A 56,964-nucleotide genomic window follows, 5' to 3' on the forward strand; every position below is an offset into this window, starting at 1 on the left:
GCTGCTGGACGCCTACGGCGTGGAGGACGTGCCGCTCGGCGATCTCGACCTGACGCCGGGGCTCATCGAGAGGGCGCGCGCAGAGAGGGGCGATGCCCCGCTGGCCTAGCCTAGGAGAAAAACGGAATAGACGGACCGACCGTCCGGCTGAGTCTGGGAAGAGGTGCCGGGCGGCGGGCGGAGCATGGCCACCGGACCCATCGAAACACATCTCCACCATTCCTTCAACTGGGAAAATGCCGCCCCCGGGGCCCGGATAGGACCTCGGGGGCGTTCGGTTAACTGCGGGAGCGTGCCGTCAGCTCAATGTGTTCGGTTGGGATCGGAAATCAACCCGATAGGTTCGCTCTGATAGAATGTCCTGCGTATGGTCAACCGCTGTCGTTTGGATCAACCTGTGTCCGAAGCACTCAAGAGCAACGCCGTGACGCATGCACGGTCGAAGATGGAGAAGGACCTCTTCATCCTCCAGCAGCTCGTTTCCAAGGATTTCAAGATCAAGTACCGCCGCTCGGTCCTCGGTGTCGCGTGGAGCGTCCTTAACCCGCTGCTCATGATGGTGGTCATGGCGGTCGTGTTCAGCACCATCTTCGCGCAGGGGCGCAACGGCTCCATCACGCCCGAGATGTACCCGCTCTACCTGATCGTCGGCAACATCACGTTCAGCCTCATGTCCGAGTCGACCTCCACGGCCCTGAGTTCGATCATCGACGCGGCATCGCTGCTCAAGAAGGTGAAGGTTCACCGCTTCGTGTTCCCGGTGCAGAAGGCGCTCTTCGCCCTCGTGAACTTCGCCTTCTCGCTCATCGCGGTCGCGATCGTCATGCTGTGGTTCCGCGTCGTGCCCACTTGGCACCTCATCTGGTTGCCGGTCTGCCTGCTGCTGCTCATGGGGTTCTGCACGGGGCTCGGCCTTCTGCTGAGCGCGCTCACGGTCTTCTTCCGCGACATCCGCCATCTCTGGAGCGTGGTCATCACCGCGTGGATGTACTTCACGCCCATCTTCTGGACCACCGACTTCATCGCCATGATGCCGCGCGCGCTGCAGCTGTTCATCTACGCCAACCCCATGTACAACTACCTGCAGTTCATGCGCGACATCTTCCTGTTCCAGGTCAACCCGTCCGCCTACACGCTCATCATGTGCGCCGGCTGGGCGGTCGTCGCCCTGGTCTTGGGCTACGTGGTCTTCCACAAGACCGAGCACAAGTTCATCCTGTACATCTAGTGCCCCGCGCCGGGCGGCACCCGGCAGGCAGGGGAGACGAGCTTTGAGGGACGAGGACGTTCAATGGCCGATACCGCAACCGCGCAGAAGCACGCCATCGAGGTCGATGACGTCACCATGATCTTCAACATGGCTTCCGAGCAGCTGAACAACCTGAAGGAGTACTTCATCAAGCTCGCCAAGCACGAGCTCTTCTTCACGGAGTTCCGCGCGCTCAAGCACATCTCGTTCACGGTGGACCCCGGCGAGACCGTGGGTCTGGTGGGCACCAACGGCTCGGGCAAGTCGACCATGCTCAAGATCATCGCGGGCGTGCTCGAGCCGAGCGAGGGCTCCTGCACCGTGCACGGCAACATCGCCCCGCTCATCGAGCTCGGCGCCGGCTTCGACATGGAGCTCACGGCACGCGAGAACATCTACCTCAACGGCTCGCTTCTGGGCTACACGAAGGAGTTCATCAAGGACCACTTCGACGAGATCGTCGAGTTCGCCGAGCTTCGCGACTTCCTGGACATGCCCCTCAAGAACTACTCGAGCGGCATGGTCGCACGCATCGCCTTCGCCATCGCGACCATCACCGAGCCCGACGTGCTGATCGTCGACGAGACGCTTTCGGTTGGCGACGTGTTCTTCCAGCACAAGTGCGAGGAGCGCATCCGCCACTTCATCGAGAGCGGGTCGGTGACCGTGCTCTTCGTGAGCCACGATATCGAGCAGGTCGAGCGCATCTGCGACCGCGCCATCTGGATCGAGAAGGGCGACCTGCGCATGGACGGCCCGGTCGGCGAGGTGTGCGAGGCGTACCGCAACCAGTTCAACTGAGTTATGCAGGCTTCGCGGATATCCGCCGCTTAAGGGAACTTCGCGACCGCTCGTCCCCATGGGCCGGGCGGTCGTGCTACACTAGGCCCGACCTTTAAGCGCGTACGAGATACCCGCAAGGACCCACATAGCACCCAGCGTGCCTTTCTTGCGATGTCTCTCCGCGCAGCGGTCGGGCATCTTTTTTGTGCCGCTTCCGGGCGGCGACGGTGCGCCGGTGGCGCACCGGGAGCGAGGAAGGAGTGCGATGGGCACTACGCCTAAGGCGATCATCATGGATGAGGTCGCCATCAACCGTGCGATCACGCGCATCGCGCACGAGATCCTCGAGCGCAACGAGGGCTGTGAGAACCTCGCGCTCGTGGGCATCGTGACGCGCGGCGACCTGCTCGCAAAGCAGCTTGTCGAGAAGATCGAGGAGATCGAGGGCGTCCGGGTCCCGCTGGGCAGCCTCGACATCAGCTTCTACCGCGACGACTTCGCCACGTTCGCGCCGGAGGTCCATGCCAGCAGGATCGACTTCGACGTCGACGGCAAGCGCATCGTGCTCGTGGACGACATCCTCTATACGGGCCGCACCATCCGCGCCGCGCTCGACGCCATCATGGACCTGGGCCGTCCGAGCCGCGTCGAGCTGGCCGTGCTCGTCGACCGCGGCCATCGCGAGCTCCCTATCTGCCCCGATTTCGTGGGCAAGAACGTTCCCTCGTCGCACGAGGAGAACGTCCGCCTGTATCTGCAGGAAGTCGACGGTCGCAGCACCGTCGAGATCTTCGACGTCGAGCCGGGCGCCCGCGTGGGCTCCGCGCCGCTGGGAGGCGAGTAGCCCATGTTCAACAACCATAAGCACCTGATCGACATCTCGGAGTACTCCGATTCCGAGCTCATGACGATCCTCACCACCGCCAAGGCCTTCTCGCAGGTCAACGAGCGCGCGATCAAGAAGGTCCCCACGCTCAAGGGCAAGACGATCGTCAACATGTTCAACGAGCCGTCCACGCGCACCCGCAGCTCCTTCGAGCTCGCCGAGAAGCGCCTCTCCGCGGACACGCTCAACTTCGGCGGCTCCTCCACCTCCACGGTGAAGGGCGAGAGCCTCATCGACACCGTCATGACGCTCGACGCCTACAAGATCGACTGCATCGTCGTGCGCGACAAGCACGCCGGCGCGCCGTACATCGTGAGCCAGTCGAGTCCCGCGGTCGTCATCGACGCCGGCGACGGCAAGCACGGCCATCCCACCCAGGCCCTGCTCGACCTGTACTCCATCTGGGAGCGCAAGCACGACTTCAACGGCCTCAAGGTGGGCATCGTGGGCGACATCGCGCACTCGCGCGTCTGCGGCTCGCTCATCCCCGCGCTCAAGATCATGGGCGCCGAGGTCACGGTCGTGGCTCCCGGCACGCTCATCCCCGCGGCGCCCGAGGTCCTCGGCGCCGACCACGTGAGCTACAGTCTCGACGACGTCTTGCCCGAGCTCGATGTCGTCTACATGCTCCGCATCCAGCGCGAGCGCCTCGAGGGAGCGCCGTTCCCGAGCCTGCGCGAGTACCATCAGCTCTTCGGCCTCACCAAGAAGCGCGAGAAGCTCATGAAGCCCGACGCGATCATCTGCCACCCGGGCCCGATCAACCGCGGCGTGGAGTTCGACTCCTACATGGCCGACCACCCGGAGCGCTCCGTGATCCTCGACCAGGTGTACGCAGGCATCTGCGTGCGCATGGCTGCCCTGTACCTGCTGCTTGGAGGTGCCGACAATGGCCTTTCTGCTTAAGAACGCACACGTCGTCGACCCTGAGGGCGCCCTCGACGGCTGCATGGACGTGAAGATCGACGGCGAGCTCATCGCCGAGGTGGGCGAGAACCTCGCCGCCGACGGATGCGAGGTCATCGACCTCTCCGGTAAGTACCTCGTCCCCGGCCTCGTGGACATGCACGTCCACCTGCGCGAGCCCGGCTACGAGCACAAGGGGACCATCGAGAGCGAGACCCGTGCCGCCGCGAAGGGCGGCTTCACCGGCGTCTGCTCCATGCCCAACACCGACCCCGTCGCCGACAACGGCACGGTCATCGAGTACGTGAAGTCCGTCGCCGCGCGCGACGGCCACTGCCGCGTGTACCCCGCCGGCGCCTGCTCGAAGGGCCTCAAGGGCGAGATCATCTCCGAGATGGGCGATATGGTCGCCCACGGCGCCGTCGCCTTCACCGATGACGGCCGCGGCGTGCAGGGCGCGGGCATGATGCGCCGCTGCATGGACTACGGCAAGATGTTCGGCAAGACGTTCCTGTCGCACTGCCAGGACGAGGACCTCGTCGGCGAGGGCATGGTCAACGAGGGCGTCGTCTCCACGCGCCTCGGCCTGCTCGGCTGGCCGGCTGAGGGCGAGGAGCTCCAGATCGCCCGCGACATCGCGCTCGCGCGCCTGACCGGGGCCAAGCTCCACATCCAGCACATCTCGACCGCCCGCGGTCTCGAGATGGTCCGCGCCGCCAAGGCCGAGGGGCTGCCCGTGACCTGCGAGGCCACGCCGCATCACCTCTTCCTCACCGAGGACGCGCTCGACGGCACCTATGACACGCGCCTCAAGATGAACCCGCCGCTGCGCACGGCCGCCGACGCCGAGGCGCTCATCGCCGGCGTCATCGACGGCACGGTTGACGCCATCGTCACCGACCACGCGCCTCATGCCGCGTGGGAGAAGGCCCGCGAGTTCGAGCTCGCCCCGTTCGGCACGACGGGCATCGAGTGCTCGCTCGCGCTCGTCCTCACCGAGCTCGTGAAGACCGGCATGATCGGCTACGGCCGCATGGTCGAGCTCATGTCGCTCAAGCCGCGCGAGATCCTCGGCGTCGAGCAGGTGCGCATCGCCGCCGGCTCCACCGCCGACCTCACGGTCTTCGACCCCGAGGCCACCTGGACCGTGGGCGAAGAGGGCTACGAGTCGCAGGCCGCCAACTGCGCGTTCGAGGGCCGCGAGCTCACCGGCCGCGCCACGGACGTCTTCGTGGGCGGCGAGCGCGTGCTCGCGGACGGCGTCGTCTGCTAGCCTCGGGCTCACCCGATCTGCGGGGACGGGCGCGCTCGCCGCTTGGGCGGGCGTCCCGTCCCCGCTTTGTATAGCATGTGCAGCGCCCCCGGCTGTGAGACAATGGGGGCACAATCGAACGTCAGCACGATCGGAGGGACTATGCCAACTCCTTCACCGGCCAGGCTCCATGGGTTCGAGGTGGTGCGCAACGACCGCATCGCCGAGGGCGTCTTCTCGCTCGTGATCCATGCGCCCGCGCTCGCCGCCGAGCTCAAGCCCGGCCAGTTCGTCAACATCGCCGTCCCCGGCAACGCCATGTCGCTGCTGCGCATCCCGCTGAGCTACGCCGCGGCGGACCCTGAGGCCGGTACCGTCGAGATCTGGTACGCGGTCGTGGGGGAGGGGACCGAGCGGCTTTCCCGCATGGCCCCCGGCGACACCTCCGATCTTCTGGGCCCCGGCGGCAACGGCTGGCACATCCCCGAGGGATGCTCCCGTGCGCTCGTCGTCGGAGGCGGCATCGGCGTGCCGCCCGTGCTCTGCCTCGCCCGCGAGCTCGCCGCGCGCGGCATCGCGTTCGACGCGTGCGTGGGCGCCGCGACCTCGGCGAGCCTGGTCGGGCCCGAGGACCTCGAGGCGCTCGGTGCGGATGCCGTGCGCATCGCGACCGACGACGGCAGCCGGGGGCACTGCGGCTTCTGCACCGAACCCGCCTCCGAGCTCATCGCCGCAGGCGCCTACGACTACATCGCGACCTGCGGCCCCGAGCCCATGATGGCCAAGGTCGCGGCTGCCGCCGCCGACGCGGGCGTCTTCTGCGAGGCCTCCGTCGAGCGCATGATGAGCTGCGGCTTCGGTGCGTGCTCCACCTGCGCCGTCGAGACCGTGAACGGCATGAAGGGCGCCTGCATGTGCGGCCCCGTCTTCGATGCGAAGGAGGTCGTGTGGTAATGGGCAAGGTATCCATGGCCGTGGATTTCTGCGGCATCCACCTGAAGAACCCCATCAACACCGCAGCCGGCACGTTCGGCCAGGGCTGGCAGTTCCAGAACTTCATCGACGTGTCGCGCCTGGGCGCCATCACGACGAAGGGCTGCGCCGCCGAGCCGTGGCCCGGCAACCCCAAGCCCCGCATGGCTGAGGTCCCCGGCGGCATGATGAACTCCGTGGGCCTGCAGAACCCCGGCGTGCGCGCGTTCGCCGAGGAGTCCGGCCCCTATCTCGCCGACCTCACCGACAAGGGTACCGCGGTCATCTGCCAGGTCGCCGGGCACTCCATCGAGGAGTACGTCGCCGCGCTCGAGCTCTTCGACGAGCTCTGCCCGTGGGCCGCGGCCTTCGAGATCAACGTGAGCTGCCCCAACATCGCGTGCGGTGGCGCCGCCATGGGCTCCACGCCTGAGGGCGCCGCCGAGGTCATGCGCGCCTGCCGTCCGGTCACGGAGAAGCCGCTTCTCGTCAAGATGGCCCCGGTGCGCCTGCCCGAGATCGCCCGCGCGCTCGCGGCGGAGGGCGCCGACGGCCTCACCGTCATCAACTCGATCCCGGGCATGGCGATCGACGTCCATACGCGCCGCTCCAAGATCTCGCGCCCCACGGGCGGCCTCTCAGGCCCGCTTCTGCACCCCATTGCCGTGCGCATGGTCTGGGAGGTCTGCCAGGCCGTCGACATCCCGGTCTGCGGCGTGGGCGGCGTCATGACGGGCGAGGACGCGGCTGAGTTCATCCTTGCCGGCGCGACCTCGGTCGCTGTCGGCATGGCCAACTTCGTCGACCCAACCGCGACCGTCCGCATCCTCGAGGAGCTCGAGGCGTGGGCGGAGTCGCAGGGCGTGAAGAGCATCACCGAGCTGATCGGAGCGTTCGAATGCTAGAGAATGAAGCGCGCGACCGCATCATCGTCGCGATCGACTGCGGCCGCGAGGAAGCCCTGGAGCTCGCCGGTGCCCTTTCCGGCCACGCCGGCTGGCTCAAGGTCGGCATGACCCTCTACTACGCAGAGGGCCCCGCCATCGTGCGCGAGTTCAAGGAGCGCGGGTTCAAGGTCTTCCTCGACCTCAAGTTCCACGACATCCCGCACCAGGTGCGCGGAGCCGCCCGCTCGGCGGCGCTCGCCGGGGCCGACCTGCTGTCGGTCCATGGGAGCGGCGGCGCGGCCATGCTCGCCGCCGCCCGCGAGGGCGCGGAGCTTGCCGCCGAGGCCACCGGCGCCTCGCGTGCGCGCCTCGTCGCCATCACCGTGCTCACGAGCATGGACCAGGCAGCGCTCGAGCAGGTCGGCGTCGACGCGCCGGTCGCCGAGCAGGCGGCGCGCCTCGCGACGCTCGCACGCGGCAACGGCATCGACGGCATCGTCTGCTCCCCGCAGGAGGCCGCGGCCATGCGTGAACTTTTGGGTGAGGATGCGCTCATCGTCACGCCCGGTGTGCGCCCCGCGGGCGCCGAGATCGGGGACCAGAGCAGGGTCGCCACGCCTGCCTCGGCCATCGCGGCGGGCGCGAGCCACCTCGTCATCGGACGGCCGATTACCAGCGCTTCCGATCCCGTCGCCGCCTACGAGGACATCGTCCGCGAATTGACGGGGGCATAGGAGCCCTCGCGCCCGATGGGCCCCTCACGTGCGGAAACTTCGAGGTCGTTATGTGAATTACCCGTCATACCCTGCATTCTTGGGATGAACGTGCTTGAACTTTGAAACCGTATCGACTAACCTAGTACGGCGGTCAGGCGCGGGAACTGTGTTTCCTAAGCTAGACTGCTTGTTTTCGGTAGTAATCACCTTATGTATTTGGAGGTTCTAATGGCGCTTCCCCAGCTCACCGATGAGCAGCGCAAGGCCGCTCTCGAGAAGGCCGCTGCCGCCCGCCATGCCCGTGCCGAGCTTCGCGAGAAGATCAAGAAGGGCGAGGTTTCCCTCGAGTCCGTTCTCAACTCCGATGATCCCATCGCTTCCCGCATGAAGGTCTCCACCCTCATCGAGTCGCTCCCCGGCTACGGCAAGGCCAAGGCCGCCAAGATCATGGATGAGCTGGGCATCTCCGCCACCCGTCGCGTTCAGGGCCTCGGCGTCCGTCAGCGCGAGCAGCTCCTCGAGGCCCTCACCAAGTAAGTGGCCTGCCTCGAACCAAAGCTCTTCGTAATTTCCGGACCGTCAGGTGTGGGCAAGGGGACCATGGTGGCGCGCGTGCGCGCCGCCCTCCCTGGCCTGGGCCTGACGGTTTCGGCTACCACGCGCCCGCCGCGCGAGGGCGAGGTCGACGGCGTCAGCTACCACTTCATGTCGCATGATGAGTTCATGCGGCGCGTCGAGGCGGGCGAGTTCGTCGAGTGGGCCCATGTGCACGGGAACTGCTACGGGACGCTCCGCAGCGAGGTCGACCGCAACCTCGCGGCCGGGTCCTCGCTCATCCTGGAGATCGACGTGCAAGGCGCCCTCCAGGTGCGCGAGCGGGTGCCCGAGGCGGTCCTCGTGTTCATCAAGCCGCCCTCGATGGAGGCGCTGCGCGACCGGCTCGCCAAGCGCGGTACCGAGAGCGCCGAGTCGCTCGAGCTGCGTCTCGCCAACGCCGAGTGCGAGATCGCGCTCGCGGACCGCTACGACGAGGTCGTGGTGAACGATGACCTCGACCGCGCCTGCGAAGAGCTTCTCACCATCATCGAGAACCATGAAAGGAACTGAGTTCAGTGTCTGTCATTAAGCCTCAGATCGACTCACTGCTCGAGAAGACCGATAACAACCGGTTCCTTCTCGCCGCGCTCGCCTCAAAGCGCGCGTGCGACATCAACAACATGCTGCGCGGTCAGCACTCGCGCGTCCTGCAGGTCCAGGAGGTCGACGACATCACCATCGCGCTCTCCGGCAAGGACACCATCTCCATGGCCATGGAGGAGATCGTCGACGGCGACATCTCCTACGACCACGACCGCTACGAGGCGGCCCTCGGCCACACCAAGGCCGCCGGTACCGAGTAGATGGGCAGTCGCGTCTGCCTGGTCCACTATCACGAGGTGGGCCTCAAGGGAAAGAACCGCGCCCATTTCGAGCGCATCCTCATGGAGACGATCAAGGCGGCCTGTGCCGCCTTTTCCGTTGCGAGCTGCGTGAGGATCTCGGGCCATATCCTCGTCACCTTCTCGCGCCCGGGCGAGGCGGAGCGGGCGTTCGACGTCATCCGCCGCGTGCCCGGCGTCGCGCGCGTGTCGCTCGCGTTCCACACCAACCGTGAACCCGCCGAGTACCATCGCGCCGCCATCGCCGCGCTGGCGGAGTTCGGCCCGTTCGAGTCCTTCAAGGTTGCCGCGAAGCGCTCCAACACCGATTACCCCATCGGCTCGATGGAGCTCAACGCCCAGGTGGGCGAGGCGCTCTGCGAGGCGTATCCCGACAAGAAGGTGCGCATGCACCATCCCGACGCCGTGGTGCACGTGCTCGTCGCCCAGGGCAGCGTCTACGTCTACGCGCGCTCCGAGCGCGGCGTGGGCGGGCTTCCCGTGGGTAGCGCCGGCAAGGTCGTGACCCTGCTCTCGTCGGGCATCGACTCGCCGGTCGCGACCTGGATGATCGCCCGCCGCGGCGCCGTCTGCGTGCCGGTGCACTTCTCCGGCCGCCCGCAGACCGCCGACACGAGCGAGTACCTCTGCCAGGATATCGTCGGCGCGCTCGCACCGGCGGTCCAGATCGGCCGCCTGTATGTGGTGCCCTTCGGCGACGCGCAGCGCGAGATCTCGCTTGCGTGCCCGAGCAGCCTGCGCGTCATCATGTACCGGCGCGTCATGTACGCCGTCGCCGAGCGCATCGGGCGCCTCGAGGGGGCCAAGGCGCTCGTCACGGGCGAGTCGCTCGGGCAGGTCGCCTCGCAGACCCTCGAGAACATCTCCGCAGTAAACGAGATGGTCTCGATGCCGGTCCTCCGCCCGCTCATCGGCTCAGACAAGCAGGAGATCATCGCCCGGGCGCAGGAGATCGGCACCTACGACATCTCCTGCGAGACCGCGCCCGACTGCTGCACGCTCTTCATGCCGCGCGCGCCCGAGACGCATGCGAAGCTCGACGTCGTCCACGAGGCATGGGACGCGTTCGACCATGACGCCATGATCGAGGAGCTCGTGCGCAACGTCGAGTACATCGATTTCGAGAGCTCGTCGTACCGTCCGCCGCGCGCCCTCAAGGAGCGCCACGAGGCGCTCTCGCCGCGGTCCTAGCTCGCGTGCACGCCCGCGACGCGTCTCCGGTCGCTTCGGAGGCCGCTATGCGCGTTGCATACTCTGACGTAAGAACTGCATAGCGAATTCGCTGCGAGCCGCGGGGACACCGCGGCTCGTCCTCTATGGTTCGCATGGATGCATAGGCGCGGCGCGGTCCGGGAAGATTCGGGGAAGCATTCTGTTGGATGGCGCGCGGGAAATCGAGAACGCCGGGAGCGACGGGCCCATCCTGCCCCACGATAGGGGTAGGGAGGAGGGGCCTATGGCGCAGATGGCTCAGGGTTCACGGGGAATTTCGGGATTCAGGCGGCTCGGGCTCGTATTGAGGCAGCGCCCCATACTCGCGCTCGTCTCGGTGCTCTTGTTGGGGATGGCGATCGGGGCGTTCGTGCTCGGGTCCGGCACGGCGCAAGGGGAGACCTTCGCCATCGAGCGGGCGCAGGCGGGCGCGGATGGGTCATCCGTGGCTGGCGGCGCGGAGTCCGCAGACGAAGGGGCGGCGCCGGCACCGGACGCCGACGGTGGGGAGGGGCCGTCCGGAGGCGAGCGTGAACCCGCCGATGACGGTCCACTCGTCGTGGACGTCGATGGTGCGGTGGCATCGCCGGGCGTGGTCGAGGTACCCGCGGGATCGCGCGTGGCGGACGCCATCGACGCCGCGGGCGGGCTCGCCGAGGACGCGGACGTCTCCGGTGTCAACCGTGCGGCGCCGCTCGCCGACGGCGAGAAGGTCTACATCCCCCGTGCGGGGGAGGCCTCGCAGGCACCTGCTGCTGCCGGATCCCCGCCGGGTGAGGAGGCAGCGCTCGTGAACATCAACACGGCGGACCTCTCGGAGCTCGACGAGCTCCCCGGGATCGGGCCCGCCACGGCGCAGGCCATCATCGACGAGCGCGAGGCGAACGGACCCTTCACGTCCATCGAGGACATCATGCGCGTCAGCGGCATCGGCGAGAAGAAGTTCGAGAAGCTCGCCGACCGCATCTGCGTATGAGCGCGCGTGAGGCGCCCGAGCTGCCCGCGCGGCCGTATGTGCCTCCCACGGCAGCCGCCGCGCTCGCCTGCTGCGCAGCCGCCGCGGCCTTCATGGAGGCTGGCTGGAGTGCGTATCTCGTCTCCGGGCAGGGCGAAGACGTCGTGCGCACGACCCTCGCTGCCCTCGCACCCTGCACCGCCGCGACCCTCGCGTGCATAGCGGGGATCGCGGCGGCGTCCACGTTCATCGCGCGGAAGTCACGCGGGGCCCGGGCCCGCGTCCTGTGCAGGTGGCTCGCGTTCGCCGCCGGTGGGCTCGCCATCGGGGCCCTTGCAGGGTGCATGGGGGTGGTGGGGCGCGCGGGCGCCGCGTAGGTCCTTGCCGGTAGGCCAGCGAGCTCGCTCGTGTTCGCCATCGAGGGCGATGCGAGCGTCTCGGCGTACGGGGCCACGATGGATGCCGTCGCGCACGACGCCACTGGGACCGCCATCGCGCGGGTCTCCCTTGCCGCGCCTGCCTCGTATGCGGATGGGACCTCCCTCGAGCTCGTGGGCAGGGTGGGGGCGCTTGAGAACGACCCCTGGGACCGGAGGGCTTACCTGGCCGGCCGGGTCGCGCGCGTTCAGGTGGTCAAGGTGACCGCTGAGGCAGAAACGGGTGGTGGCGTCATCGCCGGTCTGCGCAGCCGTGCGCTCGAGGTCATCGCGCCTGAACGGAGCGCGGCTCGGGCCCTCATCGCCGGCATCGTGTGCGGGCGCACCACCGAGCTCAACGGCGCGGAAGAGGCCGAATGGTTCTCGGCGACGGGCACGACGCACCTCATCGCGGTCTCGGGCAGCCATCTCGCCCTCATCTCCTCGATCGCCCTCGTGCTTCTCCGGCAGCTGGGTGCCGGCCCCGGCGCACGCTGCGCGGTGCTGCTCATGCTCATGGCGGCCTACGTCGTCTTCACGGGGTCCGCTCCCTCGGCGGCGCGCTCCTTCTGCATGGTCGGTATGGCGCTGGCGTCGACGCTCGCGGGCCGTCGCGGCCACGGCATCTCCGCCCTCTCGCTCGCCGCCGTGGCGCTCGTGGTCCTCGACGCGGGGGTCGTCTTCGACCTCGGGTTTGAGCTCTCGGCCCTGAGCGTGCTCTTCATCCAGGTCTTCGGCTCGTACGGAACGAGCGTCATCGCAGGTGCCGGCGCACCGCGTCCGCTTGCGGAGGCCCTGTCGCTCACGCTGTGTGCGCAATGGGCTACCCTCCCGGTGACGCTGCCCGTCTTCGGCGAGCTCTCGGTGGCGGCACCGCTCGCCAACCTGGTGCTCGGGCCGCTCATGAGCGCGCTTCTGGTGGTCGGGATCATCGCGGTCGGCCTGGCGGTCGCCATCCCTGCGCTTGCGTGGGCGGTCGCCTTGCCCGAGGCCCTGGCGCAGGTGTCGCTGTTCTCCGCCGAGCTCATGGCAGATCTGCCCTGGGCGTCGCTGCCGCTCACCTCGCCGGAATGGCTCTGCCCGGTGTCCTATGGCCTTGCGGTTGCCGTCTACCTCCTCTGGGCACGGCCACGTGTCGCGCATCTGGGGGCGGCTCTCGCGGTCGCGCTCGCCGCGGTCGCCATCCCGCTGGTCTGCGCACGGTGGTTCGCTCCCGCAGAGGTGGTGGTGCTCGACGTCGGGCAAGCGGATGCGATCCTCATCCGCGAGGGCGGAAGCACTCTGCTCGTCGACGCGGGTGTGGATGACGAGGTGGTCCGGGCGCTTCTGCGGCAGGGCGTCACGCATCTGGATGCGGTCGCGATCACGCACTGGGACGCGGACCACTATGGGGGCCTTGAGGACGTGCTCACCACCTTCGCGGTCGACCGGCTACTCGTGGCCGAGGGAGCGCTCGCCGGCATGCCCGACGAGGTGCGACGACTCGCGCTGCCCGAGACCGTCGAGCTCGGTCCGGGAGACATCATCGAGGTCGCCGGCTTTGCCTGCCGCGTCGTATGGCCGCAGGTTCCCGTGACCGGCGAGGGCAACGCCGCCTCGCTTTCGCTCGCGGTCGATTACAGGGTCGGGGAGCGGTCCCTCACGGCGCTGCTCACGGGCGACACCGAGGTAAGCGAGCTCGAGCGGTACCGTGATGCGGTCGGCGACATCGACGTGCTGAAGGTCGGGCACCATGGGTCCGCCGCCTCCGTCGACAGGGAGTCGCTCGCCATCCTCGACCCCGAGCTCGCTATCGCGAGCGCGGGGGAGGGAAACCGCTACGGGCACCCTTCCGAGGAGTGCATCGACCAGCTTCATGAGGCGGGCGTCCCGTTTCTGTGCACGATCGAGGCGGGCGACGTGTCGGTCGCGCCCGGATGCGACGGCTTCACGGTGGCGACCTCGCGCGCGGGCGGGTAGAATATGCCAGAACCGAGGGTCCGTCCCGTCGCCGCCCGGCGGCATGAAGGGACCCGAGCTAGTCTGAAGGAGGCTGTGCCCGTGGCGATGGCGCCCCTGCTGCCGGCATATCTGATCGTCGGAACGGACGAGGTCAAGCGCGATGCCGCGATCGAGCGCCTCAAGGGCAGGCTCGCCGCGAGCGGGATGCTCGACTTCAACTTCGACGAGCGCGACATGCGCAAGGACCAGGAGCCCGACGAGGTGCTCTCCTCGCTCAACACGTTCCCCATGGGTTCCGACTTCCGCCTCGTCATCTTGAGGGGCTGCGATCGGTTGCCCAAGCACCTCTCGGAGCCGCTCGTCTCCTATCTCGAGGACCCTGCTCCCACCACGGTCGCCCTCGTCGTCGCCGACTCCCTCGCCAAGAACACCCGCCTGTACAAGGCGCTCGCGAAGCTCGGGGCCAAGGCGGTCATCGACTGCGCGCCCAAGAAGCGCTGGGAGCTGCCCAAGCAGGTGCAGGGCATGGCGCGCCGCCACGGGCGCGAGCTCTCGCTTTCCGCCGCCGAGGCGCTCGTCGCGCGCGCCGGTACCTCGACCCGCATGCTCGACAACGAGCTCAAGAAGCTCGCGGCCATGGTGCCCAGCACCCATATCGATGTCGAGGACGTCGAGCGCCATGTCGTGCGCACGGCCGAGGTGCAGCCGTGGGACTTCCTCGACGCGCTCTCCGCCCGCGACCTCCCGCGGGCCCTCGAGCTCTACGGGTGCCTGCCCGCTCACAGCGAGGTGCGCATCTACTCGCTCATGGTCACGCGCATCCGCGAGCTCATCGTCGCCAAGGCGCTCGACGGCCGCGGCCAGGGCCGCGAGCTCGCCAGTGCGCTCGGCGTCAAGGACTGGCAGGTCAAGAACCACATCCGCTGGGCACGGCGCTTCAAGATGGAGCGGCTCGTAGGGGCGCTCCGCGAGGCGGTCGAGGTCGAGCAGGCGCTCAAGGGGTCGCGCGACGCCGGGGTGGCGATGACCCGCTGGATCGCGCATATCGCCGGCTGACCCTCCCGTGCGGCGTTCGGGGCCGCCGCGCGTCGCGTGGCGGGGACCCTGCTTCGCGATTTCACAAGGTCACCACTTCACCTACCGGAAACATCGTGCTAGACTACCTTTTTGTGTGACCTCACCGTGTCTCAGAGGCCGGATAGTTGATAGCTATCTATTGAAAGGAACTGCACCAGTGGCAAACATCAAGTCGCAGAAGAAGCGCATCCGCACCAACGAGAAGGCGCGCATCCGCAACCGCGCCGTGCGCTCTGAGCTCAAGACGCTCATCAAGCATGTCCACGAGGCCGTCGAGGAGGGCAACGCCGAGGCCGCCAAGACCGCCGCGAGCCGCGCCTACAAGCGCCTTGACCAGGCTGCCGCCAAGGGCATCATCCACAAGAACCAGGCTTCCAACCGCAAGTCCGGCGTCCAGAAGCTCGTGAACACCCTGAACTAACCCATCGGGGACATCGATTCATCGGGGCTCCATCCGGGGCCCTTTTCTTTACGGCTGCGGATTGGATACAATACGCCTCATGAACACTATCGATACCTCACATATCCGCAACTTCTCGATCGTCGCCCATATCGACCATGGGAAGTCGACCATATCGGACCGCATCCTCGAGCTGACCAACACGGTCGAGGAGCGCGATATGGAGTCCCAGCTGCTCGACACCATGGACATCGAGCGCGAGCGCGGCATCACCATCAAGTCGAACGCCGTGCGGGTGATGTACACCGCCGACGACGGCGAGACCTACCAGTTCAACCTCATCGACACGCCCGGCCATGTCGACTTCACCTACGAGGTCTCGCGCTCGCTCGCCGCCTGCGAGGGCGCGGTGCTCGTCGTGGACGCCACGCAGGGCGTCGAGGCGCAGACGGTCTCTAACGCGAACCTCGCGATGAACGCCGACCTCGACATCGTCCCCGCGATCAACAAGATCGACCTGCCCTCGGCCCATCCCGAGGAGGTCAAGATCGAGATCGAGGACGAGCTCGCCATTCCCGCCGACGACGCCGTGTGCGTGTCGGGCAAGACCGGCGAGGGCATCCACGACCTCCTCGAGGCGATCGTGTTCCTCATCTCGCCGCCCACGGGCGACGCGGACGCCCCACTTAAGGCGCTCATCCTCGACTCGTACTTCGACGAGTACCGCGGCGTGGTCGCCACGGTGCGCGTCTTCGACGGCCGCATCCGCAAGGGCGACACGCTCACGATGATGCAGACTGGCCACAGCTTTTTGGTCGACGGCGTCGGCGTGAAGCGCCCGGCCGAGACCCTCGTGGACGAGATCGCCGTCGGCGAGGTCGGCTTCGTGGTGACGGGCCTCAAGGACCCCGAGGCCGTGCACGTGGGCGAGACCCTCACGTACCGCGACCGCCCCTGCGCCGAGCCTCTGCCGGGCTACCGCGAGGCGAAGCCGATGGTCTACACCGGCATCTTCCCGATCGACAACAAAGACTACGAGAACTTGCGCGACGCGCTCGAGAAGCTCCACGTGAACGACCCCTCGCTCACCTGGACGCCCGAGACCTCCGTTGCCCTCGGCTTCGGTTTCCGCGTGGGCTTCCTGGGCCTGCTCCACATGGAGGTCGTGAAGGAGCGCCTGGAGCGCGAGTTCGACCTCGACCTCATCGCGACGAGCCCCAGCGTGGACTACCACGTCTACAAGACCGATGGCACGATGCTCGAGGTGCGCAGTCCCCAGGACCTGCCCGACGTGACGCGCATCGACCACATCGAGGAGCCGTTCCTAAGAGCGAAGGTCATCGTGCCGCCCGAGTACACCGGCGCGGTGATGCAGCTCGCCATCGAGCACCGCGGCGTCATGACCGACATGGTGCATCTCTCGCAGAAGTCCGTGGAGATGCGCTTCGACATCCCGCTCGCGGAGCTCATCCTCGACTTCTTCGACCAGCTCAAGAGCCGCACGAAGGGCTACGCCTCGCTCGACTACGACTTCGCCGACTACCGCACGAGCGAGCTCGTGAAGCTCGACATCCTGCTTTCCGGCGACGAGGTCGACGCGCTGTCGTTCATCGTCCACAAGGACAAGGCCTATGCGCTCGCGCGCGGCCTTTGCGACAAGCTCAAGGAGATCATCCCGCGGCAGCTCTTCGAGGTGCCCATCCAGGGCGCGATCGGCAACAAGATCATCGCCCGCTCGACGGTGAAGGCTCGGCGCAAGGACGTGCTCGCGAAGTGCTACGGCGGCGACATCTCGCGCAAGCGCAAGCTCCTCGAGAAGCAGAAGGAGGGCAAGAAGCGCATGAAGGCCATCGGCTCGGTCGAGGTGCCGCAGGAGGCCTTCCTCGCCATCCTCAAGGTCGAGGACTAGGGCCGCCCGATCCGCCGGGTCGCCACCTGCAGGCACCGGCATCGCATGAGCGTCAAAACGCGTCGATCTGGGCGAGAGTTTGACGCTCGTGCGATGCCTTTCTGGAACTGGTTTTACTATGAGCGCATTTGCCGAACAGCTACGCACGTTCTATAGCGAGCACCCCTTCATCATGGCGCCCATGGCGGGCGTCACCGATGGCGCCTACCGCGTCATGATGCGTCGGCACGGCGCGCCGCTCGCGTTCAGCGAGATGGTGAGCGTCGCGGGGCTCCACTACGCGAGCGAGCGCACCTGGGAGCTCGTCCTGCCGGCGGCGGAGGAGCCCTCGATCGCCGTACAGCTCTTCGGCAGCAAGCCCGAGCAGTTCGCCGAGGCCGTCGAGGCGGTCGAGGAGCGCGTGGGCGACAGGCTCGCGCTCATCGACATCAACATGGCGTGCCCTGCGCGCAAGGTCATCACGAAAGGGGAGGGGTCGGCCCTCATGGACGACCCGCTCACCGCCGAGCGCATCGTACGCGCCGCGGTCTCGCGCGCCCACGTGCCCGTGACCGTGAAGATCCGCACCGGGTTCCATACCGGCGAGCGCGTGGCGCCCGCCTTCGCCGAGATGCTCGAGGGAGCCGGCGCTGCCGCCGTGGCCGTGCACGGCAGGACCGCCAAGCAGCTCTATACCGGCACCGCCGACTGGACGGTCATCGACGAGGTGGCGCGCGCCGTCACGATCCCGGTCATCGGGTCGGGCGACGTGTTCACAGCCGCGGCCGCCGCGCGCATGCTCGGCGAGACGGCCGCGAGCGCGGTCTTCATCGCGCGCGGGTCCTACGGCAACCCCTGGATCTTCCGCGACGCGCGGGCGCTCGCGTACGAGGGGGCGCCCGTGCCGGAGCACGATGCGCGCGAGCGCTTGGCGGCGCTCCGCGAGCACCTGGCGCTCACGCACGAGCTCGTGCCCCGCGCGATGGCGCGCGCCCGCACGTACGCCACGTGGTACCTGAAGGGTCTACCTCATGCGGCGACCTGGCGCGGGCGAGTGGTGAAGTGCTCGACCTACGAGGAGTTCCGCGCACTCATCGACGAGATCGAGCGGGATGTCGAGGCGCATGAGGAGACCCTGAGTGGCCTTGTGCCCCCGGCGGCGCGCGCAAGCGCCCCGAACGGCGCCGATCCGCTCCGGTAGGCCCCCTCTGCCACCGCCAAGACGCACGAGTTTCCGCGTATCCTGCGCGAACTGTGAAGTTCGCCTATCATGGCGGTGGGTCCATCACGTATAAGGCCGCGCATGTCCATCGAAGCCCTCTACATCCACATACCGTTCTGCCATGCGAAGTGCGCCTACTGCGACTTCGACTCGCGCGCGTGCCGGGGGGTAGCGCTCGAGCGTGCGGCAGGCGCGTACGTCGCCCTGCTCGAGGAGCGCATCGACGCGTTCGGTGCCGCGGGGGCACTCGCCGCCGTCTCAACGGTCTACATCGGTGGCGGCACGCCCACGACGCTCGGTGCGCGCCTTCCCGAGCTTATCCGCCGCGCGCGGGGCTGGTGCGATCCCGTGGAGCTCACGGTCGAGGCGAACCCCGAGTCGTTCGACGACGTCATGGCGGCATCCCTGGCCCGCGCGGGGGCCACGCGCATCTCGCTCGGCGTGCAGAGCTTCGACGACGGTGAGCTTTCCGCCATCGGGCGGCTTCATGACTCGGCCGGTGCCCGTTCGGCGTTCGCGCGGGCTCGCGCATGCGGCTTCGACGTCTCCCTCGACCTCATGTGCGGACTGCCGGGGCAGACGGCGGCGAGCTGGGAGGACACGCTCGAGCATGCGATCGCCTGCGCTCCCGACCACATCTCGGTCTACCCGCTGACCATCGAGGAGGGCACGCCGCTCGCGCGGAGCGTCGAGCGCGACCCTGCGCTCGAGCCCGATGAGGACTTCCAGGCGGCGTGCATGGAGCGAGCGCGCGACCGCCTCGCCGCCGCGGGCCTCTCTCGCTACGAGGTGGCAAGCTACGCTCGGCCGGGCATGGCGTGCCGGCACAACCGCGCGTACTGGACCGGGGTGAGCTATCTCGGGGTGGGGCGCTCGGCGGCGAGCATGCTTACCGCCGGTGAGTACCGTGAGCTCTCGGGCCTGCTTGGCGGGCGCGCATGCGGCCATGGCACGGCGCGCGTCCGTGCGGTCCAGCGCGACGACGCGGGCCGCACATTCGATATCGAGCTCCTGGATGCGCGCGAGGCCGTGGCAGAGGACCTGATGCTCGCCATGAGGATGGCGGTAGGCGCCCCGGCCGCGCTCATCGAGCGGGCCCGCTCCGTCATCGGCGCCGCCGAGGTCGACCGCGCCATCGGGACCGCCCTCGCCGAGGGGCTCGCCCGCCGCGACGGGGCGCGCGGTGCGCTCGTGCCCACCGAGCGCGGGTGGCTCATGGGCAACGAGCTCTACGGCCTCATGTGGGACCTCGCCGGATAGGGGGCCGTGCCCGCCGTTCACGAGGTGCCGGCGCCGCGCGCCCCCGTCGTGGGTATACGTAAGCCAAGCTGCCGGGTGGGACTTTCCAGGAGGGGCCATGGGCATCATCGGCGATGTGCGCCGCGGCTGGGCGGCGCTCGGTGGCGACGTTCGCCGCAGGATCCGGGTCGTCATGATCATCAGCTTCGTCACGCAGGTGGCGATGCTCTTCTATCCCGCCGACAGGATCGCGTACAGCTTCAGCTCGGAAGAGGCGTACTTGGCCTCGCTCGACTACCTGAACGGCGTGGTGCTCCCGCTTCTGGCCTTCCTGATCGTTGCGGGCATCGTGCTCACCGCCGTGCAGATCTTCCAGCTGGTGAAGGCGTACTCGTCCATCAAGTGGGCCTACCTGGAGCGCGCCTTCCCCGGCGTGGCGGCACCGGACCGCGCGCAATGGCCGCTCATCCCCGCGATCGGGCTCTTCATCGCCCTGTTCAAGCTCGCGGGCTTCCTGCCGGGCATCCTCGCGCTCGCGGTGGATGCCGTCGAAGTCGACGTAACGGGCATCGCGTCCGACGTCTTCTCGCTCGCGCTCGCCGTCGTGCTGGTGCCCTGGATGTTCCGGAGGTTCGTGCTCGCCGCCGGCGGAGACGCTCCCCGATAGGTGCCATGTGCCGTGTCGGGCCCGGGCGCGCTCGCCCGGCGGTAGCGCGACCGGCCATGTTGGGCCCAGGCGGGGCGCATCGATCGACGCTCGGCGTGGAGCCTCCATGTTGACGTTTGCGGGGGAGCCGTTCTATCGCGACGAGGGGTATACGGGCGCCGGCAGTCCGGTACAATACGTATGCTCGCGACTAGCAGGAGGTATACCCGCCCCATGGCAGGCATGAACGAGAAAGACTACTACGCGATCCTCGGCGTGTCCAAGGACGCCACCGCCAAGGAGATCCAGAAGGCCTTCCAGCAGAAGGCGCGTAAGCTCCATCCCGATGTCAACAAGGAGCCCGATGCCGAGGAGCGCTTCAAGGAGGTCTCGGAGGCCTACGCCGTGCTCTCCGACGAGCAGAAGCGCGCCCGCTACGACGCGATGCGCTCCGGCAACCCCTATGCCGCCTACTCGGGATCCCCGCGCCAGAACCCCTACGCCGGCTCCTCGAGCGGGTTCTACACGAGCGGCTTCGGCGGCTTCCCCTTCGGCGGGGTGTGGACCTCGCAGGGCTCGGGGGGGCGCGGGGGCGCGCAGGCCTATAACCCCGAGGAGGGCGCCGACGTCCTCGTCGATATCGACCTCACGCCCGAGGAGGTGCGCGCCGGCGCGCGCAAGGCCGTGAAGTACCGCAGGTACGAACCGTGCTCGCACTGCCATGGCTCCGGGTCGGTCTCGGCTGAGCACGCGCACACATGCCCCAGCTGCGGCGGCACCGGCGCCATGGACGTCGACATGTCGTTCCTGTTCGGGGCGGGCGTTTTCCAGATGGTCTGCCCGGAATGCGGCGGCTCGGGCAAGGTCATCAACGACCCGTGCCCCGACTGCGCCGGTTCCGGCCGCAGCCAGGTGATATCCGAGGCGGTCGTCGAGTTCCCCGAAGGGTCCCACGACGGCACCTGCGTGCGCATCAAGGGCCTCGGCAACGCAGGCACCAACGGCGCCGCGGCGGGCGACCTCGTGGGACGGGCCCGCGTGGCCGCCGAGCGCTTGGGCGACCAGGCGCGCCAGGGCTTCAGGATCGTCGGCTTCGCGCTGCCCTTCGTGATCTTGGGGCTCGTGGTGCCGTCGTTCAGGCTGCTCGCGCTCGTGGCCCTCATCCCGCTCGCGATGGGGGTCGTCGCCGTGGGCCGCGAGGCGATCTCGCACCGCTCGCTCACCTGGTGGCGCCGCGGCGCCAACATGCTCCTGAGCGGCTTCGGGAACGCCGTCTTCTACGCGGTCCTTCTGGGCTGGCTCTCAAGCTGCATGATGTACCCGCGCATGCCGTACGGGTACTGGTAGGCCGCGCCCGCCTCGGCCGGCGCCGCCCTGCGCGCGGTTTAGCGGCCTGCGAGGAGGGGTACCATCTTTGCTGTCGGCCCAGGGCCGATATCTGTATGCACATCGTGTGTCCCATGGGGAGAGGTTTTCAACGTGCCGGGTTCGAAAGACTACTACGAGGTACTGGGTGTCGACCGCGATGCGGACCAGCGCACCATCAAGCGGGCGTTCCTCAAGAAGGCGCGCAAGGTGCACCCGGACGTCTCGGACGACCCCGATGCCGAGCAGAAGTTCAAGGAGCTGAACGAGGCGTACTCCGTCCTCTCGGATGAGCAGAAGCGCGCCAACTACGACCGGTTCGGCACGGCCGAGGGTCCCGGCGGCCAGGGCTACGTCGACTTCAGCGACATCTTCGGCGGCATGGGCATGGACGACATCTTCTCGTCGTTCTTCGGGGGCGGCATGGGGGGCCGCTCCGCGTCGAACCGCTCGGCGCGCCGCCGCGGACGCGACATGGCCGTCACGGTCACCATCACGCTCGAGGAGGCCGCGCTCGGCTGCACCAAGACGGTCACCTACGACCGCCTCGCCCCCTGCGATGACTGCCACGGCACCGGTGCCGCCGAGGGCGCGCACGAGAAGACCTGCGAGCGCTGCCACGGCACCGGCTTCGTGACCACGGTCCAGCGCTCCATCTTCGGGCAGATGCAGTCGTCCTCGCCGTGTCCCGACTGCAACGGCGAGGGCACGGTCATCGACCATCCCTGCGAGATGTGCGGCGGCCAGGGCCGCACGCCCAACCACGAGAAGATCGAGATCAAGATCCCCGCCGGCATCGCCTCGGGCAGGCAGATGCGCGTGAGCGGGTACGGCGAGGCGGGGTACCGCGGCGAGGCCTCGGGCGACCTGCTCGTGACCGTCATGGTCGAGGAGCACGAGCGGTTCCAGCGCTCCGGCGACGATTTGCTGTGCGAGGTCGCGGTCTCGATCGCCCAGGCGGCGCTCGGCTGCTCCGTCAAGGTCGCGGGCATCATGCCCGACGAGGAGATCGCCTTCGAGATCCCCGCCGGGACGCAGTTCGGCGACGCCGTTGAGTGCCCGGGCATGGGCATGCCGTCGGTGCGCGACGGCGCGCGCGGGCGGGCCATCGCGCGGGTCCGAGTCGAGGTCCCGCGCAAGCTCAACGGGGAGGCGCGCTCGCTGCTCGAGCGCTATGCCGACGCGATGGGGGAGCCCTACGCGCCGGGCCGTCGCTCCGTGGGCGACCGCATCCGCGATGCCATCGACGACATCCTCGACTAGCGCCCCGGCGCCCGACCCACGAGAGAGGACAGCGTGGCCAACCCGTTCGTCTCCGTCATCAACCTCGGCTGCCGCGTGAACCGCGTCGAGAGCGACCATATCGAGCGCGAGCTCATGCAGGAGGGCTTCTCGCTCGTCGATCCCGACGAGGCCGAGCTCATCATCGTGAACACCTGCGCCGTTACCGGCGAGGCCGAGGCGAAGACCAGAAAGGCGGTGCGCCACGCCCTCGCGCGCGAGCGCTCGCCCTGGGTCATCGCCACGGGCTGCGCCGCGAACCTGCACCCAGACGCGCTGCGCGAGCTCTCCGACCGCGTGCGCGTCGAGCCCTCGAAGGTGAACGTCGTGGCGCGTGCGGCCGACCTTCTGGGCCTCACTATCGAGCCGGGGTCGGACGGGGCGCCGGCGCGCTTCAGGCAGGCGCGCGTGGGCGTCAAGATCCAGGACGGATGCAACAACCGCTGCACCTACTGCATCGTGTGGAAAGCCCGCGGGCCCGAGCGCTCCGTGCCGGTGGAGGCGGTCCTCGACCAGGTGCGTGCCGTCGAGGCGGCGGGCCTTCCCGAGGTCGTGCTCACGGGCGTGAACCTGGGGGCCTACGACGGCGTCGGGCCGCGCGACGAGCACGTCGAGATCGACGAGCTCGTATCGACCATCCTGCGCGAGACCGGCATCCCCCAGGTCAGGCTCTCCTCCATCGAGCCCATGGACGTGAGCGATCGGCTCATCGACGTCATGGCCGCGTCCGCGGGCCGTGTCGCCCCGTATCTCCACCTGCCCCTGCAGTCCGGCTCGACAGACACGCTCGAGCGCATGGGCAGGCCCTACAGCGCAGAGTCGTTTATCGAGCTCACGGACCGCATCAGGGAGCGGCTCCCTCGCGCCTCGCTCTCCTGCGACCTCATCGTCGGGTTTCCCGGCGAGACGGAAGGAGACTTCCAGGCGTCGCTCGACCTCTGCGAGCGCGTGGGCTTCTCGCGCATGCACGTCTTCCGCTACAGCGCCCGGCCGGGCACCGTCGCCTGCGATATGCCCGACCAGATCGACCCGCGCGTGAAGGAGGAGCGCGGACGGCGCGCCCGCGAGCTCGCCTCGGCGCTCGCGCGCCGCGACGCCCTCGCGCGCGTGGGCACCGTCGAGCGCACCGTGATCGAGCGTGGCTCGCGCGGGACGACCTCGTCGTTCCATGCCATCGGCGTGGAGGGGGCCCAAGGGCTCGCGCCCGCGATCGCCGACGTTGCTATCATGGGTGTCGAGGACGGCGGGTCGCTCGTCGGCCGCATCGTCGACGGCGGCCCTGCCGACAAGCGGAAAGGGGCATGATGGACACGGCTAGCGTGAGGCTCGGCATCCCCGAGGGCGTGGACGAGGCCCGCATCGTCGGCGGCGGCGACGCGCTGCTGCGCCAGATCGAGCAGCTCACCTCCGCCCGCATCGTCGTGCGCGGCGGCCAGATCGCCATCAAGGGCACCTCCGAGGAGGTCGAGATCCTCACAAGGCTCTTCACCTACCTCATCCGCGAGGTCCGCGACGGCGGCGCTCCCACCGAGGACGAGGTCGTGCGCGCGCTCTCGACCCTGCGCGAGAGCGTGATGGACATCTCGGGCTTTCGCGACGACATCCTGCTCACCTACCGTGGCAAGGCGATCCGCCCCAAGACGGTGGGGCAGAAGCGCTACATCGACGCCATCAGGTCCAACACCGTGACGTTCTGCCTGGGCCCCGCGGGCACGGGCAAGACCTACCTCGCCATGGCCATGGCCGTGGCGGCGCTCAAGCGCCATGAGGTGGGCCGCATCGTGCTCACGCGCCCGGTCGTCGAGGCGGGGGAGAGCCTGGGGTATCTGCCCGGCACCCTGCAGGAGAAGATCGACCCCTACGTGAGGCCGCTTTTCGACGCGCTCTTCGACATGACCGACATGGAGCGCGGCGGCGAGCTCATCGAGCAGGGCGTGATCGAGATCGCTCCGCTCGCCTATATGCGCGGCCGCACCCTGAACGACGCCTTCGTGGTGCTCGACGAGGCACAGAACACCACGCCCGAGCAGATGAAGATGTTCCTCACGCGCCTGGGCTTCAACTCCAAGTTCATCATTACCGGCGACATGACCCAGCGCGACCTCATGGGGCGCAAGGGCGGTCTCACCGATATCGAGGACATCCTCTCGGGCGTGCGCGACATCGCCTTCATCCACCTGGATCGCGCCGACGTCGTGCGGCACGCCCTCGTGGGGCGCATCGTCGAGGCCTACGATGCCTACGACCGCGCGCATGGAGACGCCGAGAGGCGCGGGCACGATGGAAAGGCGGCGAGGTAGCATGGCGGTTCTGGTATCCGTGGCGGACGGCGTCGAGCCGCTGCTCGATGCGAGCGAGGTCGAGGCGGCTTGCGCGGCCGTGCTCGACGCCGAGGGGGTCGCGTGCCCGGTCGAGGTCTCGGTGGCGTTCGTCGACGACGAGACCATGCGCGAACTCAACGCGACCTGGCGCGGCATCGATGCGCCGACGGACGTGCTCTCCTTCGAGTGCGATGCGCCCGGCGACCCGGACCTGCCGGAAGGCGAGCCGGTGGAGCTCGGCGACATCATGCTCGCGCCCGCGGTGATCGCGCGTCAGGCGCCCACCTTCGATGCCACGCCGGTCGAGGAGTGCCGCCTCATGCTCGTCCACGGCATGCTGCACCTGCTCGGCTACGACCACCTTGCCGAGGATGAGGCGAAGATGATGGAGGCCCGCGAGCTCGAGATCTTGCGCGCGCTCGCCGCCAGCCGCGGCGACGACCCGGATGCGGTGCGCATCGGTCCCACGACGCGCCACGAGGATGAAGGGTAGGGAAGGCCATGATCCCCGGTTCGAATAGGGAGCATCCCACGTTCCTGCGCTCGTTCGGCTACGCCTTCGAGGGCTTCAAGACCGCGGTCGCGACCGAGCGCAACATCAAGGTGCAGCTCTGCGTGGGCGCCGCTGCCGTCGTCGCCGGCATCGTCCTGCGCATCGACGCCCTCTCCTGGGTGCTCATCGCGCTTTGCATCGGGCTCGTGATCTTCGGCGAGCTCGTCAACACCTCCATCGAGGCCATCGTCGACCTCGCGACCCAGGAGCTGCATCCGCTCGCCAAGCGCGCGAAGGACATCGCCGCCGCGAGCGTGTTCACGCTCTCCGTGACCGCCGCGATCGTGGGCATCATCGTCTTCGCTCGCGCCTTCATGCTGCTTTAGCCCGGAAGAACGTAAACGGGTTCGAATGCCCCGCATCTGGGGCCGTCGATCCCGCCCCACCGCCCCATCGACGCACAGAGGAGTGCAACCATGACCGATATCGTCGAGAACGACCCGTTCGCCGACCTTTCCGACGAGGAGCTCGACGCCCTCGCCGCGTGCGCGCCGGCAGACGCCGCCCCCGGGGCGGCAAGCGGCCTGCGCAGCGGCTTCGTCGCCCTCGTGGGCAGGCCCAACGCCGGCAAGTCCACGCTCATGAACGCCTGCATGGGCACCAAGATGGCCATCACCTCGCCGGTGGCCCAGACCACGCGGCGGCGCATGTGCGGCGTGGTGCGCCGCGAGGGCCTGCAGATCGTCTTCGTCGACACGCCTGGCATCCACAAGCCGCAGGACTCGCTCGGCAGCGAGCTCAACAAGAGCGCGCTCTCCGAGCTCTCAGACGTCGACGTGCTGTGCTTCCTCATCGACGCGTCGAAGCCCGTGGGCAAAGGCGACGCCTGGATCGCCGAGCGCGTGGCCAAGAGCCCCGCGAAGCGCATCCTCGTGCTCACGAAGGCCGACCTCGCCTCGCCGGAGCTCGTGGCCAAGCAGGTCGAGGCGGCCCGCGCGCTCTGCGCATTCGACGACGTGATCGTCCTCTCGGCGACCGAGGGCTTCAACGTCGACGGCTTCATCGACCTCGTCGCGAGCTACCTGCCCGAGGGCCCCGAGTGGTTCCCCGAGGGCATGGCGACCGACATCCCCGACGAGACGGTCGTCGCCGAGTTCGTGCGCGAGAAGGTGCTTCTGCGCACGCGCGAGGAGGTGCCGCACTCCGTTGGAGTCGTCTGCGACGAGTTCGAGCGCAAGCGCGACCTGCTGCGACTTCACTGCACGATCTACGTCGAGCGTGACGGGCAGAAGGGCATCATCATCGGCAAGAAGGGGGCGCTGCTCAAGGCCATCGGCACCGATGCGCGCCGCGACCTCGAGCAGATCTTCGGGTGCCGCGTCTACCTCGAGCTCGACGTTCGAGTCCAGAAGAACTGGCGCACCGACGTGCGCGAGATCAGGCGCCTGGGCTACAGCGCCGATGACTAGCGCCGAGGCCCCGGCGGGCGCGTGCCGGTAGGGGAGGTGCCGCGGCATGGCGGGAAGCAGGACCTATCGCACGAGGGCGATCGTCCTCGACAAGACCAAGCTCAAGGAGACCGACCTCATCTACACCCTGCTCGACGAGAGCGGGCGCGAGGTGCGCGCCGTCGGCAAGGGCGCCCGCAAGCCGGGCAGCCGTCTTGCGGCGCGCTGCGAGGTGGGCTGTTCGGTCGACCTGCTGCTCGCCCGCGGTCGCTCGCTCGACGTCATCGCCGAGGCGCGCCTCATCGCCGCCCCGCTCGGCCCCGCGCCCACGATGGAGCTGCTCTCCGCCGCGAGCGCGCTCGCCGACGTGTGCCGTGCCTGCATCTTCGAGGACGCCCGGGACCCCTTCGTCTACCCGATCACCGAGCGCGCCCTCGAGGTGCTCGGCGGCCTTGCGGGCGAGGACGCGGGGGCGCACCTCGACGTGCTCGTGGCCGCCTACATCATGAAACTCCTCGCGCACATCGGCTACCGTCCCGATTACCGCGGCTGCGTGCTCTGCGGGGATGCGGACGTCACCTACTTCTCGGCTGCCGCCGGCGGGCTCCTCTGCGCGTCGTGCGCGTCGAGCATCGCCGGTGCCGAGGAGGTCGACGCCACGGTCGTCGGCTGGCTCCGCTCGCTCATGACGCTCAAGCTCGACGAGCTCGCCAGCGCCCCCATCGACCCCATGACGGCGACCTTCCTGCTCGCGCTCGCGCACGTGTGGGCGGCGACGCACCTCGACGTGCGCCTGCGCGGCCTCGAGTTCATGCTCGGCGTGTAGGGCCGCTCGTGCCTTACCCCGACCTCCCCGCATCTTATGACTTGTGCAGGTTACGAGGACGTTCGCAGTTGTGGTACCATTACGAGCTGTTGGTTTACCCGCACTTGGAGGTTCGCTGCACCGGCGGCTTCCCAGTGCCGGGCGGATACGAGAGAAAGGTGTGAACATGACCGTATCCAAGGAGCGCAAGGCGGAGCTCACCGCCGAGTTCGGCAAGAACGCCCAGGACACCGGCAACCCCAAGGTCCAGGTCGCCATCGCGACCGAGCGCATCCGCGAGCTCACCGAGCACATGAAGACCCACCCGAAGGACTTCCACACCCGCCGCGGCCTGCTCATGATCGTCGGTCGCCGTCGTCGTCTTCTGTCCTACATCAAGAAGAACGACATCGTCGAGTACCGTGAACTCATCGCGAAGCTCGGTATCCGCGACAACATCCAGTAAGTTGTGCATGCAGGAGCCCCGACGCGGGCTCCTTTTCATGTGAGGGCCGAAAAATCGGTCCTACGCCGTCCGGTCCCACGCCGGACCCGAAGAAGCCCGTACGCAACGGGGCGTACGGAGATGAAGGAGAGAAATGTCACTCGTTAGCAAAACATTCGAGCTCTACGGCAAGACCTACACGCTCGAGGCGGGCGAGCTCGCCAAGCAGGCCACCGGCGCCACCCTCGTCAAGCAGGGCGACACCACCGCGCTCGTGACCGTCGTCGTCTCGAAGGAGCGCAAGAACTACGACTTCTTCCCGCTCACGGTCGACTTCAACGAGAAGCTCTACGCCGCCGGCCGCATCCCGGGCGGGTACCTCAAGCGCGAGGGCCGTCCCACCGAGAAGGCCACCCTCACCGCGCGCATGATCGACCGCCCCATCCGCCCGAGCTTCCCGGACGGCTTCCGCAACGAGGTCCAGATCGTCGCGACCTCGCTCGTCGCCGACCAGGTGAACCCCATCGACGTCATCTGCACCATGGGCGCCTCGCTGTCGCTCACCTTGGGCGGCGTGCCCTTCGAGGGCCCCTTGGCCTGCGTGCGCATCGGCCGCGACAAGGAGACGGGCGAGTTCATCGTGAACCCCACCTATGAGGAGCGCGAGAACTCCGACCTCGATCTCGAGCTCGCCGGCACGCGCGACTTCATCTCGATGGTCGAGGCGGGCGCCGACGAGGTTACCGAGGACGACATGCTCGCCGCCATGCGCGTTGGCCAGGAGGCCATCGGCGCGTTCTGCGACGCCCAGCTCGAGTTCGTCAAGGAGTGGGAGCAGGTCAACGGCGCGATCGCCCCAAAGGAGTACGAGCTCGACCAGCCTGTACCCGAGGTCGAGGAGCGCATCTTCGCCCACTACGACGAGATGTACGCCGCGCTCTCCGATGCCGACAAGCTCAGCCGCATCGCGCACGTCGAGGAGCTTAAACAGCGCATCCGCGCCGAGTTCACCGAGGAGGAGCAGCTCGCCTGGGAGCGCGAGATCCCGGTGAACCTCAGGAAGCTTGAGAAGAAGGCCATGCGCACCATGGTCGTTGAGACCGGCGAGCGCGTCGACGGCCGCACGGCCGACGAGATCCGCCCCATCATGGTCAAGGACTCCTACCTGCCGCTCGTGCACGGTTCCGGCCTGTTCCAGCGCGGCCAGACCCAGGTGCTCTCCGTCCTCTCGCTCGGCATGCTCAACGAGGCGCAGCGCCTCGACACCATCGAGCCCGTCGACGGCAAGCGCTACATGCACCAGTACAACTTCCCGCCGTTCTGCACCGGCGAGACCGGCCGCATCGGCGCGCCCAAGCGCCGCGAGATCGGCCACGGCAACCTCGCCGAGCGCGCCCTTCTGCCCGTGCTGCCCGACGAGAACGAGTTCCCCTACGCGATCCGCGTGGTCTCCGAGGTCATGGAGTCCAACGGCTCCTCGTCGATGGCGTCCACCTGCGCGAGCTGCCTGGCGCTCATGGACGGCGGCGTGCCGCTCAAGCGCCCCGTCTCCGGTATCGCCATGGGCCTCATCCAGGAGGAGGGCAAGACCGTCGTCCTCTCCGACATCCAGGGCATCGAGGACTTCCTCGGCGACATGGACTTCAAGGTCACCGGCACCGAGAAGGGCATCACCGCGCTCCAGATGGACAACAAGGCCACCGGCCTCACGTTCGAGATCCTCGCGACTGCGCTCCAGCAGGCCAAGGAGGGCCGCGCGTTCATCCTCGGCAAGATGCTCGACGTCATCCCCGCCCCGCGCGAGGAGATGCGTCCGACCGCGCCGCGCATCACCACGGTCACCGTGCCCGTCGAGAAGATCCGCGAGGTCATCGGCAAGGGCGGCGAGACCATCCGCGGCATCCAGGACGAGACCGGCGCCTCCGTGGACATCCAGGAGGACGGCACCGTCTACGTCGGCGGCGTGGGCGACTCGGTCGACCAGGCCATCGAGCGCATCAAGCTCATCGTCAAGGAGCCCGAGGTGGGCGAGGTCTACGACGGCCGCGTCGTCACCATCCAGTCCTTCGGCGCGTTCGTGCGTCTGTTCGGCAACAAGGACGGTCTCCTGCACATCTCCCGCGTGGCCGAGGGCCGCGTGGAGCGCGTCGAGGACGTGCTGAACGTCGGCGACGAGGTCAAGGTCAAGGTCATCGAGATCGATGACAAGGGCAAGGTCTCGCTCGACCGCCTCGACAAGCCCAAGGCGCCCGAGGGCTCCGGTCGCGGCGACGACGAAGGCCGTCCCCGTCGCGAGTCGCGCGATCGCGCCGGCCGCGGCCACGGCGACCGTCCGCGCCGCCGTCCCGGCGACAACGGCAACCGCGCTCCCCGCCGTCATCACGAGGCATAGAGCGTATACTTCCTTTAAGGGAGCATGACTGAAGGCACATGGATGCTGCTCCATGTGCCTTCTCGCTTTTCGGGGGAGTTATGGCAACAAAGCGTATCGGGTGGGTCGATGCTGCAAAGGGCATCGCGATCATTGCCGTCATCATTTACCACACCAATTGCTCTCCTGCGATTATCCATTCATTGATGGGCTCATTTCAGATCCCGTTGTTCTTCTTTCTTGCGGGTTATACCTTTCACGTGCGTTCTGTAGGCGAGACTGCGCGTCGATCGATGCCGCGGCTGCTCATTCCCTGGGCGGTCCTCTCGGCGTACGGCTCGATGGCCTATAACTTGGCAGGAATGGGCTACGCAGCTCCGGACCTGGTCTTGACGACGTTCAAGGCGATGCTCCTCAATGTGAGCTACAGCGTGACGGGCCAGCTCGTCGTGGGGGCGAGCTGGTTTCTGCTCGCCCTCTTCGGCGCACGCCTCATGCTCGCCTTCGTTGCCGGTAGGCTCGACGGTTCCGGGCATCCCGACCTCATACTCCTCGTGGCGAGCGTCGCGGCGGGAGCGGTATCGATCGCGCTCTCGCGTTGGTCTAAGGTTGCGATCCCGTTGAACCTGCCGGCGGTCCTCATGGGATTCGCCTTCATGGGTTGCGGGCATTGCGCCCGCAGGATGGGCCTCTTCGACTTTGAGGAACGGTCCTGGGGCGTCTCGCTACGCTTTGTCTTTGCCTTGGCGCTGTGGGTGGCCTGCATGCCGCTATCGGATATGGACCTCGGATACGGGTACTACCGGGGTCTCGCGGTCGCGGCGCCCCTGGGCGCCCTCGCGGCGAGCGTCGCGATATGTACCGCCTGCGTCGAGTTCGAACGGCGTGTCCCCGCGCTCTCACATGTGCTCGAGGCCGTGGGCCAGAGGTCGATGGCAATCTATTGTGTCCACGCCGTCGAGATCGTCGGTCCTTGGAGCGTCCTCGACCCGGTCGCCGCGCTCCCCATGGGCTGGGTCTTGGTGCTCGCGTTCAGGGTAGCATTAGACTTCTGCCTCGCCTTGCATGTCTAGCTGAGGGCCTGCTTCCCATCGCTTCCGTTATTCCTGTGGTAACGGCAAGAGCGGCGGGCAGCGCGGTGAACTCTGGATACAATACCAATACTTATGACTAATCTGCACGTTTCGCGGGCGCGCAGTTCGCTATGCCCGCGTTTGGTTCGCTCAATCAGCTTGAAAGGAGCTTATCCTATATGGCGAAGAAAACCCCGCCCTTAAGGGTCATCCCCCTGGGAGGCCTTGATGGCATTGGCAAGAATATGACCGTTATCGAATGCGGTGCCGACATGGTGCTCATCGACGCGGGCCTCATGTTCCCCGATGATTCCCAGCCCGGCATCGACCTGGTGCTGCCCGACTACACCTATGTCCTCGAGAACGAAGACAAGCTGCGCGGTATTATCGTCACACATGGTCATGAGGACCACACTGGTGCGCTTCCGTACCTCTTGCAGGACCTCAACAACAAGGTGCCCATCTTTTCGAGTAAGCTCACACTCGGCTTTATCGAGGGCAAGCTCGCCGAGTTTCGCATCAAGGCGCCCAAGTTCCGCGAGGTTAAGAGCGGATCGCATATCAACCTGGGTGGGATTTCCGTCGACTTCTTCTCGATGACTCATTCCATCCCTGGTGCGCTTGGCGTCTATATCAAGACCCAGCAGGGCACCATTATGCACACGGGCGACTTCAAGCTCGACCAGACGCCCATCGATGGTGTCACGCCCGATTACGCCGCGATTTCTCGCTTTGCTAAGCAGGGCGTCGATCTGCTGCTTTCTGACTCCACCAACGCGACGGTGCCCGGATTTACCAAGTCCGAGGCCGAGGTTGGCCCTACGCTGAACGACGTCATCAAGAATGCTCCCGGTCGCGTTTTCGTTGCTTCGTTCTCGAGCCACATTCATCGTTTGCAGCAGATCTGCAACGCTGCCAAGGCCTGCGGCCGCAAGATCGTGGTCACCGGTCGCTCCATGCTTACCAACACGCGCGTTGCACGCGAGCTCGGCTACCTCAAGATCGACGAGCAGGACATCATCGATGCGTACGAGGTCAACGGCATTCCCGACGATCGCATCGTGGTCATGTGCACCGGTTCGCAGGGTGAACCGCTCTCGGCGCTTTCGCGTATGGCCAACGGCGAGCACAAGACGCTCTCCATCCATCAAGGAGACACGGTCATCATCTCCGCCACGCCCGTCCCCGGCAACGAGAAGGCCGTCCAGCAGGTCATCAACAGCCTGGCGAAGCTCGAGTGCACCGTGGTGGACAAGTCCACCAAGCTCGTGCACGTCTCGGGTCACGGCAGCCAGGAGGAGCTCAAGCTCATGCTCACCATGGCCAAGCCGACCTACTTCATGCCGGTTCACGGCGAGGCCGTACACCTGCGCGCGCATGCGAACCTCGCCCGCAAGGTCGGCATCGCCGACGACCATATCTTCATCCTCGACAACGGCGACACGCTCGAGATGCGCGGCGGCATCGTGCGCCGCGGGCCCGCGGTCGAGTCCGGTGTGGTCTACGTCGACGGCCTGCGCATCGGCGACACCGACCCCATCGTACTGCGCGACCGCCAGAAGCTCGCCAACGACGGCATGGTGACGGTTGTCGCCACCGTCTCGCTCAAGCGCAAGAAGATCGACGCGGTCGAGCTCTCGAGCCGCGGCGTCTCCTTCAACATCGACGACGAGTTCAGCGCGGACGCTGCGGCGTCCGTCATCAAGGCCATCGAGAAGGGCAAGTTCGACTACACCCGCAACGGCACGGGCGCGCTCAACAAGGCCGTGCGCGACTCCATCTCCAACTTCATCTGGAACCGCACGCGCACGCGCCCGATGATCATCCCCGTGGTAATGGAGGTCTAGGGTGGCATCTCGTCGGGGTACAGCTCAGACGGGCTCGAAGGCCAAGGCGCGTTCGGGCAAGGGCACGGCGTCCAAGCAGGCGCCCGCCCACCTGAGGGCCAACGCCAAGGCCGCCGAGGAGGCGCCGGTCGAGACGCTCATGACGGGCTCGACCGCCCACGACATCTTCGGCGTCGCCCTCGCCGTCTTCGCCGTCGCGTCGTTCATCGCGGTCGTGGCGCCCGCCACCGCGCCCATCACCGCTGCGCTCGCTGGGTTCTACCACCTGGGCTTCGGCCTCGGCGGCTATGTGCTGCCGCTCGCGCTGCTGCTCGTCTCCGCGCTCTTCTTCGTCCATGCCGAGCAGCTCCTCAAGGTCCGCACGGTCCTGGGGTCGCTCCTCATCTTCTTGGCCATCATCGCCTTCCTCACGCTCGTGGGCACGCCCGAGCGCATGGTGCTCGGGGTGACCGTCGGCGATGCCGAGCTCGCGCGGACCGGGGGCCATGTCGGTTTCTGGATCGCATCGGTCCTCGCGGCGGGGCTCGGCAAGGCGATCGCCGGGGTCGTGCTCATCGGCTTGGTCGTCGCGGGCGCCGTGATCATCGGCTTCTCGATCTCCGCGTTCACCGAGGCGTTGCGCGAGCGCGCCTACGACCTGCGCGAGCGGCGTCTCGTGCCGGTGAACGAGAGCCCGTGGGGCGATGAGGACGCGCTTTCGCAGGAGGAGGCGCCCCGTGCGGGCGGCGCCCGCCGCGCCGCCGCTCCCGATCCCCGCCAGCTGGAGCTCCTCGATGAGGACGGGGAGGCGCCGACCACCTATCTCGGCGACCGCGCGAAGACGACGCTCATCGCCGACGAGGCCGATGAGCCCGATGAGGACCCCTTCGTGGACCTCTCCGCGCAGATCGCCGCCGAGCAGGCCAAGACCACGCTCATCCCGGTTGCCGACCGCTATGTGGACGACACCGCTGACCATGGCACTGAGGCCTCAGACGACGAGGCGCCTTTCGAGGGCGCCGTCCTCGAGGCCGGGCGCGCCGCCGCGCCCGCCCAGGTTCCCGCAGCGGCGGAGGCTCCCGCGAGCGCCGCGCCGGCCATCCCCGCGTTCCTGCTGAACCCGCGCTCTCGCGCCACCGACCAAGCGGGCGGGGCGGGGGAGGGTGATGCCGCCGCCGAGAGCGTCTCCGCGCCCGGGAAGACCGAGGCTGCCGAGGACGCGCCGGCCAAGACCGCCGAGGACGCCGAAGAGCCCGAGGAGGGCGCGCGTGTCCTGCCCCCGCTCTCGATGCTCAGGCACAACCCGCATTCGGCGAGCTCCGCCTCCTCGGAGAAGGAGCTCCGCCAGACCGCCGAGTCGCTGCAGTCGACCCTGAACGAGTTCGGCCTGCATTCCCGTGTGGTGGGCTGGATCAGCGGCCCTACGGTCACGACCTTCAAGGTGCAGCCCGGCGAGGGCGAGCGCGTGAGCCGCATCTCCAACCTCGAGGACGACATCGCGCTCTCGCTCGCCGCGCAGTCGGTCCGCATCTTCGCGCCCATCCCGGGCACGTCGCTCGTGGGCATCGAGATCCCCAACCGCAAGCGCCAGAACGTGAACCTCGGCGATGTCCTGCCCTACGTGCAGGGCGGTCCGCTCGAGCTCGCCATCGGCCGCGACGCCGAGGGCGCCCCGATCGTGGCCGACCTCGCGAAGATGCCGCACCTGCTCATCGCCGGCACCACGGGCTCCGGTAAGTCCGTCATGATCAACTCCATCGTCATGGCGCTGCTCATGCGGAGCTTCCCCGAGGACGTGCGCCTCATCATGGTCGACCCCAAGCGCGTCGAGCTGGCGGGCTACAACGGACTGCCGCACCTCTACGTGCCCGTGGTCACCGAGCCCAAGCAGGCGGCGAGCGCCCTGCAGTGGGCCGTCTCCGAGATGGAGCGGCGCCTCAAGGTGTTCGAGCGCGTGGGCGTGCGCAAGATCTCGACCTTCAACGAGAAGCAGGCCGCCGGCGCCTTCGAGCACTACGACAACCCGCCGCAGAAGATGCCCTACCTGGTCATCATCATCGACGAGCTCTCAGACCTCATGATGGTCGCCGGCAAGGACGTCGAGGCGTCGATCGTGCGCATCGCGCAGCTCGGCCGCGCCGCCGGCATCCACCTGATCGTGGCCACGCAGCGCCCGAGCTCGAACGTCGTCACGGGCCTCATCAAGGCGAATATCACCAACCGCATCGCCTTCAATGTGGCCACCGGCATCGACAGCCGCGTCATCATCGACCAGATGGGCGCCGAGAAGCTCACCGGCTACGGCGACATGCTGTTCAGCAAGGTCGACTGGGGCAAGCCCAAGCGCATCCAGGGCTGCTTCGTCTCCGACGACGAGATCGCCCAGGTCACCGAGTTCGTGAAGGCGCAGGGCGAGGCCGACTACCACGAGGAGATCCTCTCCGCCGTGGCGCCTGCCATGATGTCCGGCGGAGGAGGCGGCGCGGCGGCGCCCCAGGACGACGACCCCCTCATCTGGGAGGCGGCGCGCCTGGTCGTCGAGTCGGGGCTCGGTTCGACCTCGGGTCTCCAGCGGCGCCTCAAGGTGGGTTACGCCCGCGCGGGCCGCATCATGGACATGCTCGAGGAGAAGGGCGTGGTGGGCCCGCCCGACGGCTCCAAGCCGCGCGAGGTGCTCCTCGATGAGGATGGCCTGGCCGAGCTCGAGGCCGTCGAGGCCCGCATGGCCGCCGACGACGAGTTTGGAGGGTACTGATGTCCGCCAGGTTCGGCACCATGCTCCTCGAGCGGCGTCGCCAGCGGGGCATGTCCATCCAGCAGGTAGCCAACACCATCAAGATCCGCCCGCAGATCATCGAGTACTTCGAGCAGGGTGATTTCACGGCTATGCCGCCGCGCGGCTACGCCCAGGGCATGATCGCGAGCTACGCGCGGTTTCTCGGCCTCAATCCGAGGACGGTGGTCGCGGCCTATTTCGAGGATCTCGACGCCTACGAGCGCGCGACCTCGCATACCGGCGGCCAGCTCCAGGACGCCGCGGGCATGGTCTCCGCCCGCTCGGAGAACCCCACGGGGCGCTTCATGGCGCTCGACGGCGGATCGCGGTTCGCGCAGCGGCCCCCGCAGGCGGGCTACGTGCCGGAGTCGCGCTCGGGGCATGAGCCGATTCGCGTGACCAACAACCCCTACCAGCGGCGCCTTCTCGGAAGCGGCGAGGGGCCCGCGGGTCGCAGGGAGCCTTCCGCGCCCTACGGCGCCGACCGGCTTCGCTCCCGTGGGCCCCAGGACCGGTACGGATCGTACCGGGGGCAGGATGGCTTCCGGCCCCGCACGCCCGACCGCGGCACGCGCGGCGGCATCGAGCGCACGCCCGGCAGGGGGCCTGAGCGCCCGCGGTACGGGACCGGCCGCCCGGACGCCCGCATGCGCCAGACCGGCAACGAGATCAGGAGGCGCTCGGCCGACATGCGGCGCGGCTACGACCGCCGGGAGCGCGACCGCTACCCCGAGGCGGATCGGCGCCGCAGCCAGGGCGCTCCGCGTGGCGGGCGCACGCCCGGGCGGGGAGGGGCGGCCTCCGCGATTGCCGGTCTCGACCCCAAGATCCTGCTCGGTGCCGTGGGCCTCATCGTCGTCCTCATGCTTGTGGTCGCCCTGCTCTTCGTGCGCAGCTGCTCGGCGCGTTCGACCGACGAGCAGGATCCCGCCTCCTCCACGGTCGAGACCGTCGAGGCCGTGACCTCACCGGAGGCGACGAGCCCCACCACGGATGAGCCCGCCTCGGCCGAGACGCCCGCCACCGACGAGGCCGCGAGCCCGGTGACCGAGCCCCAAGAGACCGTCGTCGCCGTCCACGTGGACGAGGGCGATACCTCGTGGGTCGAGATCAAGCTCGACGGCGCCTCGGTCTTCGCCGACAACGTCGTGGGCCCCTTCGACCGCGAGTTCACGGTCGAGCAGTCGATCGAAATCACCGTGACGAGCCCCGCCGATGTCGACGTCACGCGCAACGGCGAGGCGGTGAGCTGGGACACCCGTACCTCGGGCGTCGCGCGCGTCACCATCACCGCACCGCAGCCGGTGACGACCCCCGCCACCGACAAGGGCGCCGACTCCGATACGGACGACTCGGCCGCCGCGACCCAGTAAACGCAGACCCCAAGGAGGTTACCCATGGCCAAGGATTCCAGCTTCGACGTCGTGTCGCAGATCGACATGCAGGAGGTCGACAACGCCTATCAGCAGACGGTGCGCGAGATCTCGCAGCGCTACGACCTCAAGGACTCGGGCTCCACGATCGCGCTCTCCAAGCCCGAGCGCACGCTCACCATCTCGGCGCCCGCCGACTTCGTCGCGCGCCAGATCACCGATGTCCTGAACTCCAAGCTCATCAAGCGCGGCGTGGACATCAAGGCGGTCCGGTGGGACGCGCCGCAGGCGGCCTCGGGTGGCACGGTGCGCGTGCTTGGCCACCTCATCGACGGCATCGACCAGGAGACCGCCAAGAAGATCAACAAGGACATCAAGGCCCTGAAGCTCAAGGCCAAGGTCACGATCGAGTCCGACAAGCTCCGCGTGACGAGCGCCTCCAAGGACACCCTGCAGGAGGTCATCGCGTTTTTGCGTGACCAGGACTACGGCCAGCCCCTGCAGTTCACCAACTACCGCTAAGCCCCTCGGCTGCGAAAGGATCGCCTCATGCCCGCTTTGGGTTCCATCCTCTACATCACCTTGGGATGCGCCAAGAACGAGGTCGACACCGACCGCATGCGCTCCTTGCTCAACGCCGCCGGATACTCCGAGGCCGATTCGGTCGACGGCTGCGACGCGGTGATCATCAACACGTGCTCGTTTCTCGCCTCGGCGACCTCCGAGAGCATCGAGTGCACGCTCCAGCTCGCCGACGAGGTTGAGGAGGGGGTGCGCCGGGCGCCCATCGTCATGTGCGGCTGCGTGCCCTCGCGCTACGGCGACGACCTTCCCGCGGAGCTGCCTGAGGTCGCTCGCTTCGTCAGGACCGACGAGGAGGACGGCATCGTCCAGGTGATCGATGGGCTGCTCGGGGTCGAGCGCTCCGTCCCCGCCCACGTGCCCGAGGTCAAGCGCACGGTCGAGAGCGCCGTGGCCTACCTCAAGATCTCGGACGGCTGCGACCGCTTCTGCAGCTTCTGCGCGATCCCCTTCATCCGCGGTAGGTACCGGTCGCGTCCGGCCGAGCGCCTGATCGCCGAGGCCCGCGAGCTCGTCGCCGGCGGCGTGCGCGAGCTCGTGCTCATCGGCCAGGACACCGGCGTGTGGGGATGCGACTTCGAAGACGCCGCCCCCGGCCCGAGGAACCTCGCCGGGCTCCTCGTGGCGCTCGCCGAGGCCGTGCGGCCGGAGCGCGTCTGGATCCGCGTCCTCTACCTGCAGCCCGAGGGCATGACCGACGAGCTCGTGTCCGCCATACGCGATACGCCCGAGGTCCTGCCCTACATCGATATCCCCGTGCAGCACTGTGACGCGCGCGTGCTCGCCGCCATGAACCGGAGCGGCTCCGAGGCCGAGCTCGACGCCCTCTTCGAGCGCCTGCGCACCGAGATCCCCGGCATGATCCTGCGCACCACGTACCTCGTCGGCTTCCCCGGCGAGACCGACGAGGAGCACGAGCGCATGATGGCGTTCCTCGACCGCACCGGGTTCGACTACACGAGCGTCTTCGCGTACTCGCCCGAGGAGGGCACCCGCGCGGCGAAGATGGAGTGCCAGGTCGACGAGGACGTCAAGCTCGAGCGCACGCAGGCGGCGATGGACCTCGCCGAGGCGCTCGGCTTCGCGGCGACCGCGGCGCATGTGGGCACCACGGCGGACGTGATCGTCGACGGCATCGAGGAGACCGAGGACGGTCCCGAGCTCATCGGCCACGCCTGGTTCCAGGCGCCCGATTGCGACGGCGCGGTGCATCTCGACGCCACCGAGGCCTCCGTTGGTGATATCGTACAGGTTAGGTTCACCGACAGCTTCTGCTACGAGCTCGTCGGGCACGTCATCGATAGCGAGGGGTAACCCATGGCATCTAGTTCAGGCTCGCCCGCTCAGGCGCCCTGCGGCGTCTGGACGCCGGCGAACATCGTGACCTGCGTCCGCATTGTGTTCATCCCCGTGTTCATGGTGCTCGCCGAGCTCTCCTGCGACGTGCCCGGGGCGTCCTACCTCGCCGGTCCCGCCGTCGCCGCCTGCGTCCTCTATATCGTGTTGAGCCTCACCGACAAGCTCGACGGCTACCTGGCGCGCTCGCGCGGCGAGATCACCGACTTCGGCAAGTTCCTCGATCCCATCGCCGATAAGCTCCTGGTTTTCTCGGCGCTGCTCATCCTGCTCGAGCAGGGGCTCGTGAGCGTCTGGGTCGTGTTCATCATCCTACTGCGCGAGTTTTTGGTGAGTGCCCTCCGCATGGTCGCCGGTGCCCAGGGCGTCGTCATCGCCGCCGACCAGCTCGGCAAGGCCAAGACCGCGGTCACGATGGTGTCGCTCTGCGGCTACTTCGTCGCCTTCGCCGCGTCCTCGCTCGGTTTCGCGTTTGTCGCCGCGTGGCTTCTGCTCATCTCGGGCGCGCTCATGATCGCCGCCGTCGTGCTCACCGTCGTCTCGGGCGTCCAGTACTTCTGGAACGGGCGCACCGTCATCTTCTCGTAGGGGATGGGTCGCATGGCAGCGGATGCCGAGGCGATCGCGCGCGGGCTCGTCGAGCGGTGCGCCCTCGCGGGCGTGACCGTCGGCTGCGCCGAGTCCTGCACGGCTGGCCTCGTCGCCGCGACGATCGCCGATATCCCCGGCGCCTCCTCCGTGCTCATGGGAGGCATCGTGAGCTATACCGAGGACGTGAAGCACCGCGTGCTTGGGGTTTTGCAGGAGACGCTCGACACCGTCGGTGCCGTCTCGGAGCGCTGCGCGAGCGAGATGGCCGCAGGCGCCCGTGACGTTCTTCGCTGCGATGCCGCCGTGAGCGTAACGGGGTTCGCGGGCCCCGGGGGCGGCACGGAAGCCGATCCCGTGGGGACGGTCTACATCGGCGTCTCGACGGCAGGGGAGACGCGCGCCCAGCGCTTCCGCTTCGAGGGGGACCGCTCGTCCATCCGACATGCCGCCTGTAGGGAGGCTCTCGCTTTGCTCGCTGAGGCCGTCGAGACCCTGAGCTAGGTCAGTTGTCGAGGTTCCGTGCATTTTCACGGGACCTGTGCCGTCTACTTGTTCACCCGCAGCCGCTGCTCCTTGCGCCCGGAGGGTCCATGGAGGCATTTCTGGAACCGCTACCTGCGGCTATGCACAGGCTCTATTCGGTCCGCCGGTTCTGTTACCTTCGGGGAAGGTTCCGGTGAGGTTCCCGTTTGATGTGCGGAAGAATCTCTTGGATTCCCGTTGGATGCGCCGCGTATCATTCTGGCCAGAAGGCTTGACCGCGAACAGCTGTTCGCATATGATAGTCGCACTATGATACAAGGAGGATTCAATGGCTAAGAGTTCCGGTCCCGTCCGCCAGGTGCACGAGCGCACGTATGGCGAGGAACGCGACAAGATGATCGACCTCACCAAAGCCGAGATCGAGAAGAAGTTCGGCACCGGCTCGATCATGCGCTTCGGTGACGGCGGCCCCGAGCTCGAGATCGAGGCGATTCCCACCGGTGCGCTCTCGCTCGATGCCGCGCTGGGTATCGGCGGCGTGCCGCGCGGCCGCATCATCGAGATCTACGGCCCCGAGTCCTCCGGCAAGACAACGCTCTCGCTCGAGATCCTCGCCGAGGCCCAGGCCGCTGGCGGCGTGGTCGCCTTCATCGACGCCGAGCACGCGCTCGACCCCACCTATGCGGCGCGCATCGGTGTCGACATCGACGAGGTCCTCATCTCCCAGCCCGATACCGGCGAGCAGGCGCTCGAGATCTGCGACATGCTCGTCCGCTCCGGCGCCATCGACGCGATCGTCATCGACTCGGTCGCCGCGCTCGTCCCGCGCGCCGAGATCGAGGGCGAGATCGGCGACAGCTCGGTCGGCCTGCAGGCCCGCCTCATGAGCCAGGCGCTCCGCAAGCTCGCCGGCTCGCTCGCCAAGTCCAAGACCACCTGCATCTTCATCAACCAGCTTCGCGAGAAGATCGGCGTCATGTTCGGCAACCCCGAGACCACGACGGGCGGCCGCGCGCTCAAGTTCTTCTCCTCGGTGCGCATCGAGATCCGCAGGATCGAGAGCCTGAAGAACGGTGCCGACATCGTGGGCAACCGCGTGCGCTGCAAGGTCGTCAAGAACAAGGTCGCGGCGCCCTTCCGCACCGCCGAGTTCGACATCATGTACGGCACGGGCATCTCCAAGGAGGGCTCGATCCTCGACATGGGCGTCGACTACGAGATCGTCAAGAAGTCCGGCGCCTGGTACACCTACGAGTCGGAGCGCCTGGGGCAGGGCCGCGAGGCCGCGAAGGACTTCCTGCGCCGCAACCCCGAGCTCTCTGACGAGATCGAGCACAAGGTGCGCGTCGCGTGCGGCCTCGACTTCTCGGACGAGGCCACGGGCGAGGCCGTCGAAGATGCTGCCGGCGAGCTCGACTCGTAAGGCTCGCCGCCCCAGGCCATGGATGAACCCCGCATCGTAGAGGATATCGAGTTCCAGTTCCCCTCGCGCGCCACGCAGGGCTTCTCGGCGCCGACCCGCAAGAAGCCGCGCGCGAGGGTCCGATTCGTCCTCGAGGGAGGGCGCGAGCGCGACGCCTGGGTGCCCGCCCGCGTCGCCCGGCTCTTCAACAAGAATCTGCCGGAGGAGCCCTGCACGCTCGAGCACGCGCTCGGTGAGCTCTCGGCCCTCGAGGAGCGCCAGTGCTTCGTCGCGCTGACGGAGATGCTCTCCCGGAGGGACCATTCCGTGCACGAGGCGCGCGACAAGCTCCTCTGCGCCGGCTTCAAGCCCGCTTCGGTGGACCGCGCCGTCAAGCGCGCCGAGGACCTACGGTTCCTGAACGACGCCCGGTTCACCGAATCCTTCATCGAGGAGCGCATACGCCGCGGATGGGGGAGGCGCAAGGTCGAGCTCGAGCTCGCGCGACGCGGTGTCGACCCCGCGCGTGTCGAGGGCTGGCCCGAGCGCTTCTTCAACCGCGACGACGACCTCGAGCGCGCCTGCGCCCTGCTTGCCAAGAAGTCGGTCCCAGCCGCGAACCCGTACCAGAAGCTCGTCCGCCACCTCATGTCCAAGGGCTTCCCCTATGACATCGCATCCGATGCCGTGAAGAGGCGCCTTGCCGAAGACGATTGAGGCGTTTGCACCTGTTGTAGTTCCTCGATGGACTCACGACCGACGAGCCCTGCATCAATTGACATGCTTCATGCATACTCGTAGGATGAAGGGGTCATTTGTAATGAGATGCGCACTCATCTTCGATGAGGTTCATTTTTGATAGTTCAACTTCATAATGGGTGTCCATACCGCACAAATGTCTGGCGCGCTCGAGGCGCGTTACTGTTTTGATGCTTGAATTTGAAAGAGGTAGGGCATGGAAATCGTGATCGGCATCGTTGTCGGCCTCCTCGTGGGCGCCGGCATCGCCGTCATCGTCCTGCGCAACGCCAAGCAGGGTAGCCTCCGTGAGGCCGACTCGCGGCTCGAGTCGGCGCGCGCCGAGGCCAACCAGGTGATCGGCGATGCGCAGCGTCAGGCCGAGACGCTCAAGAAGGAAGCGCTTCTCGAGGCCAAGGAAGAGATCATCCAGAACAAGCAGGCCGCCGAGGCCGAGGAGAAGCAGCGCAAGCGCGAGCTCCGCGCGCTCGAGAACCGCGTCATGCAGCGCGAGGAGTCGCTCGACCGACGCAACGACGCCCTCGACAAGCGCGAGCACCAGCTGTCGAGCCAGGCCGGCCAGGTCGAGAAGCGCAGCCGCGAGCTCGAGCAGCTCTACGCCAAGCAGACCGAGGAGCTCGAGCGCATCTCCGAGCTCACGCGCGATGACGCCCACAAGGAGCTCCTCGACAAGGTGCGCGGCGAGGTCACGCACGAGGCCGCGACCATCATCCGCGACTCCGAGCAGCGCGTGAAGTCCGAGTGCCACAAGACCGCCCAGAAGATCATCTCGCTCGCCATCCAGCGCTGCGCGGCCGATCACACCGCCGAGGTCACGGTGACCTCCGTCCATATCCCCTCCGATGACCTCAAGGGCCGCATCATCGGCCGCGAGGGGCGCAACATCCGCACCTTCGAGCAGGTGTCCGGCGTGAACCTCGTCATCGACGACACGCCCGAGACCGTCGTCCTCTCGAGCTTCGACCCGGTGCGCCGCGAGACCGCCCGCGTCGCCCTCGAGAACCTCATCGCCGACGGGCGCATCCACCCTGCGCGCATCGAGGAGATGTACCAGAAGGCCTCTGACCTCGTCCAGCAGCGCGTGCGCGAGGCGGGCGAGCAGGCCGCGTTCGACACCGGTATCCACGACCTGCATCCCGAGATCGTGAAGACGCTCGGTGCGCTCAGGTACCGCACCTCCTTCGGCCAGAACGTCCTCAACCACTCGCGCGAGGTCGCCGAGCTTTCCGGCATCATGGCCTCCGAGCTCGGCATTGACCCGGTGCCTGCGCGACGCGCCGGCCTCCTGCACGACCTCGGCAAGGCCATCGACCACGAGGTCGAGGGCCCGCACGCGGTCATCGGCGCCGACCTCGCCCGCCGCTACGGCGAGAAGCCCGCGATCGTGCACGCCATCGAGGCGCACCACAACGACGTCGAGCCCAACTCGATCATCGCCGTGCTCGTGATGGCGGCCGACGCCATCTCCGCCTCGCGTCCGGGCGCCCGCCGCGAGTCCGCCGAGAACTACATCAAGCGCCTCGAGAAGCTCGAGGAGATCGCGAACGCGCACGAGGGCGTCGAGCGCACCTACGCCATGCAGGCGGGTCGCGAGGTCCACGTCATGGTGCAGCCCGACAAGATCTCGGACGCCCAGGCGACCGTCCTCGCGCACGATATCGCCCATCAGATCGAGGACGAGATGGAGTACCCCGGTCAGGTGCGCGTCGTCGTCATCCGCGAGAGCCGCGCCGTCGATATCGCGAAGTAGCCCATGGCCGAGTCGCAGGAGCTCATCTCGTTCATCGCGTCCATGACGGGGGAGGGTTCCCTCCGCGTCGAGGAGAACCTCGGTGAGGGCTTCGTGCGCCTGCGCGTGGCCGAGGCCGAGCGCCGTCAGGCGAAGCACGACATCCAGCATGTCGAGGACATCGTCATCGAGATGCTGCGCAACGCCCGCGACGCCCACGCCACCAAGATCTATATCGCCACAGCGAAGGAGGAGGGTGTCCGCACCCTCCTTTTCCTCGATAACGGCAGCGGCATACCCGAGGACATGTTCGAGCGCATCTTCGACGCGCGCGTGACCTCCAAGCTCGAGTCGATGAAGATGGACCGCTGGGGCGTGCACGGACGCGGCATGGCCCTCTACTCGATCCGCGAGAACACGGAGGACGCGCGCGTCGTGGCCTCAGGCCCGGGCAAGGGTTCGTCGCTCAGCGTCACCGTCGACTGCGCGCGCCTACCGGAACGCGCCGACCAGTCTACCTGGCCGCAGGCGGTCCGCGACGACGACGGGACGTGGGTCTGCGCGCGCGGCCCCCACAACATCATCCGCGCGACCTGCGAGTTCGCGCTCGAGGAGCGCCACGGGTGCGACGTCTACCTCGGCAGCCCCGCCGAGATCGCGGCGACGCTCTACGCCCACGCCTCGGGCGAGCTCGACGCCTCGCGCCTGCTCTTCCTCGACGACGAGGAGGGGCTCCCCGTCGTCGAGCGGCTGGGGTACGCCGCCGATGCCGCCGACGTCATGCGCATCGCCGCCTCCCTCGGCATCACGATCTCCGAGCGCACCGCGCACCGCATCCTGAGCGGCCAGGTCAAGCCGGTACGCAGCGTCACCTCGCGCATCCTGCGCGAGCGCAAGCGCACCTCCGCGCCCGCGGAGGTCGATCTCACGCGCGACCGCCGCGGGCTCAAGATCTCCCGTGACGACCTCGACGCGTTCTCGCGTCTTCTTGAGCGCGATTTCGACGACCTGGCCGCCAAGTACTACCTCACGCTCGCCCGCGAGCCCAAGATCAAGGTGTCGCGCGACGCCATCACGGTGACGTTCGAGGTCGGCAAGGGAGACTAGCGCCTCATCTCTTGCCGTGACGTGCCGGTTAGGATAAAGTCAAAGAGCTGCATATTCGCACTAGAACCGCAGGAGCAAACGTCAATGGATTATCTGAAGGTATCGAGCAAGTCCTCGCCGGCTTCCGTCGCGGGCGCCATCGCCGGCATGGTCAAGGACGGCGTCCCCGTGAACATCCAATGCGTCGGCGCCGGTGCGGTCAACCAGGCCATCAAGGCCATGGCCATCGCGCGCGGCTTCCTGATCCCCACGGGCTTCGATATCTCCTGCGCGCCCACGTTCTCGGATATCCTCATCAACGGCGAGTCCCGTACCGCGATCAGGCTCGCGGTCTTCGTCCATCCGCTTTCCTACCAGGGTGCGGAGATGGATGAATCCGGCGCCGAGATGCTGACGGTGCACTGATATGGATAGCCGCGAGATCTCATCCGTCCTTTCCGGCAAAACGTACTTCATCCGCACCTTCGGCTGCCAGATGAACCTGCATGACTCCGAGCGGGTGTCGGGCCTGCTCGATTCCCTGGGCTGCTCGCTTGTCGCGGAACCCGCCGACGCCGATATCGTCATCTTCATGACCTGCTGCGTGCGCGAGGCCGCGGACCAGCGTCTCTACGGCCAGTGCAACTCCTGCAAGAGCCTGCCCACCCCGCCCTCGGGCCGCCGCGTGATCGCGGTGGGCGGCTGCATCGCGCAGCGCGACGGCGAGGGGCTCCTCACCAATGTCGACAACGTCGACGTCATCTTCGGCACGCACGCGATCGCCCATGTGGGCGAGCTCATCGCGCAGGCCTTCGGCGACGAGGAGCGCCATATCCTCACCGAGGAGGGGGAGACCCTTGGCGCCCTCACCATGCCCTGGCATCGCGAACAGAGCTACCATGCGTGGGTGCCCATCATGACGGGCTGCAACAACTTCTGCTCCTACTGCATCGTGCCCTACGTGCGCGGCCGCGAGAAGAGCCGCACGATCGAGGAGGTCGTCGACGAGGTGACGGGCCTCGTGCGAACCGGCGTGCGCGAGGTGACGCTGCTTGGCCAGAACGTGAACTCGTTCGGCCGCGACCGCTACGGGGCGCCGCGCTTCGCCGAGCTCTTGCGCGAGGTCGGCGAGACCGGCATCGAGCGCATCCGTTTCACCTCATCGCACCCCAAGGACCTGCTTCCCGAGACCATAGACGCCATGGCGGATGTCCCGGCCGTCATGCCGCATCTCCACCTCGCGGTCCAGTCCGGCTCGTCGCGCATCCTGAAGCTCATGAACCGCAGGTACACGCGAGAGGACTACCTGGCTCTGGTCGATGCCGTCCGTGCTCGCATCCCCGGCATCGCCCTCACCACCGATATCATCGTCGGTTTCCCCGGCGAGACCGAGGAGGACTTCCAGGAGACCTTGAGCCTCGCCGAGACCGTCGGGTACGCCCAGGCCTTCACGTTCATCTACTCGCGGCGCGCGGGCACCCCCGCCGCAGAGATCCCCGACGACACGCCGCGCGAGGTCATCCAGGACCGCTTCGACCGTCTGGTCAAGGTCATCGAGCGGACCGCCTTCGACTTCAACCAGCATGAGCTCGGCTGCATCGTCCCCGTGCTCGTCGAGGGGTCCTCCAAGAAGGACGCGGCAATCCTGCAGGGCAAGAGCCCCAAGAACCAGACCGTCCACGCGCCGGTGCCCGAGGGCGCCTGCGTCGAGGGCCTCATCGGCAAGATCGTCGACGTGCACATCGACCGCGCCCGCACCTGGTACCTCTCCGGAACGGTTGTCGGCGAGGCCCGATGAGTGAGGTGGTCCTCGCCGTCGTGGGGCCGACTGCGGTCGGCAAGAGCGCGGTCGCAGACATCGTCGCGTCGCGCCTCTCTTCAGAGGTGGTCTCGGCTGATGCCATGCAGGTGTACCGCGGCATGGATATCGGCACGGCGAAGACGCCAGTCGCCGATCGGCCGGTCCCCCTGCGCATGGTCGATGTCACCGATCCGGACGTCGCCTACTCGGCGGCGCTCTTCCAGCGCGACGCGCGCGCCATCATCGACGGCCTGCTCGCGGACGGCAGGACGCCGGTCGTTTGCGGCGGCACCGGGCTCTACGTGCGCGCCGTCCTCGATGAGATGGATTTCCCCGCCGGTGAGGTAGGCGGCTCGAGCCGTGAGCGCTACGAGCACATCGCCGCGTCTGAAGGGGAGGACGCCCTCTACCGACTCCTCGCCGAGCGCGACCCCGAGAGTGCCGCGTGTATCCACCCGCATAACGTGCGCCGCGTCGTCCGGGCGCTCGAGATGCTCGACGAGGGGACGTCGTATGCCCGGCAGCGTGCCGGTTTCTCCACGCCGCGCGAGCACTACCCGACGCGCTACTTCGGGCTCACGATGGAACGGTCCCGCCTCTACGAGCGCATCGACCGCCGCGTGGACGCCATGATGGATGCCGGCCTTCTCGACGAGGTCCGCGGCCTCATGGAGCAGGGCGCCGGACCCGCGCTCACGGCGCGGCAGGCCATCGGCTACAAGGAGCTCATCGACGTGCTCGAGGGCCACGCGAACCTCGACGACGCCGTCGAGCTCATCAAGCGACGCAGCCGTCGCTATGCGAAGCGGCAGCTCACCTGGTTCAGACGTGACCGGCGCATCACCTGGCTCGACCTCGATGAGCTGACCGTCGAGGACGCAGCCATGCGCATACTCGATTCGATGGGGGAGTAGATGGGTCGGTTCCCGTTCGTCACGACCGAGCTCGAACCCGAGCGCGCCGTCCTCGTGGGCGTAGAGCAGCGCGATACCCGCTGGCCCCTCGAGCGCTCCCTCGACGAGCTCGAGCGCCTCGCCGATACCGCGGGTGCCGTCGTGGTCGCGCGCCTCACCCAACGGCTCGAGAAGCCGAACCCCCGGTCCTTCATCGGTTCCGGCAAGCTTGAGGAGCTCGTGGGCCTTGTCCATAGACTCGACGCAGACGTGGTCATCTTCGACGACGACCTCACGCCCTCGCAGCAGACCGTTCTCGAGAAGGCCGTCGGCTCACCGGTCAAGATCATCGACCGCACGGCGCTCATCCTCGACATCTTCGGCCTCCATGCCCAGACGCGCGAGGGCAGGTTGCAGGTTCAGCTCGCTCAGCTCCAGTACCTCCTTCCTCGCCTGCGGGGCATGTGGAGCCATCTAGCTAAAGAGCAGACGCGCGGCGGCATCGGGAGCCGTTTCGGGCAGGGCGAGACGCAGCTCGAAGTCGACCGGCGCCTGGTGAGGAGCAGGATCGCCGTCGTGAAGCGCGAACTCCGCGAGGTCGAGAAGCGCCGCGGGGTGCAATCCAAGGAACGCGTCGCCTCGCCGGCGTTCCGCGTCGCCTTTGCCGGGTACACCAACGCGGGCAAGTCGTCGCTTTTGAACCGCCTCACCGGATCGGACGTTCTCGCCCAGGACAAGCTCTTCGCCACGCTCGATCCCACCACGCGCTCCTACCGGCTGCCGGGCGGCCGCGCCATGACCATCACCGATACCGTCGGCTTCATCCAGAAGCTGCCGCATGGGCTCGTCAACGCGTTCAAGTCGACGCTCTCCGAGGTTCGTGATGCCGATCTGCTCCTCAAGGTCGCCGATGCGTCCGACGCCAACCTCACGCGCCAGCTGGAGGCGGTCGACCGCGTCCTCGATGAGATCGACGCGGACGAGGTCCGCTCCTGCGTGGTGCTCAACAAGGTCGACCTCATCGACGACCTTCAGCGGGTCGAGCTCAAGCGGCTCTATCCCGATGCCGTCTTCGTTTCGGCTGCCACCGGTGAGGGCATCGATGAGCTCGTAGCGCGCATCGGTCTCGAGGCGGCCGCGCTCGACGTCCTCGTGGACGTCTTGATCCCGTATCGCGAGGGGAAGCTCCTGAAGGTCCTGCACGAGTGCGGGACGATCCTCAACGAGAGCTACGAGGAGTCCGGCACGCACGTCCTCGCCAAGCTGCCCCAGCGTCTCGCGGCCCGCGTCTCGGATTTCCGGGTCTCTTAAAACCCATCACGGCGCGATGAGGCGAATCCCCTCGAAGAGCACGATGAGCAACGGCTGATGGACCAGGTAGATCTCCAGGCTGTGCCTACCGATCAAGGCGAGGGGCCCGCAATGGGATGAGATCATCGCCGCGGGCGGCTCGCTACCGTACCGTTCCATGAACAGACGCTGGCAGAACGCCCCAGCGAGATACATGAAGAGATAGGGGAGCAGCGGATAGTAATCTCCCGAAGAGAAGGTAGGGGAGGGGAAGCCCAGCCAGGCGAGGCCCTCCACCGCGTAGCGCGCGTGAGGCACGGCATAGGTGATGCCGAAGAGCGCGAGCGTACCGAACAGCCCGAGTGCAGGCGGCACGCGCTTGAGCACGGGCTCGGCGACGCAGTACACGGCGGTGCTCGCTGCCATGCAGAACAGGATTCCGAACGTGACAGCGGTGTCCACGCCAGCCAGAGCCGTCGCCGCGAAGACGAGAAGGGCGCAGAGGGCATAGCGCACCGCCCTTCTCGCATTGCTTCTGCTGTAGGCGGTCATCCATCCGGCAAGCAGGAGGAACACCCAGCTGATCGAGCAGCGCCATACGTTTTGGATGATCGGCTCCTGGAACCAAGCGAGGTCATAGCCGTAAAGATAGGCTGCGTCGTAGGCGGCATGGAAGAGCACCATCGAGACGATGGTTAACCCGCGAACCTCATCCAACAGCACCAGGCGGGCCGTTGCTTCCTGCTTGTTCGTGCTCTGCGGCATGAGATGGGGTGCCCCTATCCGAGGCGACGCATCAGGGCGACGACTTTACCGAGGATCTGCGGGTTGTCGGCGTAGATGGGCTCCATGGCGTCGTTCTCGGGCTGGAGGCGCACACGGCCGCGCTCCTTGTAGAACGTCTTGACCGTCGCCTCGCCGTCGATCATCGCCACGACGATCTCGCCGTTCATGGCGCTCTTCTGCTCGCGGACGATGAGGTAGTCGCCGTTGTAGATGCCGACGTTGATCATCGAGTCACCATGGACCTCGAGGACGAACGAGGAGGAATCGGTTGCGATCTCGGTGGGGAGCGTGAAGGTGTCCTCGACGTTCTGCTCGGCGAGGATCGGCATGCCGGCGGCGACGCGGCCGACCAGCGGGAGCGATACGGTGCCGCGCTCGGGTGACTCCTTGACCTCGGCGAGGTTGACCGAGGAACCGTCCTCGTTGAAGAGCTCGAGGGCGCGCGGCTTGGTGGCATCGCGCTTGATGAGACCGCGCTCCTCCAGGGCGCTCAGATGGGCATGCACCGTGGAGGGGGAGGAGAGGCCGACGGCTGCAGCCATCTCGCGCACACTGGGCGGATAACCCTTCTCCAGCTGATACGAACGGATGAAGTCGTAGATCTGCTGCTGGCGCTTCGAGATCTTGCGTGCCATCGGAGCTCCTTTCAAACCAAACATTTGTTCGATTTCTTCTTGACAGGAACAACTGTTCGAAGATAATGATATACGAACATCCGTTCTTGCGCCAGACCTTTTGTCCGGGCCGCACGGTATAACAGGTTCGACACAAGCAGAGAGGAGACGCGTTATGTACCAGGATTGCCTTATCGACGGGAACCTCGCCCTTTCCGTCAGCCAGAACCCGTCTCAGGAACCGAGCCGTCGTTTCGAGACCAAGATCTACGCGCTGCCGGCGCAACATGTCTCCAAGGCGTCCGCACCTCGCGTTTCCGCTAAGCATCAGGCATCCTCGCTGCCGAAGCTGGCTTTGTCCCTAATCGCCGTGACCGCTATGGTCGCCGCATTGGTCTTTGTCGCCCATGCCGTCGTCGCCCACGAGTCGTCGGCGTTCGAGGAAGCTCTCGCCACCACGGCGACGCAGAGCGTGGAGGTCCGCCCGGGCGATTCTCTCTGGGCGCTTGCGGAAGCGTATCCGGTAGAGGGCATGACGACACAGGATACCGCCGAGCTCATCCGTGCGTGGAACGGTCTCGAGTCGGCGACGCTGCAGCCCGGCATGGAGCTTTCGGTCGCCTCCCAGGCCGATTAAGCGAGCGACATTCAGCTAAGCGTTTCTTCACTACAACATCTGGTGTCGCGAACTCCTTATAGCATCGATATATGCTATCCTGATTCGGTTGCCATAAGGAGGAGACATAATGCGCTGTCCCAAATGCGGCGGCGATGACACCCGCGTGGTCGATTCGCGCATGCAGGATGCCACCAACGCCATCAAACGCCGTCGAGAGTGCCGTTCCTGCGGGTACCGGTTCACGACGTTTGAGCGTTGCGAGGACCCCATCGAGGTCATCAAGAGCGATGGCACGACCCAGCCGTTCGACCGCAACAAGCTGCTCGTCGGCCTCATGAGGGCAACCTCGAAACGCGATATCGACCTCGCGCAGCTCAACGGCCTCATCGACGATATAGAGCTCGAGCTTCGCGGCAGGACGCTACGGGCTGTATCCTCCCATGAACTCGGCGACATGGTACTTAAGCGCCTCGAGCGCATCGACAAGGTCGCGTACATCAGGTTCGCTTCCGTCTATCGCGATTTCAAGAACATCGAGGAGTTCCTCCAGGAACTCGACAAGCTGAGGTGATCTACGTGAATAGGGTTTCAGTCAACATCAAACGGCTCGATCCTTCGGTCGAGCTGCCTTCCTACGCCTACGAGGGCGATGCCGGGCTCGATCTGCGCGCTAACGAGGATGTCACCATCGAGCCCCACGAGCGCGCCCTGGTCGGTACCGGCCTCGCCATCGCGCTTCCCGACGGGTACGCCGGCTTCGTCCAGCCCCGCAGCGGCATGGCCCTCAAGCGCGGCCTCTCCATCGCGAACACCCCAGGTCTTATCGATGCCCACTACCGGGGCGAGCTCAAGATCATCTGCGTCAATCTCGACGCCCATGAGCCCATTCACATCGAGCGCGGCGAGCGCATCGCCCAGCTCGTGATCCAGCAGGTTCCCATCGTGAACCTCGTCGAGGTCGATGAACTCGATGAGACCGACAGGGGTTCCGGCGGCTTCGGCTCTAGTGGAACCAACTAGCGGTTCCTGAGCATAGGTAGTAGAAGAACAATCCAAGGAAAAGGGGAGTATATGGAATCGTTCTTCAAACTTGGTGAGCGTGGGTCTTCCACGGCTACGGAGATCCGTGCCGGCCTGACCACGTTCTTGGCGATGGCCTACATCATCATCGTGAACCCGAGCATCTTGTCTGCTGCTGGGATTCCCGAGACCGCGGCCGTCACCGCCACGTGCATCGGCGCCGCGATCATGACGATCGCCATGGGCCTGTTCTCCAACCGCCCGCTCGCGTGCGCGTCGGGCATGGGCATCAATTCGATCGTCGCCTTCACGCTCTGCCTCAGCATGGGCGTGAGCTGGCCGACCGCCATGGCCGTCATCTTCGTCGAGGGCATCGCCATCCTCATCCTTGTGCTTTGCGGCCTGCGCGAGGCCATCATGGACGCCATCCCGGTCTCGCTGCGTCACGGCATCTCGATCGGCCTCGGCCTCTTCATCGCCATGATCGGCCTCAAGGACGGCGGCGTGATCGTCGCCAACTCCGACACGCTCGTGTCTCTTGGCAAGGTCATCGGTGAGGACGGCGCCTACAACTTCACCTTCGTCATCGGCATCATCTCGATCGTGCTCACGGTCATCCTGTACTCGATGAAGGTCAAGGGCGCCCTGCTCTGGGGCATCATCATCTCCGCCGTCATCGGTATCCCGCTGGGCGTGACGCCGCTTCCCGCTGGTGTGGTCGCCCCGCTCGATTTCTCGACGTTCGCTGCTCCGTTCCAGGTCAGCGAAGCCTCCGGTGTCATGGGCGTCATCGAGGTCGTCACCACGCCGACCCTTCTGCTCATGGCGTTCTCGCTCATGATGAGCGACTTCTTCGACACGATGGGTACCGCCATGGCTGTCGCCAAGCAGGGTGACTTCCTTACCGAGGACGGCAAGGTCGAGGACATCAAGCCCATCCTGATCGTGGATTCCTCTGCAGCCATCGCGGGCGGCTTCCTCGGCGCCTCCTCGATCACTACGTTCGTCGAGTCCGCCTCCGGTGCCGCCGACGGCGGCCGTACCGGCCTGACCTCGGTGTTTGCGGGTATCCTGTTCCTGCTCGCCGCGTTCTTCTCGCCGCTCATCAACTGCATTCCCTCCGCTGCCACCTGCGGCGCGCTTGTGTTCGTCGGCTTCCTCATGATGAGCGATGTCGTCGATATCGACTGGTCCGATCCGCTTGAGGCGTTCCCGGCGTTCATGATCATCGCTGGCATCCCGTTCACGTACTCGATCTCCAACGGCATCGGCCTCGGCTTTATCACCTATGTGATCGTCTCCGTCGTCACCGGCAACATCAAGAAGGTCCGCCCGCTCATGTGGGTCGCCGCTCTTGCGTTCCTGGTGTACTTCCTCATGACCATCACTGCGTAGGGGAGTACCGCTACCACGTCATATTATTTGTGACTGATTCAACGGCGCTGAATGATTTCGATCGTTCAGCGCCGTTATTTTTGTTGTTATTCTCGTGCTCAGCGTGAAGGCAGCATCTTCAGATTTCAGGTACGTCGCGAGGGATGATTATCAATAAGAGTAATCCTATGAAAATTACCATAAGTTAGGTGCCTAAGTATTGTTGTAGTAGTCAGATAATTCAAAATTGTACGATTGGTGCCCAAATCGGAGATTCAGTCAAAGTAGTTAGCTGCTATTTTGATGCCAGATATCCACCGTAAGGAGAATCACCACTGCTAAACACCGAGGTTACTATTCGCAAAATCGAAACATTTGTCTATCTCGTTGAGTCGATCTCGGAGAAGCACTATTTGAAGATGCTGGTTGCGATTTATAACTGCCTATACATAAGAGATTGCTTCGGGCTCCAAGCAGAATGATCTCATTGAGACTTGTGCCTCACTACATAATTCAGGATGCTTGTCGGGCATGCATGTAGAACAAGGGAAATAAGCGCAATAGCTGTTGTAAACTCAAGAGATGAACAAAGGAATTAATTGCTGTTGCGTTTTGGAGCTCTGTCAAACCAGTTTCAAAGTGAAAGCTACTAATCGTTTCAGGATAATATATCTTATGTAAAGTAGTAATGATTGAGCAAATGGGGGCGCGAGCCCCCATTCTTGATCAGATGTTTTAGAGAACGTCAGCTCCGGTTGCCGCTCCCCAACCGTAGCCGATAATGAGACCCTCGTTCTCTGCATAGTACGAGCAGAGCCCGCCGCACGGCATGCAGGTGACTTGAGCCTCAGGCCACTTCTCGACGATCTTCGCGGCGAGCGCGCTCGCGCCGGCCTCGTTGTTCGAGTGGTCGATGAATACCGGGCCGCCAGCGTAGCCCTGGCCCTCCATGGTGGCGATGATCTTCGTGAAGATCTTCTTCTGGCTACGAGACGGACCGAGCACCTTGATGGTCCCCTCGTCGCTCGCGATACCGAGTATCCTGATGCTCAGCTTGTTCGCGAGAATGCCGGCCATCTTGGGCATACGCCCCGACTTGGTCAGATTCTCGTAGGTGCAAAGCGAGAACAGCACCGTCGAGGACAGCTCGACATCAGAGATATAGGCCGTGACCTCGTTGAACGTTGCTTCGGGATGAACCGATAGGTACCTATCGAGCAGATACACCAGTAGCTCGAGCTTGCCGCCCGCGGCACGCGAGTTGACGATGAAGATGTTGCGCGGGCCCTCCTCGAGCACGATCTCGCGGGCCATGACGGCGGCCTCGTAGCTTCCTGAGAGGTTCGCCGAGATGGTGATCGCGATCACATTGTCCGCGGTACGGAACCGCTCGGCCCACTCCCCGACGCTCGGGCACGCGCTCGACGTGGCGGATTCCTCGGCGGCGACGCGCCGGTTGAGCTCGTCCACATCGAGTTCTTCGTTATCGACGAACTCCTCGCCGCCCACGTTGATCTTGAGGGGCGCGAACAGATAGCTGGTATCGGGAGCTTGCGGCTGGTAGCCACGAAGGTTGCAGCTGGAATCGGCAACGATTGCCCAACTCATATCGGGGTCCTTTCGACCGGAGTACGTCTACCCCATTATAGAAGTATGGTTATATGAAATCATTGACAACATGGTTTAGCGAACAAGATGACATAGTTCTACAATCTATGAGTGTACGTATGCGATACCTCGTGATAGGTCGCGCTTGTAGTTCAGAGGAGCGTCCATGAGCACCAAGAAGACGGTCATCCCCATGTCCAGCAATGCTCCCGAGATCACGCAGGAGGATATCGCCCCCACGATACTGCCGGACGCTTACCTGCAGTCCGATCTCGCAAAGCAGCTCGCCGCGTTCAGGATGCCCCGCTATCAGGAGCTATCTTCCGTGGAGCTCTATCGCGACCAGGTCATCGGTACCGTCGAGAAGACGCTTCAACCCCTCGACGCATGCACTGAGGGAGAGTGGCTCACGCCCTCGATGGTGAACAATTACGTCAAGGCAGGGCTCATCGCCCCTCCGGTGAAGAAGCTCTACGGCCGCGAGCAGATAGCGCGTTTACTCGTTATCTGCGTGTTCAAGCAGGTGCTCTCGATCCACGCGACCTCGTCGCTCTTCCGCATCCAGCGCGTAACCTACACCGCCGAGATGGCGTACGACTACGTCGCCCGCGAGTTGGAGGGCGCCATACGGGGCGTATTCGGCGACGGGCCCTCCCCCGCTCCCGACTCCGCGACCATGGTGACCCGCGAGTCGCTGCTCGTGCGCAACGCAGTGATCGCCTTCGCCGCGAAGGCCTACCTCATGGGCTACCTCAAGTTCATCGGCTATGACGAGGAGCACGACGGCAAGCACGGCAAGTGATCGGCGCGATCTTTAGCCCGATATGAGCGACGGTGCCTCCGTACGAGCGGAGGCGCCGTCGCGTTCAGCGGCCGTTAGCGGGCGAAAGCTCTAGTACTCGATCTCCATGATCTCCTTGATGCCCAAGATATAGCACTTGAGCGAGAGCTTGAGCGCGTCTTCGGAGATGCCCTCGTCGTCACCGTGCATGGGGCCGACCCAATCGGGGTCCTTGCGCCACGGCATCTCGACACCGAAGGCGGCTCCGCGCTCGAACTCGCGGCAGTACGTGCCGCCGCCGAGCGTGTAGCAGGAGCGGTTCTCGCCGGTGAGGTCGTTGTAGACCTTGGTGAGGCGCTGGACTTCCTCGCCATTGGGGTCGATCCAGAACGGCACGGTGTCGTTATCGGTTTCGTAGGTGGCGCCGAACTTGGCAGCGGTGACCGTGAGGATCTCCTCGAGGCGTTCCTTGTTCATGGTCGTGGGATAGCGCGAGTCGCACGACTGGTGCAGCGTGCCGTCCTCGT

Annotated in this window: 56 protein-coding genes (1 of these 56 only partly in view); 52 read left to right on the forward strand and 4 right to left on the reverse strand. The window is 66.6% G+C overall.

Annotated elements, in window-relative coordinates; translation table 11 throughout:
* Window positions 1–445: 445 nt before the first annotated feature.
* From FS885_RS00005 to hflX, 47 genes are all read left to right on the forward strand, one after another.
* Complete coding sequence (locus FS885_RS00005; protein ID WP_144743206.1) at window positions 446–1,228, forward strand: ABC transporter permease; 783 nt, start codon at window positions 446–448, stop codon at window positions 1,226–1,228.
* A 63-nt stretch (window positions 1,229–1,291) separates the two neighbouring features.
* Complete coding sequence (locus FS885_RS00010; protein WP_144742915.1) at window positions 1,292–2,050, forward strand: ABC transporter ATP-binding protein; 759 nt, start codon at window positions 1,292–1,294, stop codon at window positions 2,048–2,050.
* A gap of 247 nt (window positions 2,051–2,297) precedes the next feature.
* Window positions 2,298–2,876 (forward strand): bifunctional pyr operon transcriptional regulator/uracil phosphoribosyltransferase PyrR, encoded by a 579-nt coding sequence (gene pyrR / locus FS885_RS00015; RefSeq protein ID WP_144742916.1) that lies wholly within the window; start codon window positions 2,298–2,300, stop codon window positions 2,874–2,876.
* A 3-nt stretch (window positions 2,877–2,879) separates the two neighbouring features.
* A complete protein-coding gene (locus tag FS885_RS00020; protein WP_144742917.1) occupies window positions 2,880–3,824 on the forward strand; it encodes an aspartate carbamoyltransferase catalytic subunit in 945 nt (314 codons plus the stop codon).
* The gene (locus FS885_RS00025; protein ID WP_144742918.1) at window positions 3,808–5,097 is read left to right on the forward strand and encodes a dihydroorotase; all 1,290 of its coding nucleotides are present in this window, start codon (window positions 3,808–3,810) and stop codon (window positions 5,095–5,097) included. The genes FS885_RS00020 and FS885_RS00025 overlap by 17 nt, the downstream gene beginning before the upstream one ends.
* Before the next feature lie 141 nt (window positions 5,098–5,238).
* The gene (locus FS885_RS00030; RefSeq protein ID WP_144742919.1) at window positions 5,239–6,030 is read left to right on the forward strand and encodes a dihydroorotate dehydrogenase electron transfer subunit; all 792 of its coding nucleotides are present in this window, start codon (window positions 5,239–5,241) and stop codon (window positions 6,028–6,030) included.
* On the forward strand, window positions 6,030–6,953 hold the full coding sequence (locus FS885_RS00035; protein ID WP_144742920.1) for a dihydroorotate dehydrogenase: 924 nt from the start codon (window positions 6,030–6,032) through the stop codon (window positions 6,951–6,953). The genes FS885_RS00030 and FS885_RS00035 overlap by 1 nt, the downstream gene beginning before the upstream one ends.
* Complete coding sequence (pyrF, locus tag FS885_RS00040; protein WP_144742921.1) at window positions 6,947–7,669, forward strand: orotidine-5'-phosphate decarboxylase; 723 nt, start codon at window positions 6,947–6,949, stop codon at window positions 7,667–7,669. The genes FS885_RS00035 and pyrF overlap by 7 nt, the downstream gene beginning before the upstream one ends.
* Before the next feature lie 210 nt (window positions 7,670–7,879).
* Window positions 7,880–8,188, forward strand: coding sequence for an integration host factor, actinobacterial type (mihF, locus tag FS885_RS00045; RefSeq protein WP_019128261.1), 309 nt, complete (start codon window positions 7,880–7,882; stop codon window positions 8,186–8,188).
* Window positions 8,189–8,758, forward strand: a complete 570-nt coding sequence (gene gmk / locus FS885_RS00050; protein WP_144742922.1) for a guanylate kinase — start codon at window positions 8,189–8,191, stop codon at window positions 8,756–8,758. It begins immediately after the preceding gene.
* A gap of 5 nt (window positions 8,759–8,763) precedes the next feature.
* Window positions 8,764–9,051, forward strand: a complete 288-nt coding sequence (locus tag FS885_RS00055) for a DNA-directed RNA polymerase subunit omega (protein WP_144742923.1) — start codon at window positions 8,764–8,766, stop codon at window positions 9,049–9,051.
* The gene (gene thiI, locus FS885_RS00060) at window positions 9,052–10,281 is read left to right on the forward strand and encodes a tRNA uracil 4-sulfurtransferase ThiI (RefSeq protein WP_144742924.1); all 1,230 of its coding nucleotides are present in this window, start codon (window positions 9,052–9,054) and stop codon (window positions 10,279–10,281) included. It abuts the gene before it with no gap.
* Window positions 10,282–10,546: 265 nt separating this feature from the next.
* Window positions 10,547–11,278: a ComEA family DNA-binding protein gene (locus FS885_RS00065; RefSeq protein WP_246060654.1), complete on the forward strand. Its 732-nt coding sequence runs from the start codon at window positions 10,547–10,549 to the stop codon at window positions 11,276–11,278.
* A complete protein-coding gene (locus tag FS885_RS00070; protein WP_144742925.1) occupies window positions 11,275–11,634 on the forward strand; it encodes a hypothetical protein in 360 nt (119 codons plus the stop codon). The genes FS885_RS00065 and FS885_RS00070 overlap by 4 nt, the downstream gene beginning before the upstream one ends.
* Before the next feature lie 30 nt (window positions 11,635–11,664).
* Window positions 11,665–13,632, forward strand: coding sequence for a DNA internalization-related competence protein ComEC/Rec2 (locus FS885_RS00075; RefSeq protein WP_144742926.1), 1,968 nt, complete (start codon window positions 11,665–11,667; stop codon window positions 13,630–13,632).
* 87 nt (window positions 13,633–13,719) lie between these two features.
* Entirely contained in the window at window positions 13,720–14,670 is a 951-nt protein-coding gene (holA, locus tag FS885_RS00080; protein WP_342777724.1) for a DNA polymerase III subunit delta, read from the forward strand.
* 178 nt (window positions 14,671–14,848) lie between these two features.
* Window positions 14,849–15,112, forward strand: coding sequence for a 30S ribosomal protein S20 (gene rpsT / locus FS885_RS00085; RefSeq protein ID WP_102372166.1), 264 nt, complete (start codon window positions 14,849–14,851; stop codon window positions 15,110–15,112).
* A 79-nt stretch (window positions 15,113–15,191) separates the two neighbouring features.
* Entirely contained in the window at window positions 15,192–17,000 is a 1,809-nt protein-coding gene (gene lepA, locus FS885_RS00090; protein WP_144742928.1) for a translation elongation factor 4, read from the forward strand.
* A gap of 118 nt (window positions 17,001–17,118) precedes the next feature.
* Window positions 17,119–18,180 carry a tRNA dihydrouridine synthase DusB gene (gene dusB / locus FS885_RS00095; RefSeq protein WP_144742929.1) on the forward strand — a complete coding sequence of 354 codons (1,062 nt, stop codon included), beginning with the start codon at window positions 17,119–17,121 and terminating at the stop codon, window positions 18,178–18,180.
* Between the two features lie 102 nt (window positions 18,181–18,282).
* Complete coding sequence (gene hemW, locus FS885_RS00100) at window positions 18,283–19,461, forward strand: radical SAM family heme chaperone HemW (RefSeq protein WP_144742930.1); 1,179 nt, start codon at window positions 18,283–18,285, stop codon at window positions 19,459–19,461.
* A gap of 97 nt (window positions 19,462–19,558) precedes the next feature.
* Window positions 19,559–20,107, forward strand: coding sequence for a hypothetical protein (locus FS885_RS00105; protein ID WP_144742931.1), 549 nt, complete (start codon window positions 19,559–19,561; stop codon window positions 20,105–20,107).
* A gap of 213 nt (window positions 20,108–20,320) precedes the next feature.
* Complete coding sequence (locus FS885_RS00110; protein ID WP_186365710.1) at window positions 20,321–21,433, forward strand: DnaJ domain-containing protein; 1,113 nt, start codon at window positions 20,321–20,323, stop codon at window positions 21,431–21,433.
* 132 nt (window positions 21,434–21,565) lie between these two features.
* Window positions 21,566–22,714 (forward strand): molecular chaperone DnaJ, encoded by a 1,149-nt coding sequence (dnaJ, locus tag FS885_RS00115; RefSeq protein WP_144742932.1) that lies wholly within the window; start codon window positions 21,566–21,568, stop codon window positions 22,712–22,714.
* A gap of 33 nt (window positions 22,715–22,747) precedes the next feature.
* Entirely contained in the window at window positions 22,748–24,037 is a 1,290-nt protein-coding gene (locus tag FS885_RS00120; RefSeq protein ID WP_144742933.1) for a MiaB/RimO family radical SAM methylthiotransferase, read from the forward strand.
* Window positions 24,037–25,032: a PhoH family protein gene (locus FS885_RS00125; protein ID WP_144742934.1), complete on the forward strand. Its 996-nt coding sequence runs from the start codon at window positions 24,037–24,039 to the stop codon at window positions 25,030–25,032. Before FS885_RS00120 ends, FS885_RS00125 begins: the two co-directional genes overlap by 1 nt.
* 1 nt (window position 25,033) lies before the next feature.
* Window positions 25,034–25,546 (forward strand): rRNA maturation RNase YbeY, encoded by a 513-nt coding sequence (gene ybeY / locus FS885_RS00130; protein ID WP_144742935.1) that lies wholly within the window; start codon window positions 25,034–25,036, stop codon window positions 25,544–25,546.
* An 8-nt stretch (window positions 25,547–25,554) separates the two neighbouring features.
* The gene (locus FS885_RS00135) at window positions 25,555–25,932 is read left to right on the forward strand and encodes a diacylglycerol kinase family protein (RefSeq protein ID WP_144742936.1); all 378 of its coding nucleotides are present in this window, start codon (window positions 25,555–25,557) and stop codon (window positions 25,930–25,932) included.
* Window positions 25,933–26,022: 90 nt separating this feature from the next.
* Window positions 26,023–27,015 carry a GTPase Era gene (era, locus tag FS885_RS00140; protein ID WP_144742937.1) on the forward strand — a complete coding sequence of 331 codons (993 nt, stop codon included), beginning with the start codon at window positions 26,023–26,025 and terminating at the stop codon, window positions 27,013–27,015.
* A gap of 46 nt (window positions 27,016–27,061) precedes the next feature.
* Complete coding sequence (gene recO / locus FS885_RS00145; RefSeq protein ID WP_144742938.1) at window positions 27,062–27,820, forward strand: DNA repair protein RecO; 759 nt, start codon at window positions 27,062–27,064, stop codon at window positions 27,818–27,820.
* A 166-nt stretch (window positions 27,821–27,986) separates the two neighbouring features.
* Complete coding sequence (gene rpsO / locus FS885_RS00150) at window positions 27,987–28,265, forward strand: 30S ribosomal protein S15 (RefSeq protein ID WP_144742939.1); 279 nt, start codon at window positions 27,987–27,989, stop codon at window positions 28,263–28,265.
* A 133-nt stretch (window positions 28,266–28,398) separates the two neighbouring features.
* Window positions 28,399–30,636, forward strand: coding sequence for a polyribonucleotide nucleotidyltransferase (locus FS885_RS00155; RefSeq protein ID WP_144742940.1), 2,238 nt, complete (start codon window positions 28,399–28,401; stop codon window positions 30,634–30,636).
* A gap of 80 nt (window positions 30,637–30,716) precedes the next feature.
* Window positions 30,717–31,688, forward strand: a complete 972-nt coding sequence (locus tag FS885_RS00160; RefSeq protein ID WP_186365711.1) for an acyltransferase family protein — start codon at window positions 30,717–30,719, stop codon at window positions 31,686–31,688.
* A gap of 179 nt (window positions 31,689–31,867) precedes the next feature.
* Entirely contained in the window at window positions 31,868–33,535 is a 1,668-nt protein-coding gene (locus FS885_RS00165; protein ID WP_144742942.1) for a ribonuclease J, read from the forward strand.
* Between the two features lie 139 nt (window positions 33,536–33,674).
* The gene (locus FS885_RS00170) at window positions 33,675–36,269 is read left to right on the forward strand and encodes an FtsK/SpoIIIE family DNA translocase (RefSeq protein ID WP_144743209.1); all 2,595 of its coding nucleotides are present in this window, start codon (window positions 33,675–33,677) and stop codon (window positions 36,267–36,269) included.
* Entirely contained in the window at window positions 36,269–37,663 is a 1,395-nt protein-coding gene (locus tag FS885_RS00175) for a helix-turn-helix domain-containing protein (protein WP_144742943.1), read from the forward strand. The genes FS885_RS00170 and FS885_RS00175 overlap by 1 nt, the downstream gene beginning before the upstream one ends.
* Window positions 37,664–37,687: 24 nt before the next feature.
* Complete coding sequence (locus tag FS885_RS00180) at window positions 37,688–38,185, forward strand: YajQ family cyclic di-GMP-binding protein (RefSeq protein ID WP_144742944.1); 498 nt, start codon at window positions 37,688–37,690, stop codon at window positions 38,183–38,185.
* Between the two features lie 27 nt (window positions 38,186–38,212).
* Complete coding sequence (gene rimO, locus FS885_RS00185) at window positions 38,213–39,559, forward strand: 30S ribosomal protein S12 methylthiotransferase RimO (RefSeq protein ID WP_144742945.1); 1,347 nt, start codon at window positions 38,213–38,215, stop codon at window positions 39,557–39,559.
* A gap of 3 nt (window positions 39,560–39,562) precedes the next feature.
* Window positions 39,563–40,189: a CDP-diacylglycerol--glycerol-3-phosphate 3-phosphatidyltransferase gene (gene pgsA, locus FS885_RS00190; RefSeq protein WP_144742946.1), complete on the forward strand. Its 627-nt coding sequence runs from the start codon at window positions 39,563–39,565 to the stop codon at window positions 40,187–40,189.
* Window positions 40,190–40,201: 12 nt separating this feature from the next.
* Window positions 40,202–40,693: a CinA family protein gene (locus tag FS885_RS00195; protein WP_342777718.1), complete on the forward strand. Its 492-nt coding sequence runs from the start codon at window positions 40,202–40,204 to the stop codon at window positions 40,691–40,693.
* Window positions 40,694–41,003: 310 nt separating this feature from the next.
* Window positions 41,004–42,098: a recombinase RecA gene (gene recA, locus FS885_RS00200; RefSeq protein WP_144742948.1), complete on the forward strand. Its 1,095-nt coding sequence runs from the start codon at window positions 41,004–41,006 to the stop codon at window positions 42,096–42,098.
* A gap of 18 nt (window positions 42,099–42,116) precedes the next feature.
* Window positions 42,117–42,794, forward strand: coding sequence for a regulatory protein RecX (locus tag FS885_RS00205; protein ID WP_144742949.1), 678 nt, complete (start codon window positions 42,117–42,119; stop codon window positions 42,792–42,794).
* A 238-nt stretch (window positions 42,795–43,032) separates the two neighbouring features.
* On the forward strand, window positions 43,033–44,586 hold the full coding sequence (gene rny, locus FS885_RS00210; protein WP_144742950.1) for a ribonuclease Y: 1,554 nt from the start codon (window positions 43,033–43,035) through the stop codon (window positions 44,584–44,586).
* A gap of 3 nt (window positions 44,587–44,589) precedes the next feature.
* Window positions 44,590–45,672, forward strand: coding sequence for an ATP-binding protein (locus tag FS885_RS00215; RefSeq protein ID WP_144742951.1), 1,083 nt, complete (start codon window positions 44,590–44,592; stop codon window positions 45,670–45,672).
* 84 nt (window positions 45,673–45,756) lie between these two features.
* A complete protein-coding gene (locus tag FS885_RS00220) occupies window positions 45,757–46,077 on the forward strand; it encodes a stage V sporulation protein S (protein ID WP_144742952.1) in 321 nt (106 codons plus the stop codon).
* Between the two features lies 1 nt (window position 46,078).
* Window positions 46,079–47,449, forward strand: a complete 1,371-nt coding sequence (gene miaB, locus FS885_RS00225; protein ID WP_144742953.1) for a tRNA (N6-isopentenyl adenosine(37)-C2)-methylthiotransferase MiaB — start codon at window positions 46,079–46,081, stop codon at window positions 47,447–47,449.
* A complete protein-coding gene (miaA, locus tag FS885_RS00230; RefSeq protein ID WP_144742954.1) occupies window positions 47,446–48,366 on the forward strand; it encodes a tRNA (adenosine(37)-N6)-dimethylallyltransferase MiaA in 921 nt (306 codons plus the stop codon). The genes miaB and miaA overlap by 4 nt, the downstream gene beginning before the upstream one ends.
* The gene (gene hflX / locus FS885_RS00235; RefSeq protein WP_144742955.1) at window positions 48,367–49,656 is read left to right on the forward strand and encodes a GTPase HflX; all 1,290 of its coding nucleotides are present in this window, start codon (window positions 48,367–48,369) and stop codon (window positions 49,654–49,656) included.
* A gap of 6 nt (window positions 49,657–49,662) precedes the next feature.
* On the opposite strand, the gene FS885_RS00240 is transcribed toward hflX, so the two are convergent.
* Both FS885_RS00240 and lexA read right to left on the reverse strand, forming a co-directional pair.
* On the reverse strand, window positions 49,663–50,400 hold the full coding sequence (locus tag FS885_RS00240; RefSeq protein ID WP_144742956.1) for a heparan-alpha-glucosaminide N-acetyltransferase: 738 nt from the start codon (window positions 50,398–50,400) through the stop codon (window positions 49,663–49,665).
* A 14-nt stretch (window positions 50,401–50,414) separates the two neighbouring features.
* Entirely contained in the window at window positions 50,415–51,056 is a 642-nt protein-coding gene (gene lexA / locus FS885_RS00245) for a transcriptional repressor LexA (RefSeq protein WP_144742957.1), read from the reverse strand.
* A 154-nt stretch (window positions 51,057–51,210) separates the two neighbouring features.
* Here lexA and FS885_RS00250 point away from each other — a divergent pair, with 154 nt between their 5' ends.
* The 4 genes from FS885_RS00250 (at window position 51,211) to FS885_RS00265 (ending at window position 54,069) form a co-directional block, all read left to right on the forward strand.
* Window positions 51,211–51,672, forward strand: a complete 462-nt coding sequence (locus FS885_RS00250; RefSeq protein WP_144742958.1) for a LysM peptidoglycan-binding domain-containing protein — start codon at window positions 51,211–51,213, stop codon at window positions 51,670–51,672.
* A 109-nt stretch (window positions 51,673–51,781) separates the two neighbouring features.
* Window positions 51,782–52,225 (forward strand): transcriptional regulator NrdR, encoded by a 444-nt coding sequence (gene nrdR, locus FS885_RS00255; RefSeq protein ID WP_144742959.1) that lies wholly within the window; start codon window positions 51,782–51,784, stop codon window positions 52,223–52,225.
* A 5-nt stretch (window positions 52,226–52,230) separates the two neighbouring features.
* A complete protein-coding gene (gene dut, locus FS885_RS00260; protein ID WP_144742960.1) occupies window positions 52,231–52,674 on the forward strand; it encodes a dUTP diphosphatase in 444 nt (147 codons plus the stop codon).
* Between the two features lie 51 nt (window positions 52,675–52,725).
* Window positions 52,726–54,069 carry an NCS2 family permease gene (locus FS885_RS00265; RefSeq protein ID WP_144742961.1) on the forward strand — a complete coding sequence of 448 codons (1,344 nt, stop codon included), beginning with the start codon at window positions 52,726–52,728 and terminating at the stop codon, window positions 54,067–54,069.
* 714 nt (window positions 54,070–54,783) lie between these two features.
* On the opposite strand, the gene FS885_RS00270 is transcribed toward FS885_RS00265, so the two are convergent.
* Window positions 54,784–55,656, reverse strand: coding sequence for a DegV family protein (locus FS885_RS00270; protein ID WP_144742962.1), 873 nt, complete (start codon window positions 55,654–55,656; stop codon window positions 54,784–54,786).
* A 166-nt stretch (window positions 55,657–55,822) separates the two neighbouring features.
* Here FS885_RS00270 and FS885_RS00275 point away from each other — a divergent pair, with 166 nt between their 5' ends.
* Window positions 55,823–56,458: a DUF1836 domain-containing protein gene (locus tag FS885_RS00275; RefSeq protein WP_246060658.1), complete on the forward strand. Its 636-nt coding sequence runs from the start codon at window positions 55,823–55,825 to the stop codon at window positions 56,456–56,458.
* A gap of 90 nt (window positions 56,459–56,548) precedes the next feature.
* On the opposite strand, the gene FS885_RS00280 is transcribed toward FS885_RS00275, so the two are convergent.
* Window positions 56,549–56,964 carry the 3' end of a Sapep family Mn(2+)-dependent dipeptidase gene (locus tag FS885_RS00280; RefSeq protein ID WP_144742963.1) on the reverse strand. 994 nt of this gene lie beyond the right edge of the window, so only the last 416 of its 1,410 coding nucleotides appear in the window; the start codon falls outside the window, past its right edge; it ends in the stop codon at window positions 56,549–56,551.

Source organism: Enorma burkinafasonensis (assembly GCF_902150035.1).
Lineage (GTDB): Bacteria > Actinomycetota > Coriobacteriia > Coriobacteriales > Coriobacteriaceae > Enorma > Enorma burkinafasonensis.

Excerpts from the sequence above, each read along its gene's own strand:
- recO (WP_144742938.1), top strand. The coding sequence starts at position 27,062 with ATGGCGGGAAGCAGGACCTATCGCACGAGGGCGATCGTCCTCGACAAG.
- FS885_RS00065 (WP_246060654.1), top strand. The coding sequence starts at position 10,547 with ATGGCGCAGATGGCTCAGGGTTCACGGGGAATTTCGGGATTCAGGCGG.
- lepA (WP_144742928.1), top strand. The coding sequence starts at position 15,192 with ATGAACACTATCGATACCTCACATATCCGCAACTTCTCGATCGTCGCC.
- FS885_RS00205 (WP_144742949.1), top strand. The coding sequence starts at position 42,117 with ATGGATGAACCCCGCATCGTAGAGGATATCGAGTTCCAGTTCCCCTCG.
- rimO (WP_144742945.1), top strand. The coding sequence starts at position 38,213 with ATGCCCGCTTTGGGTTCCATCCTCTACATCACCTTGGGATGCGCCAAG.
- ybeY (WP_144742935.1), top strand. The coding sequence starts at position 25,034 with ATGGCGGTTCTGGTATCCGTGGCGGACGGCGTCGAGCCGCTGCTCGAT.
- FS885_RS00155 (WP_144742940.1), top strand. The coding sequence starts at position 28,399 with ATGTCACTCGTTAGCAAAACATTCGAGCTCTACGGCAAGACCTACACG.
- miaA (WP_144742954.1), top strand. The coding sequence starts at position 47,446 with ATGAGTGAGGTGGTCCTCGCCGTCGTGGGGCCGACTGCGGTCGGCAAG.
- nrdR (WP_144742959.1), top strand. The coding sequence starts at position 51,782 with ATGCGCTGTCCCAAATGCGGCGGCGATGACACCCGCGTGGTCGATTCG.
- FS885_RS00110 (WP_186365710.1), top strand. The coding sequence starts at position 20,321 with ATGGCAGGCATGAACGAGAAAGACTACTACGCGATCCTCGGCGTGTCC.
- FS885_RS00240 (WP_144742956.1), bottom strand. The coding sequence starts at position 50,400 with ATGCCGCAGAGCACGAACAAGCAGGAAGCAACGGCCCGCCTGGTGCTG.
- FS885_RS00180 (WP_144742944.1), top strand. The coding sequence starts at position 37,688 with ATGGCCAAGGATTCCAGCTTCGACGTCGTGTCGCAGATCGACATGCAG.
- FS885_RS00070 (WP_144742925.1), top strand. The coding sequence starts at position 11,275 with ATGAGCGCGCGTGAGGCGCCCGAGCTGCCCGCGCGGCCGTATGTGCCT.
- holA (WP_342777724.1), top strand. The coding sequence starts at position 13,720 with ATGGCGCCCCTGCTGCCGGCATATCTGATCGTCGGAACGGACGAGGTC.
- recA (WP_144742948.1), top strand. The coding sequence starts at position 41,004 with ATGGCTAAGAGTTCCGGTCCCGTCCGCCAGGTGCACGAGCGCACGTAT.
- FS885_RS00265 (WP_144742961.1), top strand. The coding sequence starts at position 52,726 with ATGGAATCGTTCTTCAAACTTGGTGAGCGTGGGTCTTCCACGGCTACG.
- FS885_RS00215 (WP_144742951.1), top strand. The coding sequence starts at position 44,590 with ATGGCCGAGTCGCAGGAGCTCATCTCGTTCATCGCGTCCATGACGGGG.
- FS885_RS00170 (WP_144743209.1), top strand. The coding sequence starts at position 33,675 with ATGACGGGCTCGACCGCCCACGACATCTTCGGCGTCGCCCTCGCCGTC.
- hemW (WP_144742930.1), top strand. The coding sequence starts at position 18,283 with ATGTCCATCGAAGCCCTCTACATCCACATACCGTTCTGCCATGCGAAG.
- FS885_RS00195 (WP_342777718.1), top strand. The coding sequence starts at position 40,202 with ATGGCAGCGGATGCCGAGGCGATCGCGCGCGGGCTCGTCGAGCGGTGC.
- FS885_RS00160 (WP_186365711.1), top strand. The coding sequence starts at position 30,717 with ATGGCAACAAAGCGTATCGGGTGGGTCGATGCTGCAAAGGGCATCGCG.
- FS885_RS00135 (WP_144742936.1), top strand. The coding sequence starts at position 25,555 with ATGATCCCCGGTTCGAATAGGGAGCATCCCACGTTCCTGCGCTCGTTC.
- FS885_RS00250 (WP_144742958.1), top strand. The coding sequence starts at position 51,211 with ATGTACCAGGATTGCCTTATCGACGGGAACCTCGCCCTTTCCGTCAGC.
- FS885_RS00165 (WP_144742942.1), top strand. The coding sequence starts at position 31,868 with ATGGCGAAGAAAACCCCGCCCTTAAGGGTCATCCCCCTGGGAGGCCTT.
- FS885_RS00035 (WP_144742920.1), top strand. The coding sequence starts at position 6,030 with ATGGGCAAGGTATCCATGGCCGTGGATTTCTGCGGCATCCACCTGAAG.
- FS885_RS00125 (WP_144742934.1), top strand. The coding sequence starts at position 24,037 with ATGGACACGGCTAGCGTGAGGCTCGGCATCCCCGAGGGCGTGGACGAG.
- FS885_RS00270 (WP_144742962.1), bottom strand. The coding sequence starts at position 55,656 with ATGAGTTGGGCAATCGTTGCCGATTCCAGCTGCAACCTTCGTGGCTAC.
- FS885_RS00005 (WP_144743206.1), top strand. The coding sequence starts at position 446 with ATGGAGAAGGACCTCTTCATCCTCCAGCAGCTCGTTTCCAAGGATTTC.
- FS885_RS00010 (WP_144742915.1), top strand. The coding sequence starts at position 1,292 with ATGGCCGATACCGCAACCGCGCAGAAGCACGCCATCGAGGTCGATGAC.
- FS885_RS00025 (WP_144742918.1), top strand. The coding sequence starts at position 3,808 with ATGGCCTTTCTGCTTAAGAACGCACACGTCGTCGACCCTGAGGGCGCC.
- FS885_RS00105 (WP_144742931.1), top strand. The coding sequence starts at position 19,559 with ATGGGCATCATCGGCGATGTGCGCCGCGGCTGGGCGGCGCTCGGTGGC.
- thiI (WP_144742924.1), top strand. The coding sequence starts at position 9,052 with ATGGGCAGTCGCGTCTGCCTGGTCCACTATCACGAGGTGGGCCTCAAG.
- rpsO (WP_144742939.1), top strand. The coding sequence starts at position 27,987 with ATGACCGTATCCAAGGAGCGCAAGGCGGAGCTCACCGCCGAGTTCGGC.
- mihF (WP_019128261.1), top strand. The coding sequence starts at position 7,880 with ATGGCGCTTCCCCAGCTCACCGATGAGCAGCGCAAGGCCGCTCTCGAG.
- FS885_RS00030 (WP_144742919.1), top strand. The coding sequence starts at position 5,239 with ATGCCAACTCCTTCACCGGCCAGGCTCCATGGGTTCGAGGTGGTGCGC.
- pyrF (WP_144742921.1), top strand. The coding sequence starts at position 6,947 with ATGCTAGAGAATGAAGCGCGCGACCGCATCATCGTCGCGATCGACTGC.
- FS885_RS00220 (WP_144742952.1), top strand. The coding sequence starts at position 45,757 with ATGGATTATCTGAAGGTATCGAGCAAGTCCTCGCCGGCTTCCGTCGCG.
- pgsA (WP_144742946.1), top strand. The coding sequence starts at position 39,563 with ATGGCATCTAGTTCAGGCTCGCCCGCTCAGGCGCCCTGCGGCGTCTGG.
- era (WP_144742937.1), top strand. The coding sequence starts at position 26,023 with ATGACCGATATCGTCGAGAACGACCCGTTCGCCGACCTTTCCGACGAG.
- pyrR (WP_144742916.1), top strand. The coding sequence starts at position 2,298 with ATGGGCACTACGCCTAAGGCGATCATCATGGATGAGGTCGCCATCAAC.
- lexA (WP_144742957.1), bottom strand. The coding sequence starts at position 51,056 with ATGGCACGCAAGATCTCGAAGCGCCAGCAGCAGATCTACGACTTCATC.
- rny (WP_144742950.1), top strand. The coding sequence starts at position 43,033 with ATGGAAATCGTGATCGGCATCGTTGTCGGCCTCCTCGTGGGCGCCGGC.
- FS885_RS00275 (WP_246060658.1), top strand. The coding sequence starts at position 55,823 with ATGAGCACCAAGAAGACGGTCATCCCCATGTCCAGCAATGCTCCCGAG.
- dusB (WP_144742929.1), top strand. The coding sequence starts at position 17,119 with ATGAGCGCATTTGCCGAACAGCTACGCACGTTCTATAGCGAGCACCCC.
- hflX (WP_144742955.1), top strand. The coding sequence starts at position 48,367 with ATGGGTCGGTTCCCGTTCGTCACGACCGAGCTCGAACCCGAGCGCGCC.
- FS885_RS00020 (WP_144742917.1), top strand. The coding sequence starts at position 2,880 with ATGTTCAACAACCATAAGCACCTGATCGACATCTCGGAGTACTCCGAT.
- FS885_RS00175 (WP_144742943.1), top strand. The coding sequence starts at position 36,269 with ATGTCCGCCAGGTTCGGCACCATGCTCCTCGAGCGGCGTCGCCAGCGG.
- miaB (WP_144742953.1), top strand. The coding sequence starts at position 46,079 with ATGGATAGCCGCGAGATCTCATCCGTCCTTTCCGGCAAAACGTACTTC.